Source organism: Ruegeria sp. ABF4_144 (genome assembly GCF_056160045.1).
Genome location: NZ_JBSWWK010000001.1, coordinates 1,370,580 through 1,427,161, shown reverse-complemented (window position 1 = coordinate 1,427,161; position 56,582 = coordinate 1,370,580). Strand labels below are relative to the sequence as shown.

At 58.1% G+C, this 56,582-nt stretch carries 53 protein-coding genes and 2 tRNA genes (1 of these 55 only partly in view); 26 read left to right on the top strand and 29 right to left on the bottom strand.

Features of this window, described 5'->3' with window-relative positions:
• Positions 1–222 precede the first annotated feature (222 nt).
• Complete coding sequence (gene mepK / locus ACXAGD_RS07320) at positions 223–792, top strand: peptidoglycan L,D-endopeptidase MepK (RefSeq protein ID WP_475209319.1); 570 nt, start codon at positions 223–225, stop codon at positions 790–792.
• 144 nt (positions 793–936) lie between these two features.
• Here mepK and ACXAGD_RS07315 read toward each other — a convergent pair.
• The 10 genes from ACXAGD_RS07315 to iscR all read right to left on the bottom strand — a co-directional run bounded on the left by ACXAGD_RS07315 (position 937) and on the right by iscR (position 8,748).
• Positions 937–1,013 (bottom strand) — tRNA-Arg (locus tag ACXAGD_RS07315).
• Positions 1,014–1,079: 66 nt separating this feature from the next.
• Positions 1,080–2,300, bottom strand: a complete 1,221-nt coding sequence (locus tag ACXAGD_RS07310) for a cysteine desulfurase (protein ID WP_475209318.1) — start codon at positions 2,298–2,300, stop codon at positions 1,080–1,082.
• Between the two features lie 13 nt (positions 2,301–2,313).
• A complete protein-coding gene (locus ACXAGD_RS07305) occupies positions 2,314–2,880 on the bottom strand; it encodes a YIP1 family protein (protein ID WP_475209317.1) in 567 nt (188 codons plus the stop codon).
• Entirely contained in the window at positions 2,877–3,362 is a 486-nt protein-coding gene (locus ACXAGD_RS07300) for a YIP1 family protein (RefSeq protein ID WP_475209316.1), read from the bottom strand. Before ACXAGD_RS07300 ends, ACXAGD_RS07305 begins: the two co-directional genes overlap by 4 nt.
• Positions 3,362–4,642: a Fe-S cluster assembly protein SufD gene (gene sufD / locus ACXAGD_RS07295; RefSeq protein ID WP_475209315.1), complete on the bottom strand. Its 1,281-nt coding sequence runs from the start codon at positions 4,640–4,642 to the stop codon at positions 3,362–3,364. Before sufD ends, ACXAGD_RS07300 begins: the two co-directional genes overlap by 1 nt.
• Positions 4,642–5,397 carry a Fe-S cluster assembly ATPase SufC gene (sufC, locus tag ACXAGD_RS07290; RefSeq protein WP_475209314.1) on the bottom strand — a complete coding sequence of 252 codons (756 nt, stop codon included), beginning with the start codon at positions 5,395–5,397 and terminating at the stop codon, positions 4,642–4,644. Before sufC ends, sufD begins: the two co-directional genes overlap by 1 nt.
• 49 nt (positions 5,398–5,446) lie before the next feature.
• Positions 5,447–5,650: a hypothetical protein gene (locus ACXAGD_RS07285; RefSeq protein ID WP_475209313.1), complete on the bottom strand. Its 204-nt coding sequence runs from the start codon at positions 5,648–5,650 to the stop codon at positions 5,447–5,449.
• Entirely contained in the window at positions 5,650–7,170 is a 1,521-nt protein-coding gene (gene sufB, locus ACXAGD_RS07280; protein ID WP_475209312.1) for a Fe-S cluster assembly protein SufB, read from the bottom strand. Before sufB ends, ACXAGD_RS07285 begins: the two co-directional genes overlap by 1 nt.
• An 18-nt stretch (positions 7,171–7,188) precedes the next feature.
• Complete coding sequence (locus tag ACXAGD_RS07275; protein ID WP_475209311.1) at positions 7,189–8,232, bottom strand: cysteine desulfurase family protein; 1,044 nt, start codon at positions 8,230–8,232, stop codon at positions 7,189–7,191.
• 57 nt (positions 8,233–8,289) lie between these two features.
• Complete coding sequence (gene iscR, locus ACXAGD_RS07270) at positions 8,290–8,748, bottom strand: Fe-S cluster assembly transcriptional regulator IscR (protein WP_475209310.1); 459 nt, start codon at positions 8,746–8,748, stop codon at positions 8,290–8,292.
• A 177-nt stretch (positions 8,749–8,925) separates the two neighbouring features.
• Between iscR and ACXAGD_RS07265 the strand changes: the two genes are divergently transcribed.
• From ACXAGD_RS07265 to ACXAGD_RS07240, 6 genes are all read left to right on the top strand, one after another.
• On the top strand, positions 8,926–9,579 hold the full coding sequence (locus ACXAGD_RS07265) for an alpha/beta hydrolase (RefSeq protein ID WP_475209309.1): 654 nt from the start codon (positions 8,926–8,928) through the stop codon (positions 9,577–9,579).
• Positions 9,579–9,824: a hypothetical protein gene (locus ACXAGD_RS07260; protein WP_475209308.1), complete on the top strand. Its 246-nt coding sequence runs from the start codon at positions 9,579–9,581 to the stop codon at positions 9,822–9,824. Before ACXAGD_RS07265 ends, ACXAGD_RS07260 begins: the two co-directional genes overlap by 1 nt.
• Entirely contained in the window at positions 9,821–10,978 is a 1,158-nt protein-coding gene (locus tag ACXAGD_RS07255; protein ID WP_475209307.1) for an HD domain-containing protein, read from the top strand. The genes ACXAGD_RS07260 and ACXAGD_RS07255 overlap by 4 nt, the downstream gene beginning before the upstream one ends.
• 392 nt (positions 10,979–11,370) lie before the next feature.
• Positions 11,371–11,706, top strand: coding sequence for an SMR family transporter (locus ACXAGD_RS07250; protein ID WP_475209306.1), 336 nt, complete (start codon positions 11,371–11,373; stop codon positions 11,704–11,706).
• Positions 11,707–11,782: 76 nt separating this feature from the next.
• Positions 11,783–13,600: a translational GTPase TypA gene (typA, locus tag ACXAGD_RS07245; protein WP_475209305.1), complete on the top strand. Its 1,818-nt coding sequence runs from the start codon at positions 11,783–11,785 to the stop codon at positions 13,598–13,600.
• Between the two features lie 459 nt (positions 13,601–14,059).
• Positions 14,060–14,968: a hypothetical protein gene (locus tag ACXAGD_RS07240; protein ID WP_475209304.1), complete on the top strand. Its 909-nt coding sequence runs from the start codon at positions 14,060–14,062 to the stop codon at positions 14,966–14,968.
• A gap of 126 nt (positions 14,969–15,094) precedes the next feature.
• Here ACXAGD_RS07240 and ACXAGD_RS07235 read toward each other — a convergent pair whose 3' ends face one another.
• The 4 genes from ACXAGD_RS07235 to recA all read right to left on the bottom strand — a co-directional run bounded on the left by ACXAGD_RS07235 (position 15,095) and on the right by recA (position 20,238).
• Positions 15,095–15,718, bottom strand: coding sequence for a transglutaminase-like cysteine peptidase (locus ACXAGD_RS07235; protein ID WP_475209303.1), 624 nt, complete (start codon positions 15,716–15,718; stop codon positions 15,095–15,097).
• A gap of 356 nt (positions 15,719–16,074) precedes the next feature.
• On the bottom strand, positions 16,075–16,362 hold the full coding sequence (locus ACXAGD_RS07230) for a DUF1330 domain-containing protein (RefSeq protein WP_475209302.1): 288 nt from the start codon (positions 16,360–16,362) through the stop codon (positions 16,075–16,077).
• Position 16,363: 1 nt separating this feature from the next.
• A complete protein-coding gene (gene alaS / locus ACXAGD_RS07225) occupies positions 16,364–19,033 on the bottom strand; it encodes an alanine--tRNA ligase (RefSeq protein WP_475209301.1) in 2,670 nt (889 codons plus the stop codon).
• 137 nt (positions 19,034–19,170) lie between these two features.
• Positions 19,171–20,238 carry a recombinase RecA gene (gene recA, locus ACXAGD_RS07220; RefSeq protein ID WP_170324960.1) on the bottom strand — a complete coding sequence of 356 codons (1,068 nt, stop codon included), beginning with the start codon at positions 20,236–20,238 and terminating at the stop codon, positions 19,171–19,173.
• Between the two features lie 192 nt (positions 20,239–20,430).
• Here recA and ACXAGD_RS07215 point away from each other — a divergent pair, with 192 nt between their 5' ends.
• The gene (locus ACXAGD_RS07215; RefSeq protein ID WP_475209300.1) at positions 20,431–21,024 is read left to right on the top strand and encodes a sulfotransferase family 2 domain-containing protein; all 594 of its coding nucleotides are present in this window, start codon (positions 20,431–20,433) and stop codon (positions 21,022–21,024) included.
• Here ACXAGD_RS07215 and ACXAGD_RS07210 read toward each other — a convergent pair.
• The 3 genes from ACXAGD_RS07210 to guaB all read right to left on the bottom strand — a co-directional run bounded on the left by ACXAGD_RS07210 (position 21,021) and on the right by guaB (position 26,117).
• A complete protein-coding gene (locus tag ACXAGD_RS07210) occupies positions 21,021–23,312 on the bottom strand; it encodes a hybrid sensor histidine kinase/response regulator (protein WP_475209298.1) in 2,292 nt (763 codons plus the stop codon). The two genes, ACXAGD_RS07215 and ACXAGD_RS07210, sit on opposite strands and share 4 nt — an antisense overlap.
• Before the next feature lie 105 nt (positions 23,313–23,417).
• Complete coding sequence (locus ACXAGD_RS07205) at positions 23,418–24,575, bottom strand: RsmB/NOP family class I SAM-dependent RNA methyltransferase (protein ID WP_475209297.1); 1,158 nt, start codon at positions 24,573–24,575, stop codon at positions 23,418–23,420.
• A gap of 93 nt (positions 24,576–24,668) precedes the next feature.
• The gene (gene guaB / locus ACXAGD_RS07200; protein ID WP_475209296.1) at positions 24,669–26,117 is read right to left on the bottom strand and encodes an IMP dehydrogenase; all 1,449 of its coding nucleotides are present in this window, start codon (positions 26,115–26,117) and stop codon (positions 24,669–24,671) included.
• A gap of 217 nt (positions 26,118–26,334) precedes the next feature.
• Between guaB and ACXAGD_RS07195 the strand changes: the two genes are divergently transcribed.
• Both ACXAGD_RS07195 and ACXAGD_RS07190 read left to right on the top strand, forming a co-directional pair.
• On the top strand, positions 26,335–28,377 hold the full coding sequence (locus ACXAGD_RS07195; RefSeq protein ID WP_475209295.1) for an ASKHA domain-containing protein: 2,043 nt from the start codon (positions 26,335–26,337) through the stop codon (positions 28,375–28,377).
• 25 nt (positions 28,378–28,402) lie between these two features.
• Positions 28,403–29,257, top strand: coding sequence for a class I SAM-dependent methyltransferase (locus tag ACXAGD_RS07190; RefSeq protein WP_475209294.1), 855 nt, complete (start codon positions 28,403–28,405; stop codon positions 29,255–29,257).
• Between the two features lies 1 nt (position 29,258).
• On the opposite strand, the gene ACXAGD_RS07185 is transcribed toward ACXAGD_RS07190, so the two are convergent.
• The 5 genes from ACXAGD_RS07185 to ACXAGD_RS07165 form a co-directional block, all read right to left on the bottom strand.
• Positions 29,259–29,332 (bottom strand) — tRNA-Gly (locus tag ACXAGD_RS07185).
• Positions 29,333–29,396: 64 nt separating this feature from the next.
• Complete coding sequence (locus ACXAGD_RS07180) at positions 29,397–30,224, bottom strand: polyphosphate kinase 2 family protein (RefSeq protein WP_475209293.1); 828 nt, start codon at positions 30,222–30,224, stop codon at positions 29,397–29,399.
• 129 nt (positions 30,225–30,353) lie between these two features.
• Positions 30,354–31,415 (bottom strand): methyltetrahydrofolate cobalamin methyltransferase, encoded by a 1,062-nt coding sequence (locus ACXAGD_RS07175; protein WP_475209292.1) that lies wholly within the window; start codon positions 31,413–31,415, stop codon positions 30,354–30,356.
• 9 nt (positions 31,416–31,424) lie between these two features.
• Positions 31,425–32,351, bottom strand: coding sequence for a methylenetetrahydrofolate reductase (locus tag ACXAGD_RS07170; protein ID WP_170324989.1), 927 nt, complete (start codon positions 32,349–32,351; stop codon positions 31,425–31,427).
• A 26-nt stretch (positions 32,352–32,377) separates the two neighbouring features.
• Positions 32,378–32,674, bottom strand: coding sequence for a virulence factor (locus ACXAGD_RS07165; protein ID WP_170324990.1), 297 nt, complete (start codon positions 32,672–32,674; stop codon positions 32,378–32,380).
• 241 nt (positions 32,675–32,915) lie between these two features.
• Here ACXAGD_RS07165 and ACXAGD_RS07160 point away from each other — a divergent pair, with 241 nt between their 5' ends.
• Positions 32,916–34,028 (top strand): Ppx/GppA phosphatase family protein, encoded by a 1,113-nt coding sequence (locus tag ACXAGD_RS07160; protein WP_475209291.1) that lies wholly within the window; start codon positions 32,916–32,918, stop codon positions 34,026–34,028.
• Positions 34,028–34,744 (top strand): RlmE family RNA methyltransferase, encoded by a 717-nt coding sequence (locus ACXAGD_RS07155; RefSeq protein WP_475209290.1) that lies wholly within the window; start codon positions 34,028–34,030, stop codon positions 34,742–34,744. The genes ACXAGD_RS07160 and ACXAGD_RS07155 overlap by 1 nt, the downstream gene beginning before the upstream one ends.
• Before the next feature lies 1 nt (position 34,745).
• Here the strand turns inward: ACXAGD_RS07155 and ACXAGD_RS07150 are convergent, their stop codons facing one another.
• The 3 genes from ACXAGD_RS07150 to ACXAGD_RS07140 form a co-directional block, all read right to left on the bottom strand.
• Positions 34,746–34,934: a hypothetical protein gene (locus ACXAGD_RS07150; protein ID WP_475209289.1), complete on the bottom strand. Its 189-nt coding sequence runs from the start codon at positions 34,932–34,934 to the stop codon at positions 34,746–34,748.
• 96 nt (positions 34,935–35,030) lie between these two features.
• The gene (locus ACXAGD_RS07145; RefSeq protein WP_475209288.1) at positions 35,031–36,899 is read right to left on the bottom strand and encodes a multiheme c-type cytochrome; all 1,869 of its coding nucleotides are present in this window, start codon (positions 36,897–36,899) and stop codon (positions 35,031–35,033) included.
• Positions 36,900–36,925: 26 nt separating this feature from the next.
• Entirely contained in the window at positions 36,926–37,792 is an 867-nt protein-coding gene (locus ACXAGD_RS07140) for a YihY/virulence factor BrkB family protein (protein WP_475209287.1), read from the bottom strand.
• A gap of 150 nt (positions 37,793–37,942) precedes the next feature.
• Here ACXAGD_RS07140 and ACXAGD_RS07135 point away from each other — a divergent pair, with 150 nt between their 5' ends.
• The 8 genes from ACXAGD_RS07135 to ACXAGD_RS07100 all read left to right on the top strand — a co-directional run bounded on the left by ACXAGD_RS07135 (position 37,943) and on the right by ACXAGD_RS07100 (position 46,388).
• Complete coding sequence (locus ACXAGD_RS07135; protein ID WP_475209286.1) at positions 37,943–39,028, top strand: AI-2E family transporter; 1,086 nt, start codon at positions 37,943–37,945, stop codon at positions 39,026–39,028.
• A gap of 3 nt (positions 39,029–39,031) precedes the next feature.
• Positions 39,032–40,141, top strand: coding sequence for an acetoin utilization protein AcuC (locus ACXAGD_RS07130; protein ID WP_475209285.1), 1,110 nt, complete (start codon positions 39,032–39,034; stop codon positions 40,139–40,141).
• A 117-nt stretch (positions 40,142–40,258) separates the two neighbouring features.
• On the top strand, positions 40,259–41,236 hold the full coding sequence (locus tag ACXAGD_RS07125) for an AAA family ATPase (protein ID WP_475209284.1): 978 nt from the start codon (positions 40,259–40,261) through the stop codon (positions 41,234–41,236).
• A gap of 20 nt (positions 41,237–41,256) precedes the next feature.
• Entirely contained in the window at positions 41,257–42,204 is a 948-nt protein-coding gene (locus tag ACXAGD_RS07120; protein ID WP_475209283.1) for a DUF58 domain-containing protein, read from the top strand.
• Positions 42,201–42,674, top strand: coding sequence for a DUF4381 domain-containing protein (locus ACXAGD_RS07115; protein ID WP_475209282.1), 474 nt, complete (start codon positions 42,201–42,203; stop codon positions 42,672–42,674). Before ACXAGD_RS07120 ends, ACXAGD_RS07115 begins: the two co-directional genes overlap by 4 nt.
• Positions 42,674–43,657, top strand: coding sequence for a vWA domain-containing protein (locus tag ACXAGD_RS07110; protein ID WP_475209281.1), 984 nt, complete (start codon positions 42,674–42,676; stop codon positions 43,655–43,657). Before ACXAGD_RS07115 ends, ACXAGD_RS07110 begins: the two co-directional genes overlap by 1 nt.
• Positions 43,654–45,159 carry a VWA domain-containing protein gene (locus ACXAGD_RS07105; RefSeq protein WP_475209280.1) on the top strand — a complete coding sequence of 502 codons (1,506 nt, stop codon included), beginning with the start codon at positions 43,654–43,656 and terminating at the stop codon, positions 45,157–45,159. The genes ACXAGD_RS07110 and ACXAGD_RS07105 overlap by 4 nt, the downstream gene beginning before the upstream one ends.
• Positions 45,156–46,388, top strand: coding sequence for a hypothetical protein (locus ACXAGD_RS07100; protein WP_475209279.1), 1,233 nt, complete (start codon positions 45,156–45,158; stop codon positions 46,386–46,388). Before ACXAGD_RS07105 ends, ACXAGD_RS07100 begins: the two co-directional genes overlap by 4 nt.
• A 3-nt stretch (positions 46,389–46,391) precedes the next feature.
• On the opposite strand, the gene ACXAGD_RS07095 is transcribed toward ACXAGD_RS07100, so the two are convergent.
• A complete protein-coding gene (locus ACXAGD_RS07095) occupies positions 46,392–47,072 on the bottom strand; it encodes a Crp/Fnr family transcriptional regulator (RefSeq protein ID WP_475209278.1) in 681 nt (226 codons plus the stop codon).
• A 201-nt stretch (positions 47,073–47,273) separates the two neighbouring features.
• On the opposite strand from ACXAGD_RS07095, the gene ACXAGD_RS07090 reads away from it, so the two are divergent.
• From ACXAGD_RS07090 to cls, 3 genes are all read left to right on the top strand, one after another.
• Complete coding sequence (locus ACXAGD_RS07090; protein WP_475209277.1) at positions 47,274–48,884, top strand: arylsulfatase; 1,611 nt, start codon at positions 47,274–47,276, stop codon at positions 48,882–48,884.
• A 69-nt stretch (positions 48,885–48,953) separates the two neighbouring features.
• Entirely contained in the window at positions 48,954–49,928 is a 975-nt protein-coding gene (locus ACXAGD_RS07085) for an HAD family hydrolase (RefSeq protein ID WP_475209276.1), read from the top strand.
• 23 nt (positions 49,929–49,951) lie between these two features.
• Positions 49,952–51,364 (top strand): cardiolipin synthase, encoded by a 1,413-nt coding sequence (gene cls / locus ACXAGD_RS07080; protein ID WP_475209275.1) that lies wholly within the window; start codon positions 49,952–49,954, stop codon positions 51,362–51,364.
• Here the strand turns inward: cls and ACXAGD_RS07075 are convergent.
• Positions 51,361–51,795, bottom strand: coding sequence for an ion channel (locus ACXAGD_RS07075; protein ID WP_475209274.1), 435 nt, complete (start codon positions 51,793–51,795; stop codon positions 51,361–51,363). The genes cls and ACXAGD_RS07075 overlap by 4 nt on opposite strands.
• 158 nt (positions 51,796–51,953) lie before the next feature.
• On the opposite strand from ACXAGD_RS07075, the gene ACXAGD_RS07070 reads away from it, so the two are divergent.
• Genes ACXAGD_RS07070 through ACXAGD_RS07060 form a run of 3 tightly spaced genes read left to right on the top strand, consistent with a single transcriptional unit; the run spans position 51,954 to position 56,048 of the window.
• Positions 51,954–52,601 (top strand): ABC transporter ATP-binding protein, encoded by a 648-nt coding sequence (locus ACXAGD_RS07070; RefSeq protein ID WP_475209273.1) that lies wholly within the window; start codon positions 51,954–51,956, stop codon positions 52,599–52,601.
• On the top strand, positions 52,598–55,012 hold the full coding sequence (locus tag ACXAGD_RS07065; protein ID WP_475209272.1) for an FtsX-like permease family protein: 2,415 nt from the start codon (positions 52,598–52,600) through the stop codon (positions 55,010–55,012). Before ACXAGD_RS07070 ends, ACXAGD_RS07065 begins: the two co-directional genes overlap by 4 nt.
• Positions 55,002–56,048, top strand: a complete 1,047-nt coding sequence (locus ACXAGD_RS07060) for a lipocalin-like domain-containing protein (RefSeq protein WP_475209271.1) — start codon at positions 55,002–55,004, stop codon at positions 56,046–56,048. The genes ACXAGD_RS07065 and ACXAGD_RS07060 overlap by 11 nt, the downstream gene beginning before the upstream one ends.
• Here the strand turns inward: ACXAGD_RS07060 and ACXAGD_RS07055 are convergent.
• Together ACXAGD_RS07055 and ACXAGD_RS07050 are read right to left on the bottom strand one after the other, a co-directional pair.
• Positions 56,045–56,476: a universal stress protein gene (locus tag ACXAGD_RS07055; RefSeq protein WP_475209270.1), complete on the bottom strand. Its 432-nt coding sequence runs from the start codon at positions 56,474–56,476 to the stop codon at positions 56,045–56,047. The genes ACXAGD_RS07060 and ACXAGD_RS07055 overlap by 4 nt on opposite strands.
• A protein-coding gene (locus ACXAGD_RS07050; protein WP_475209269.1) for a TRAP transporter permease crosses the window boundary here: on the bottom strand, positions 56,473–56,582 show its 3' end. It continues 2,503 nt past the right edge of the window; 110 of the gene's 2,613 nt are visible here — the last part of the coding sequence; the start codon falls outside the window, past its right edge; it ends in the stop codon at positions 56,473–56,475. Before ACXAGD_RS07050 ends, ACXAGD_RS07055 begins: the two co-directional genes overlap by 4 nt.

The following is a 56,582-nucleotide window of genomic DNA, read 5'->3' as shown; positions in this document are numbered from 1 at the left end:
CATCGCCCAGCGGAAAGGCGCCGCCAAGTGTCTAAGGATTATACATAATCGCATCACCTGCGCAAAAAACTGCCGAAATTTCCCCCTTGAAAAGGTGATTTTGAAAGACTTCTTGGCTGATTTTCGCGACTGTGTCATAAATCCCGCATCTGGGATGGGAAAAAATTAAGAACGCGCGCGTAACATCGTGCGCAGGCAGGAACAGTACGGGACGAAACTAAAATGACGATGAGCAGTACATCGGGCTTGACCCGGCGTGCCCTTCTGGGCGCATTCGCGGCTACGGCAGTTGTGGCGGCACCGACTTATTCCAATGCGGCAGGGTTTCTTCGCGGAGGCGGCGACATACGTCGTATTCGTATGTATTCCGGTCGTACCGGCGAACGCATTGACATGATCTATTGGGTCGATGGCAAATACATCAAAGACGCCGTGAAAGAGGTCAACCATTTCATGCGCGATTGGCGGACCGATCAGGTCAAAGACATGGACCTGCGCACCATCGATATCATGGCGGCCTCTCACAATCTTCTGGACGTGAATGAACCTTATATGCTGCTTTCGGGCTATCGCTCGCCGCAGACCAACGCCATGCTGCGGTCGCGCTCTCGCCGCGTCGCCAAAAACTCGCTGCATATGAAGGGTCAGGCTGCTGACCTGCGCCTGTCGTCGCGTTCTGTCTCGCAGATGGCTAGGGCGGCCATGTCCTGCCGGGCTGGTGGCGTGGGCAAATACTCCCGCTCTAACTTCGTCCACATGGATTGCGGTGAAGTCCGCAGCTGGGGCGGCTAAACGCCCCGGACAGTTTCGAAACGACGAGCGCCCTTGGGCGCTCTTTGTTTTTGGAGGGCATGCATAAACAGCTCGGGGCTTCCGAAAAACCTTCCAAGCGGAATACAATAGGCACTTCCGACCGGATCTGATTGTGTAGTGAGGTGGCGCACCTGAGAGGATTCGAACCTCTGGCCTCTGCCTTCGGAGGGCAGCGCTCTATCCAGCTGAGCTACAGGTGCCTTGGCCGTTAGCTAACCTTGTTCCGATCCGGGTGCAACTGCAAATCTGCCCGGATCAGGCAGCTTTCACGCAAACAGATCATGCGCCAGTTCCAGCGCGTCGATCAGCGTGTCGACCTCTTCCGTGGTGTTATACAGACCAAAGCTTGCACGGCAGGTCGCAGTAACTCCAAGGTGATCCATCAATGGGCCAGCACAGTGATGGCCAGCCCGGACGGCAACGCCCTTCTTGTCAAGAATCGTCGATACGTCATGCGCATGCCCTGCCCCGTCCAGCGTAAAGCTGAAGATGGCGGCCTTGTCCGCACGGGTTCCCTGCACCTGTACCCAGTTCAGACCATTGAAGCGCTGCATCGCGTAGTCGCGAATCCCAGCTTCATGCGCTGCGATGTTCTCCATCCCCAGGTCCATCATGTAATCCAGCGCCACGCCCAGGCCGATAGTCTGAACGATACCGGGGGTTCCGGCCTCGAACTTCATCGGCGGGTCGTTGTAGATCACCTGATCCTTGCTGACCTCTTTGATCATGTCGCCGCCACCGATAAAGGGGCGCATCTCGGCCATGCGTTCCGATTTGATGTAGATCGCACCCGAGCCGGACGGGCCATACAGCTTGTGCCCCGTGATGGCATAGAAATCGCAGCCAATATCCTGAACGTTGACCGGCATGTGAACGGCACCTTGGCTGCCATCGACCAGTACGGGAACACCCTTGGCGTGGGCGCCTTGCGTGATGGCTTTGACATCAACTACGGTTCCCAGAACATTCGAGCACTGAGTTACGGCGACCAACTTGGTCTTAGGGCCAATCGCGTCGATCACGGCCTGCGGGTCCAGCCCGCCCTCGGCATCCACATCGACCCATTTCAGGACCACACCCTGACGTTCGCGCAGGAAGTGCCAAGGTACGATGTTGGCGTGATGCTCCATTACGCTTAGGACAATCTCATCCCCCGCCTGCAGCCGCGGCATCGCCCAGCCATAGGCGACCAGATTGATCCCTTCGGTCGTGCCCGAATTCAGGACAATCTCATCCTCATCCGCAGTGCCCAGAAAGCGGGCAATGGTGCCTCGGACGGATTCGTATTTTTCGGTCGCCAGGTTCGACAGGAAATGCAGGCCTCTATGGACGTTCGAGTATTCCTCGGCATAGGCCCGCGTTACTGCGTCGATCACAACCTGAGGCTTTTGCGCCGAGGCCCCATTGTCCAGATAGGTCAGCGGCTTGCCATTCACCTCACGCGACAGGATCGGAAAGTCTGCGCGGATTTTTTCAACGTCATACATGGTCTTCTTATCCCTATACCGGGCCGCTGGGTGTTAACGCGAGGACAAATGGCACCGCCACAAGGGCAGACAGTAAAATGACCCCAAAGGATTTCCAGAGCGACCCGAACTTATGCGCTTCATTCAGGAAATTGAGCGTGACGTAAAGGCTCAACACCGCCGTTGCGAGGGTTATCACGACGATCATCAACGGCATTACCAGTAACGAGACCAGCGACAACACCAATCCGGCGATCTGCAGGTATTGCAACCAGACCGTCAGAAGGAAAACGTCATCAAAAGACCCTACCCCACCCAGCAATCGACCAAACATCAAAAACGCCAATATACTCAGCATTATGGCCCCGGCTGAACGGGCAAGGATCAGTAGCACAGGCTCGGTCGCCGGAACGGGCTGATCGGGTGGGACCGGCAACAGTTGCGCCATCCCCACCTGAAGCAGACAGCTCAGCACCACGGCCAGCGAGAACCCCAGCCACAAAACCTCGCGCCCGGGGCGCAGGGCCAACAACAGTCGTGCGGTCTGGGCAGGGTTGGCCACCGTCAAGACCGCAAGGTTGGTAAGAGACGTCGCGCTCATTCCGGCTGCCTTTGTGCTTGTCTGAGACCGGCGAGCCAGAACCAAACAAAAACTCCCAGCCAGATCAGTCCAACCAAGGTCAATGCAGGGCCGGGTCCGATGAACCCGGCGACCAGGCCGTTCAACAGAACCAAAGGTGTTGATGACAGCAATGCCCAGAACAACGCAAGCCGAGCGCCATATGCTGTGCCTTTACCTCCGACCAAACGGGCGGCGCCGTAAGACACAAACGCCAGCGCGTAAAAGCACAAGGGCAGGATGATGACGGTGCCCAGCAAGGCCCCGCCCATAAGCATGTTCAACTCCAGCCCTTCCAGATGTGCGCGCCGGGCAAGACTGGGGAGTTGCGCGATAAAGGCCACCACGCAGAACCCCATGACAAAGATCAGTGCTCTGTCTTCCCGTTCGCCCAAATCCAGAAGCCGGCGCATCACGCGCCCCGGCCCCCGGTAAGTGGCCACGATATCCGATGTGACAGGCATCAGCTGCGCCGCGCCAACCAGCCTTCCAGACGGGTCACGATCGCATCGGCCAGTTCGCTGTCTTCGATCTCGTCCACAGCCTCGGCCAAAAAGGCCAGCGTCAGCATGTTGGTGGCATCCTTGACCGGAACCCCGCGCGAGCGCAGGTAGAACAGGGCCGTCTCGTCAATCGCGCCTGAGGTCGACCCGTGCGAGCACGCAACGTCATCGGCGTAGATCTCAAGCTCAGGCTTGGCGAGGAACTGGCTGTCGTCATCCAGTAGCAGCGACTGGCTGATCTGATAACCGTCAGTTTTCTGCGCGCCTTCCTTCACAAGGATCTTGCCCTGAAATACACCGGTTGCACCGTTGCGCAGAACTTTCTTGAACACCTGACGGCTTTCGCAATTCACCGCGTCATGCGTGATGAAGACGGTATCGTCATGGTGAAAATCACCGTCGCCGACACAGGCACCCGCCACATGGGCCACCGCGTCGTCACCGGTCAGTTCGACGACCTGCTCGTTGCGGGTCAGAACGCCATTTGCGGTCAGGGTGAACGACTTATAGGTCGATTCCTGGCCCAGACGAGTAAACATATGGGTCATCGCCCGACGCTCGTGATCGCGACCCTGTGCGCGCACGTGATGCAGCGTGCCGTTGTCGGCGATGTCGATCTCCATACACTTGTTGAACCGCGACGCCGCTGGCCCGTTTTCCAGGATCGTCACCTCAGCCCCGCTTTCGACACGGACAATGTGATGCAGCATGGCATCCGAGGTTTCGGACGCGTGGCGATAAATCAGGCTGATCGGTTTGGACGGCTTGCCAGTGACGTGAATAGCAACCCCATCTTCCGCAAAGGCCGTGTTAAGCGCGGCCAGAGGTCGTTGCACCGGAGACTGCCCACGCGCCTCAAGAACGCCGTACAATTCCTTGGCCCAGTGGATATCCTTGCAGCAGATATCCTCGATCCGTTCAATGTTGACGCCTTCCAGCTCCAGATCATCGGATTCTTCGGCGCTGAACACGCCGTCGATGAAGACGATTTTCAACCGGTCGATCTCACCGAACAATATCGCCTCATCCGAGTGAAACAGCGCAGCATGTGGTGCTTCGGGTGAAATTAAAGTGTCGGGGCGCGTGTATTTCCAATACTCGTCGCGCCGTCCGGGCAGACCCATCTCCAATACACGCGCCAGTGCATCTTCACGCGCGGCACGCGTGCAGCCAGGCTCGGGCATGGTCAGAGAAGCCAACCGTGCCTCGGTTGCGGTTTGTTTTGCTTGCGGCAAAGCCATCAGTTCACCTCAGCCAGAATGTCGGTGTAACCGTTATGTTCAACTTCAAGCGCCAGCTCGGGGCCGCCAGATTTCACGATACGACCGTTCGCCATGATGTGTACGACGTCAGGTTTAATGTGATCCAGCAGGCGCTGATAGTGGGTGATGACCAGAAAGCCCCGGCCTTCGTCACGCAGCGCGTTGACGCCTTCGGACACCAGCTTCATCGCATCCACATCAAGGCCCGAGTCGGTCTCGTCGAGAATGCACATCTTCGGCTCAAGCATGGCCATCTGCAGGATTTCGTTACGCTTTTTCTCACCGCCCGAGAAACCAACATTCACCGGACGCTTAAGCATGTCCGCGTCGATTTTCAGCGACTTGGCTTTTTCGCGTACCAGTTTCAGAAATTCGGCAGCCGACAGTTCCTCTTCGCCGCGCGCCTTGCGCTGCGCATTCACGGCGGTTCGTAGGAAGGTCATGTTGCCCACGCCGGGAATTTCGACCGGGTATTGGAACGCCAGAAAGACACCAGCTGCGGCACGCTCTTCCGGCTCCATCTCCAACAGGTCTTCGCCATCCAGAGTGGCCGATCCTTCGGTGACCTCATAGCCATCCCGGCCCGACAGCACATAGCTGAGCGTCGATTTGCCCGAGCCGTTCGGCCCCATGATTGCGTGCACCTTGCCGGCTTCGACCGTCAGGTCCACACCTTTCAGGATCTGCTTGTCTTCTTCTTCAAGTTGCACGTGCAGGTTCTTGATTTCCAGCATGTTTTGTCCTTTTGCGTATCGCAAGGGGCACCCGGGCCCCGATAAATTCCTAGCCCAGCACTTTGCGGATCAGACGCGCAGCAACCCAGCCAAGGATTGCCCCGATGCCAACCGCCCAGACCGGGTTGATGAAAGCCATGTAGAAGATGTTGACGTAAGCCATGCCAAGCAGGCCGCCCAAAACCGGCAGTGCGTATCCCAGCCAGGTCAGCACATCATCCTTGTGGATGCGATTCCGGGGTGTCTTTGCCATCAACCGACAGAGCCTTCCAGTGAGATTGCCACCAGTTGCTGCGCTTCCATGGCGAACTCCATCGGCAGCGCCTGTAGAACGTCCTTGCAGAACCCGTTTACGACCAGCGCCACGGCCTCTTCTTCGTCCATGCCGCGCTGACGGCAGTAGAACAGTTGATCGTCATCCACCTTGGACGTCGTCGCCTCGTGTTCCACACGTGAGGAGTTGTTCTTAACTTCGATATACGGAACCGTGTGCGCCCCGCATTTGTCGCCGATCAGCAAGCTGTCGCACTGTGTGTAGTTACGGCTGTCCTTGGCCTTCGGGTGCATCGAGACCAGACCACGATAGGTGTTCTGCGCCTTACCCGCACTAATGCCCTTGGACACGATGCGCGACTTGGTGTTCTTGCCCAAATGAACCATCTTGGTGCCGGTGTCGGCCTGCTGATAGTTGTTGGCAATCGCGATCGAGTAGAATTCACCTTGGCTTTCCTCGCCGCGCAAGATGCAGGACGGGTATTTCCAGGTCACGGCCGAGCCGGTTTCCACCTGCGTCCACATCACTTTAGAACGGTCGCCCCGGCAATCGGCGCGCTTGGTCACGAAGTTGTAGATGCCGCCCTTGCCGTTTTCATCCCCGGGGAACCAGTTCTGAACGGTCGAGTATTTCACCTCGGCGTCTTCCTCGACGATGATCTCGACCACAGCCGCGTGCAACTGCGCCGTGTCACGCTGAGGCGCAGTGCAGCCTTCCAGATAGGATACATAGGAACCTTTGTCGGCGATGATCAGGGTACGCTCGAACTGGCCGGTGTTTTCCGCGTTGATGCGGAAATAGGTGCTCAGTTCCATCGGGCAGCGCACACCCGGCGGGATATAAACGAAGGAGCCATCCGAGAACACGGCCGAGTTCAGTGTGGCGTAGAAATTGTCTGACACCGGAACCACGGTGCCTAGGTATTTCTTGACCAGTTCGGGATGCTCTTTGATCGCCTCAGAGATTGAGCAGAAAATCACACCGGCCTTGGCCAGCTCATCCTTAAAGGTCGTACCGACTGACACAGAGTCAAAAACCGCGTCTACAGCGACCTTGCGGCCTTCGGCGGGCATATCTTCGGCCCCTTCCACGCCTGCCAAAATCATCTGTTCTTTCAGCGGGATACCCAGCTTTTCGTAAGTGGCCAGCAGCTTGGGGTCGACCTCATCCAACGACTTCGGCTTTTCCTCCATCGATTTCGGACGGGCGTAGTAATACTGGTCCTGAAAGTCGATCGGCGGGTAGTGCACCATCGCCCATGTCGGCTCTTCCATCTTGGTCCAGCGTTCAAAGGCCGACAGACGCCATTCGGTCATCCACTCGGGCTCTTCGTTTTTCTCAGAGATCAGGCGGACGATATCCGGGTTCACGCCCTTGGGCGCATATTCCATCTCGATATCGGTATCCCAGCCGTATTTATAGGTGCCAACTTCACGCACCGCATCCACGGTTTCCTGATCGACACCTTCTTTTACCTGGGTCTGGTCCAAAGCGGCCATTTCCTTCACTCCGTCAGATCACGCGGCGCGCGCGCGATGCTTTTTCTCTTTTTCAAGCCACGCTTCGGCGAAACGCAGCACATCTTCTTCGGTCGTTGACGGCCCCAGCGACACGCGTATCGCGCTGGCGGCCGTGACCTCGTCATATCCCATTGCCGTAAGAACCGCGCTGGCACGGACCTTGCCGCTAGAACAGGCCGAGCCCGCGCTGACCGCAAACCCCGCCAAGTCCATCTGCATCACCTGTGTTTCGCCCTTCCATCCCGGGGTCGCAAAACACAATGTATTGGGCAGGCGATCCTGATCTTTCCCGACAAAAATAGTAGCTTTAGAGCTAGCCTCAAGGGCCTTTTCTAGAATATTTCTAAATTCTCTAACTTGCTCCCAAACACCATTGGCCAAGTCGCGTGCCGCCGCCTCAGCTGCGGCCCCGAACCCTGCGATTCCAATGACATTTTCAGTACCAGAACGGCGGCCCATTTCCTGGCCTCCGCCCTTGATCTGGGCGGGCAAGTCCGTGCCGCGTTTCATCACGACAGCCCCGATGCCTTTTGGACCACCCAGTTTATGGGCTGAGATCAGCGCCATCTGGGTATCCAGCCAGTTGAAGGCGACTGGCAGTTTTCCAAGCGCTTGCGTTGCATCGGTGACTGCCAAACCCTTGGGGAGTTTCTGAACAATCCCGGTTTCAGAATTGGCCAGCTGCAGGGTTGTAAATTCGGGCTCAGACACCTGAACCCAACCGGTCTTCGCAACAGGCAAATCCTCGGAAATCCAAGCCCTTACAGCATCATGCTCAATCGCCGAGCCATGCAGCTTCCGGCCACCCAGCGCCAGCGCTGCGCCTTCGGTAGATCCAGAAGTGAAAACGATATCCGACCCGTCGGCCCCAAACGCGGATGCGATTTGCGCCCGCGCGCGTTCAATCACCGCTTTGGCCGCACGGCCCTCGGCATGAACCGAGGACGGGTTACCACACAGATCCATCGCGGCAATCATCGCCTCTCGCGCCTCGGGGCGCAAAGGCGTTGTTGCGTTGTGGTCCAGGTAAACACGACTCATGGATTCACCTTTTCCCAAACGCGAAGTCGCTGTTTGCCGGATTGATGCTGCATCACTTCACTCATCCACAACGGCAAACAGGCTGGGCACTGCGGGACATGGGGCCAGATCATTTTTGATCACATCCGACAACCGCGTTTGATGCAGGAAAACATAGACATGTGCGCTGAGGCCTTCCCACAGACGGTTGGTCAGCGATTGCGCCCGGCTGCCCGAGGACGCACCAGACGCGCCTGCGCCTTTTTGCAGCGCATCAACGGTTTCATCTACGGCAGCTAAAACCTCGACCACACGAATTTCCGATGCGGGGCGTGCCAAACGATAACCGCCACCCGGTCCGCGGACCGACGACACAAGATCAGCACGGCGCAGTTTGACGAAAAGCTGCTCCAGATACGGCAACGAAATATCCTGCCGCTCCGCGATCTCCCCTAACGTGACAAGGCTACCTTCTGGCTGAGTAGCAATATCAGCCAGCGCAACCATTGCGTAACGACCCTTGGTCGAAAGCTTCATTGTCTACTCCTTCAGGCTAGTTCCGCGCGAAAACATTGACGCCGCCGCTGCCAGTGCGTATCTCCGACAGGCAGCAACTTGCGCAAAGCAACACAATTAGAACCGTTCTAAGGTGCCTGACGATAACCGTCAAGTATATCCCGGCGCCAAGAAGAAAAAGACAGGACCAAAGCACACATGCCCGAGGTGATTTTTCCCGGACCCGAAGGCCGCCTGGAAGGCCGTTACCACCCGCAAAAGGAAAAAGACGCACCGATCGCCATCGTGTTGCACCCGCACCCTCAGTTTGGCGGGACCATGAACAACAAGGTCGTCTACAACCTGCATTACGCGTTTTACAACATGGGTTTCACCGTGTTGCGCTTCAACTTTCGCGGCGTGGGCCGCAGCCAGGGCGAATACGACCAAGGCATTGGCGAGCTGAGCGATGCAGCCTCGGCGCTGGATTACCTGCAGTCGATGAACAACAACTCGAAACATTGCTGGGTCGCGGGTTTCTCGTTCGGCGCGTGGATCGGGATGCAACTGCTGATGCGCCGCCCTGAGATCACCGGCTTTATCAGCGTGTCGCCGCCAGCCAACATGTATGACTTTTCGTTCTTGGCACCCTGCCCGTCCTCCGGCCTAATCATCAATGGCTCGGCCGACCGCGTGGCACCTCCGGCGGACACCACATCGTTGGTGAACAAGCTGCACGAGCAAAAAGGCATCACCATCACCCATAACGAGGTGGAAGGCGCCGATCACTTCTTCCAGGATCGCCACATGGACACGCTGATCACCGATGTCAGCGACTATGTAAAGCGTCGCCTGACCGAGAATACGCGCTGATGTCTGACACCGTCACCACCCTCGCCGCCAAACTGGCCGAGGACACGATGAAAGTGATGGACGAAACCGGGGACGACCGCTTTTTTGTCGAAGTGGGCGATCTGTTGGGAGCGTCCTCTCAGACCCTGGAAGAAGCGTTCCTGACCGAGGTTCGCGTCCGGTTGGCCGAACGCAAGGCCCGTCAATTCGTGATCAAGAAACTGACGGATCACCGTTCCAAGACAAAAGCGATCGAAAAGCAATGACTGAAAGACTGTCCGCGCAGATTGAATTCCTGAAACGCGCGGACAGCCTGAAATCGGTTGATCGCGCCAATTTTCTTCTGGATCAGTCCCGCCCGGAAAACGCAGCCGAGCATAGCTGGCAACTGGCGTTGTGGGCGCTGGTGATGCAGCCTTTGGCCGGTGCAGATGTCAGCATCGACCGGGTGATCCGGATGCTGTTGCTGCATGACCTGGTTGAGATCATCGTCGGTGACCACCCAATCCACCTGCAAACCGACTGGCAGGCCGTTGAGAGGCTTGAAAACATCGCTGCGGCCGAACTGTTTGGTCTGTTGCCCGCCGATCAAGCTGCGGACTGCCTTGCCTTGTGGCAGGAGTTTGAAGCAGACCAGAGCCCGGACGCGAAATTCGCCAAATATTTGGATCGGTGCCAGCCGATGTTCCAGGTTCTGTGCGCACCCGATCCGATGCCCGAACATCGGGCAATTGTGCAGGACAATCTGAACGGTGGGCGAGCCGCTTATCTGAAGACAGAATTTCCCGAGGCCCACTCCGCTGCCCAAACTCTGATGGATGGCCAGCAGCCCACCGAAACCTCATTCTCAACCCGCCTCGCCTTTCTGGCCGAAACCGATCAGTTGAAGACGGTCTACCGCGCCTCGCGCTTGCTGAGTGGTGAGCGGCGCGAAAACTCTGCCGAACACTCGTGGCACATCATGCTGTACGCGTGGATTCTGGCGGAACACGCGGCCCCCGGCGTGTCGATCGACCGTGCGCTGAAAATGCTGCTGCTGCATGATATCGTCGAAATCGACGCCGGAGATCACCCGATCCACGGTCAGGTTGACCACGCCGCGCAAGAGGCCGAGGAACACGCCGCTGCAGAACGTCTGTTCGGGTTGCTGCCTGATGATCAAAAAACGGCCTTTATGTCCCTGTGGTCCGAGTTCGAAGCGGCGGAGAGCCCGGATGCCCGCTTTGCCAAAGCCATAGATCGCTTTCAAACCCCTGTCGGCAATCTTGTTACAGGCGGCGGATCATGGGTGGATTACAACGTCACCTACGCCCAGATCGAACAGCGGGTCGGTACCCCGATACTGGCCGGCGCTCCGGGTCTTTGGGCATGGCTTCAGCCGCAGCTAGTCAGTTTTTTTACGGCCGCAGCCCATTCGTAAGACAAAGAAAAAGAGGCCCAAAGGCCTCTTCCCCCCTCGTGTTTCAGCAGACGCTCAAACCTGATCACTCTCTAACCGTTCAACAAACTTGGCCGCATTTTTGTCGACGGACCCCCCGTCAGCAAGCCACCCAAGCGCCACAATCAACGCTGAAACGAAGACGATATACTTCGCAAATTTCGTCATTAAAAAACTCACACAACAAAAAACCATTAAAAACAACGGCTTTTTATCACTGGATATCCCAAAAATACAGTCAGGTTATCCTGACCTTACGACAAGCCAACAGGGTTGACGTAACGTCTTCAGATGGGCAGTGCTTCTGAGATTTCTCTTGCCCGTCCGGCCAGTTTCGTGCTCAACCACGCAAAACTTCTGTCGAGATTTCCAACGTGCCCCATGCTTATCTGATCCTGTTTCTGGCGGTCATCGCCGAAACCATTGGTACGACGGCCCTGCAGGCCAGCCAGCAATTCAGCCGCCTCTGGCCGTCCGTTCTGGTCGTGGTCAGCTATGGCATTGCCTTCTACCTGCTAGGCCTGACGTTGAAATTCATGCCGGTGGGCATCGTTTACGCGATCTGGTCCGGCCTTGGCATCGTATTCATAGCGATCATCGGCTTTATCGTTTTTGGACAGAGACTGGACTGGCCTGCGGTCCTGGGACTGACGATGATTCTGGCCGGAATTCTAGTCATTCACTTGTTTTCCAAGACCGCTGGCCACTGATCACCGGTTAGGGCTGGCCTATTTGGTCAATCCGCGCTATGCGCGCGGCAACTTCCCGTTCAAAGGCTGACCTCTCATGGACCTGCGCAATATCGCAATCATCGCTCACGTTGACCACGGCAAGACGACCCTGGTGGATGAGCTGCTCAAACAATCCGGCGCGTTCCGGGAAAATCAAGCCGTCGCCGAACGCGCGATGGATAGCAACGATCTTGAGCGCGAGCGCGGGATCACCATCCTTGCCAAGGCCACATCGGTCGAGTGGAAAGGTACCCGCATCAACATCGTCGACACCCCCGGTCACGCCGATTTCGGTGGTGAGGTAGAGCGTATCCTGAGCATGGTTGATGGTGTCGTCCTGCTGGTTGATGCCGCCGAAGGCCCGATGCCTCAGACCAAGTTCGTAACATCCAAAGCATTGGCACTGGGCTTGCGCCCCATCGTGGTTCTGAACAAGGTCGACAAGCCCGACGCCGAGCCCGACCGCGCGCTGGACGAATGCTTCGATCTGTTCGCCAACCTTGGCGCTGACGATGACCAACTGGATTTCCCGGCCATGTACGCCTCGGGCCGTTCGGGCTGGGCAGATATGGAACTGGACGGCCCCCGCAAGGACCTGACCGCCCTGTTCGACTTGGTCGTCGATCACGTCCCTGCCCCGAAACAGGCCGATAAGAAAGACGAGCCTTTCCGCATGCTGGCCACCACGCTGGGCAGCGATCCGTTCATCGGCCGCATTCTGACCGGCCGCGTTGAAAGCGGAACGCTGAAAGCCGGTGACAGCCTCAAAGCGCTATCGCGAGACGGCACGCTAATCGAGAACTTCCGTGCATCGAAAATCCTGGCCTTCCGCGGCCTGGCGCAACAGCCCATTGACGTGGCCGAAGCCGGTGACATCGTCACCATCGCAGGTATGAGCAAAGCCACCGTGGCCGACTCGCTGGTTTCGCCGCAGGTTGAAGAGGCCCTGCCCGCTCAGCCCATCGATCCGCCGACCATCACCGTAACCTTCGGCATCAACGATTCGCCTCTGGCAGGTCGTGACGGCAAGAAGGTTCAGTCGCGCGTGATCCGCGACCGCCTGATGAAAGAGGCGGAATCGAACGTCGCCATCCGCATCTCGGACACCCCCGGTGGCGAGGCCTTTGAGGTTGCCGGTCGCGGCGAATTGCAGATGGGCGTTCTGATCGAGAACATGCGCCGCGAAGGGTTCGAACTCAGCATCTCGCGCCCGCAGGTTCTGTTCCGTGACGAGGACGGCCAGCGCATGGAGCCGATCGAAGAAGTTACCATCGACGTGGATGACGAATTCTCGGGCGCAGTGATCGAAAAGATCACAGGCGCGCGGAAAGGCGAACTGGCCGAGATGCGCCCCGCCGGCGCTGGCAAGACCCGCATCATCGCGCATGTGCCCTCTCGCGGTCTGATTGGTTACCACGGCGAATTCCTGACTGACACCCGAGGCACTGGCGTGTTGAACCGCGTGTTCCACGGATGGGCAGCCCACAAGGGACCGATCCCGGGCCGTCGTGCTGGCGTTCTGATCTCGATGGAGAATGGTCAGGCCGTGGCCTATGCATTGTGGAACCTGGAAGAGCGTGGCCGCATGTTCGTTGCCCCCCAAACCGATGTCTATCAGGGCATGGTGATCGGAGAGCACTCGCGCGACAACGATCTGGAAGTGAACCCGCTCAAGGGCAAAAAGCTGACCAACGTGCGCGCCAGCGGTTCTGACGACGCGGTCCGTCTGACGCCACATGTTCAATTTTCGCTAGAGGAAGCCATCGCATACATCGACGACGACGAGCTGGTCGAAGTAACTCCGAACGCCGTGCGTCTGCGTAAACGCTTCCTCGATCCGCACGAACGCAAGCGCATGGCCAAATCTGCCTAAGGTTGACAGTGTTATCGTTCACAATTGTGAAACAATACTTCAATAGTGGCACATTTGCATCCGTATCTGGCCTCTAATACACCAACAAGCTCGCCAATTTGGCGGGCTTACTTTTTGTTTTTTGGTTAATTTCAACCTGCGGTTGCTGTTCGTGATTTCACTCTTCTCATGCTCCTCTTGAAATTGTGTCCAAAAACGGATGTAATCAAGGAATAAGTGTGGCACGATAGTATTACATAATTCATGTGTCTCCGCAGATAGTGCGGCAAAGTGTGTAACGAGTTTTGAAGGAGTGGCGCCATGCGCGTGAAGTCTCGACTATTGTCTATTGTATTTGTTTCAGCGACATTCCCACTGATCACGGCCAGTGCGGCACTAGCAGAAAGATGTAACATCAAAACGGCTCGACAGTCTGTGTCGACCGAAACTTTGTGCGCGTGTACGGTCGTTGATACCCGTATGCTGCGCTACATTCAGCGGCGCGCCGATTTCGAGGAAATCCTGGCCCAAACACTGGAAAGCTGCCCGGCGTTTGCAGCGGTTCTGACCGACCTTCCAACAGCCACTGCGGCCGCGAATGCGCGCGATGGTGAGACTGGCAACTCTGGCTTTTCTGGAACCAACGGCAGCAATGGAAGCAACGGCGGCAGTGGCACGAACGCCAGCCCAACCTCTACAAGCAGCGACGGCGGCGACAACGGCAATGACGGTGGCGACGACGGTAACAATGGCGGCGACGACGGCGGCGACGACAGCAACGATGGCGGCGACAACGGTGGCGGCGACGGTAACGGCGGCGGCGGCAGCAATGGCAGCGGCAACAATGGCAACGGTAACGGCGGCAACAACGGCGGCGGTAGCAGCGACGGTAACGGAAACGGCGGCAATAACGGTGGCGGCGGTAACTCCGGCAACGGGAACGGCGGCAACAACGGTGGCGGCGGCAATTCCGGCAACGGGAACGGCGGCAACAACGGTGGCGGCGGCAACTCCGGCAACGGAAACGGCGGCAACAACGGTGGCGGCGGTAACGACGGCAACGGCAACGGCGGCAACAACGGAGACGGTGGAAACTCCGGCAACGGTAACGGCGGCAACAACGGCAGCGGCGGTAATTCCGGCAACGGGAACGGCGGCAATAATGGCGGCAGCGGCAACACCGGCGACGGCAATGGCGGCAACAACGGCAGCGGAACCGGTGGAAATTCCGGCGGCGCTGGTAGTGGTGGCGGTGGAACGGACGGCGGTAACGGCGGCGGTGCCGGAGCTGGCGGTGGAGCTGGTGGTGGTAGTGCAGGTGGCGCCGGAGCGGGCGGCGGAGCTGGCGGCGGTAACGCCGGTGGTGCCGGAGCTGGCGGCGTATTCTAAGTAAATGACTGCGGGATTGTGCCACAAATCCTTGTGGCGCAGCCGAGCTCAATCAACAAAGCCATGAATAAAAAAGGGCGACCCTTGCGTCGCCCTTTCAAACAACTCAACAAACCGAAGGATCGATCAGCTCTGGCTGTAAACCCCGACCCAACCACTGGGTTTCCGCGGGTTCTGCATCCGCAGGAACAAATATTGCGTGGCCGACCATGGTTTAATCTGATTGGTCAGGTTGTCCAAAACCAGATCACCAGCGGCCGAACGATACACGAGCACCGCATGTGAATTGCGCTGCGCATCCAAAACCGTTGCGATCAGCAGTTTGCTTGGATCGACCCCAGCGCGGATCAGGTCTCGTTTCTTCAACAGGGCAAAATCTTCACAATCCCCACCCCGAGACGTGGGCAAAGCCCATCTTTCAGCGGTCCGGTATTGCGACAGATCCGTTACCGAGCGCGTAGTTGCATTAACCTGGCGATTGACCCGCTGGATTATTTGCATTTCCTGACGGCTCGACATCGACACAGAGGCCTTGCCCGAGCAGGCCCAGTTGTACTGGCGGCACAACTGGCGCGCGCCAGTAGGCGGCGGCGATGCAGCAACGATCTTTAGGAAACTGCCTTCGCTTGCATCCGCAGCGGACCCCGCACCCAAAGCGCTAAAAGCCAACGCGGCAACTACGACCAGTCGACCTATAGTTGAGGTCGACCGCGCAAAAACGGCTCTGAACTCAGTTCTCAAAGGTTTCATGCCTGTTCCTCGATCCACATTTATTCACATCATTGCGAAAAAACGGGACCGTAGATTGTTTTGCTAACTATCAGTGGACGGTGCCGTTTGCGCAATCTGCAGCGAGGTTGCAAGGAAAAAGAGGCGGAAATTCGTTCCGCATTTTGACCATTTCAGGCAAGAAATGAGAGAAGTTGGCCACAATCTAAGGGTGACCCAACGTAAATTACTCACCCGGCATCCGCGATAAGCGTTTGAAAAACTTACCCACAGTCCGGAAAAAAACAGTTAAGGCGACCCATTAGGCCGCCTTTTTTATACATTGGCTGGAATCCGCTCAATCAGCCGGAATCTGGCATAACTTTGCCAGATCGATTTTAGTCCGTGATCTCGACAACGACCAATTCACGCTCGCTGGCACCGCGGGCGTGGTCCAACGCAGCCTGATATTCGGGGGATTCGTAGCACTCCACCGCAGCCTCAACCGAGGGGAAACGGGCCACTACGTTACGGGGCCGCTCTTTCCCTTCAAGTTGCACATAGCGGGCTGCGCGGGCGATGAACTCGCCCCCGTGTTTGGCAATGGCCGGGCCCGCCAACTCGGCATATTTTCCATAGGCCTCAGTGTCGGTCACAGTGACATGGGCAATCCAGAGTGCAGGCATGTTATCCTCCCAAAACTTGCTCGGCGGCTTTGATCGCCGCGTCAGAATTCGAGGCGTCTCGGCCACCGCCCTGCGCCATGTCGGGGCGTCCTCCGCCACCTTTGCCGCCCAGTTCGACCACTGCTGCCCGTACCAGATCAACGGCCGAGACCTTATCAGTCAGGTCTGACGTCACACCTGCTGCAACCGCTGCCTTGCCACCCGCATCTGCGATCAGCAGAACGGCACCCGAGCCCATCCGGCTTTTGTGTTCGTCTATCAACGCGGGCAGGTCCTTGCCTGAAACACCGCTCAGTGCCTGTGCAAGGAAGGGTACTCCATTCACATCGCGGGCCTCGGAACCGCCCTGCCCCGATCCACCTGCCATCGCCAGATCGCGACGCAGCTGGGCGACCTCGTTTTGCAAGGCCTTGCGTTCATCAAGCAAAGATTTGACGCGGCCGACAACGTCGTCAGGTTGCGCCTTCAACTCCGATGCAATTTGACCAAGACGTTGATCTTGCTCAGAAAGATGGCGGAATGCCTCATCGCCTGTCAACGCTTCGATCCGGCGCACACCAGCGCTGCTGGCGCTGTCACCCAGCACGACAAAAGTGCCGATATCCCCGGTCTGGCGCACATGTGTACCGCCGCAAAGTTCGATCGACCATGTTTCGCCGTCATGGCCTTTGCCCGTTGGGGCTTTGCCCATCGAGACGACGCGAACCTCGTCACCATATTTCTCACCGAACAGCGCCTGAGCGCCCAGTTCTCGTGCATCGTCCGGCGTCATGATACGGGTTTCAACGGCCGAGTTCTGGCGGATGAAGTCGTTCACTTCGCGTTCGACTTTCCGGATTTCTTCCGGGCTCAGCGCTTTGGAGTGGCTGAAGTCGAACCGCAGCCGGTCCGACGCGTTCAGCGATCCGCGCTGCGCAACATGATCACCAAGGGTTTCACGCAGCGCCTCGTGCAGCAGGTGCGTGGCCGAGTGGTTGGCACGGATCGCGGTGCGGCGCGCATGATCGACCGCAAGCTCAACCGAGTCGCCCTTAGACAAGGTACCCTGGCTGACCGTAACACGGTGCGCATACACCTTACCTTCGGCAAATTTGCGCGTGTCTTCGACTTTGGCCACATCTTGCAGGTTCTCAAGGCGTCGAATTTCGCCAGTATCACCAACCTGACCACCAGCTTCTCCGTAGAAAGGCGTCTGATTCACGACGACCCACCCGGTGCCGCCCTGTTCGATCTTGTCGACCAGAGCACCATCAACGACCAGCGCGGCCACTTGGCCTTCCGCTTTCTCGGTATCGTAGCCAAGGAAATCCGTGGCCCCGGCACTGTCCAGAACATCGAACCAAACGGCCTGATCCGCCGCTTCGCCCGACCCGGCCCAGGCAGCACGTGCCTTAGCCTTCTGTTCCGCCATGGCAGCATCGAAGCCGTCGGTATCCACGGCCCGGCCCTTTTCGCGCAGCGCATCCTGAGTCAGATCAAGCGGGAACCCATAGGTGTCATACAGTTTGAACGCAGCATCACCGGGCAGCGCCGCCCCGTCCGGCAATCCGGCGACTTCATCGTCCAAAAGCTTAAGGCCGCGGTCCAGCGTTTGCTTGAAGCGGGTTTCTTCCAACAGAAGGGTTTCTTCGATCAGCGCCTGCGCCTGACCCAATTCCGAATACTGCGCGCCCATCAGTTGGACCAAAGACGGCACCAAACGGTGCATGACCGGGTCTTTTGCCCCAAGAAGATGCGCGTGGCGCATCGCGCGACGCATGATCCGACGTAGAACATATCCGCGCCCGTCATTGCTGGGCATCACGCCATCCGCAATCAGGAACGAAGTCGAACGCAGATGGTCCGCGATAACCCGGTGATGCACGTTCTGATCGCCATAAGGATCGACACCGGTCGCGTCCGCCGATGCCTCGATCAGTATCTTGAACAGATCCGTGTCATAGTTGTCATGGCTGCCCTGCAGCAGGGCACCAATCCGCTCCAGCCCCATGCCGGTGTCGATCGACTGCATGTCGAGTTCGACCATCGAACCGTCCTCGAACTGCTCGTTCTGCATGAAAACGATGTTCCAGATCTCGATAAACCGGTCGCCATCTTCCTCGGCCGAACCCGGAGGGCCGCCCCAGATGTGATCGCCATGATCATAAAAAATCTCGGTGCATGGGCCGCAGGGGCCAGTCGGGCCCATCTGCCAGAAATTGTCATTGGTTGCGATGCGGATGATCCGGTCTTCGGGCACGCCGACCTTTTTCCAAATCTCGAACGCCTCGTCATCAGTGTGGTACACTGTGGTCAGCAAGCGGTTCTTGTCGATGCCGAATTCCTTGGTGATCAGTTCCCACGCAAACGGGATAGCTTCGGGCTTGAAGTAGTCGCCGAACGAGAAATTCCCCAACATCTCAAAGAACGTATGGTGCCGCGCGGTGTAGCCCACATTGTCCAGATCGTTGTGTTTACCTCCGGCGCGGACACATTTCTGCGCTGTTGTTGCACGTTGATAATCACGGGTTTCCACCCCGGTAAAGAGGTTCTTGAACTGCACCATGCCCGAGTTCACGAACATCAGCGTCGGGTCATTGCGCGGGACCAGAGGGCTGGACGCCACCACCTCATGCCCCTGTTTGGCAAAGTAGTTCAGAAAGGTCGATCGGATGTCGTTCAGCGTGGGCATAAGCTTCTCTCAGCGCGCAATCATATTGTGTTGAAACGGGTTTATCCCCGTCCCTACGGATAGTCCACAGCATTGAGGACGCTGAACGAAGCAAGGCGGCCCAGTGGACCGCCTTGCACTCAAATTTTCCGAAGACTTTACGCTTCGAGTATATCGTCGTCCTCGGCGGCGCCGGGAGGCATGTCGAACTCCAACCCATGGGCCGCGCGAATTTTGTCTTCGATTTCCAGCGCGGCGCGGCTGTTGTCGCGCAGGTATTGTTTGGCGTTCTCGCGCCCCTGCCCAATCCGCTCGTCGCCATAGCTGAACCACGAGCCCGACTTCTCGACCACACCGGCCTTGACGCCCAGATCCAGCAATTCACCCATTTTGCTGATGCCTTCACCATACATGATGTCGAATTCCACCTGCTTAAATGGCGGCGCCACCTTGTTCTTGACGACCTTGACGCGGGTCTGGTTGCCAACCACTTCATCGCGGTCCTTGATCGCGCCGATCCGACGGATGTCAAGCCGGACCGAGCTGTAGAATTTCAACGCGTTACCACCAGTCGTGGTTTCTGGGCTGCCGAACATCACGCCGATCTTCATCCGAATCTGGTTGATGAAGATCACCATGCAGTTCGAACGGCTGATCGAGCCGGTCAGTTTACGCATCGCCTGGCTCATCAGGCGGGCTTGCACACCAACGTTGCTGTCACCCATGTCGCCTTCCAACTCGGATTTCGGCGTCAGCGCCGCCACCGAGTCGACTACGACCATGTTCACCGCACCCGAGCGCACCAGCGTGTCGGTGATCTCAAGCGCTTGCTCGCCAGTGTCAGGCTGCGAGATAAGCAGTTCATCCAGATCGACACCCAGCTTGCGGGCATATTGCGGGTCCAGAGCGTGTTCCGCGTCCACGAAGGCACAGACACCACCGCGCTTCTGTTGCTCTGCAATACAGTGCAGTGTCAGCGTCGTCTTACCCGAGCTTTCAGGCCCGTAAATCTCAACAATCCGGCCCATCGGCAGACCGCCGATCCCCAGCGCGATATCCAGACCCAGAGAGCCGGTCGAGCTTGCATCGATGTCCTGCTTGGCGTCCTCGCCCAGCTTCATGATCGAGCCTTTGCCGAACTGCCGTTCAATCTGCGCCAACGCGCTGTCGAGCGCCTTTTGCTTGTCTGCGTTTTTCTTGTCGCTCATCGTCAGAAGATCCGCCATTGTCCTGTCGCCTTCCCTTTTGTCACACCCTTGAACGGGCGGCAATCGCTGCTTTGTTCGCCTCTTGTTCCTTATGGGACCAAAGAGAGAACATTTCAACTAAAACTTACAAGACTTACTGTTCAGCAATTGTGTTAAAGAGTCGTTTACGCCAATCTGCGACGGTAACAAAGATTGGCAAAGGGCGATTAAATGCTTGTTTTTTATAAGGAACGCCTTGCGTTTCTGGCCGTTCCCAAAACAGGCAGCACGGCATATCACACAGCCCTGCGGGACCGCGCCGACTTTGTGGTGACCGGCCCACCCGATCTGAAACACGCTCCCGTGCGGCGCTATGACCGATTTTTTCAGAACATTTTTCGGAAAATGTACGACACCGAGATGGAAATCATGGCGGTCGTGCGCGAGCCCATTGATTGGCTGGGCAGTTGGTACAAGTTCCGCAGCCGGGATGACCGGATCGGGCATCCACACTCGACTCGCGACCTGAGCTTTGACGACTTTGTTCAAGCCTACATGCAAAGCCCCCGCTCCGAATTTGCCGATGTCGGCAGCCAGAGCCAGTTCTTCCGCACGCGCAGCACTGGCTTCGGCGCAAGCCACGTCTTTAAGTATGAAAATCAGGACAAGATTCTGGAGTTCCTGCAAGACCGGTTAAACATGCAGATCGAGCTGAAGCGGGAAAACGTCTCACCCCAGCGGGAACTGCTTCTTTCACCTGAGACGGAACGCAAATTCCGCAAGCGGCACGCGGCCGAGTTCGCTTGTCACGACGCGGCGCTTTAGTTGATCTGCTGAAACACTGCCTCGGTCAGTTGGTTCAACGAGAACGGCTTGGGCAGGAAAGTTGAATTGTCGATCTCTGGGCCAGAGTCACCAAAGGCACCCTCGGTGTAACCGGACATAAAGATCACCCTTGTATCCGGACGGGTCTCCATCGCCTTGCGCACCCAGGTCGGCCCGTCCATGCCGGGCATAACCACATCGGTCACAAAGACGTCGACATTCAGCGCGCCGTCCTCAAGCAAACGCAAGGCCTCTTCCGCCGACTCGGCCTCGAGCACAGTATAGCCCTTCAAGCGCAGCGCACGTGTTGCAAAGGCGCGTACTGGAGCCTCGTCTTCGACTAGTAGAACAACGCCTTCGCCTTGACGGGCAATTTGCGTGTCGGCGGCGGGTATCGCGTCGGTTAGCGCTTCTGGAGAGGCGACAGACACCGGCAGATAGACGATGAATTCCGTCCCGTGCCCCTGAAGACTGTCGACAAAAATAAAGCCGCCGGTCTGTTTCACGATCCCATAAACCGTCGATAACCCAAGCCCAGTGCCCTCTCCTGTCCGTTTGGTGGTGTAAAAAGGTTCGAATACTTTCTGCAGCTTGTCCGCAGGGATTCCGACGCCGCTATCGATCACCTTGACGGTGACATATTCACCGGGCTGAACCGTGGCCCGATCCCGCGTGAAGGGTTCGTTCAGCACCACAACCTCTGTCTCGATCCGCACCTCCCCGCCATCCGGCATGGCATCGCGGGCGTTCACGACCAGGTTCATCAACACCTGCTCCAATTGCCGTTTATCGGCCCGAACGGGTTTCAGAACCGGATCGTGACTGAGAACCAGGCGAACTTTTTCACCCACCAACCGGTTCAGCAAATGGATAAGATCCGAGATCGTATCCCGCAGATCCAGCACCTCGGGCTGCAGAGTCTGCTTCCTCGAGAACGCCAACAGCTGACTAACCAGAGCAGCTGCCCTGTTGGCATTCTGGTTAATCTGCACGAGATCTCCATAGTTCGGATCATTCTGGTCATGTCGCAGCAGCAACAGATCGCAATGCCCAGATATAGCCGTCAACAAGTTGTTGAAATCATGGGCAACGCCGCCAGCCAGTTGCCCGACCGCCTGCATCTTTTGTCCCTGTACGAATTGCGCCTCAAGCGTCTTCAGCTCGGTGGCATCGTTCACCACGGCAATCAATTGCACCTGCCCGTCATTCACAACACGATTTAGCGTAATTTGAACAAACACTTCTTTGTCCTGCCGGGACAGACGTAGGAATTCGGATCGCGTCGTCGGTTCCTGAGCCGCTACGCGCGCCAGCCAGTCCAAAATCGGATAGCCAAGCCCGTGCATGATCTGATCGGCGTTGGTTTTTCCGGGCTTGATCTCCCCGATCAGTTTCACGGCCAGTCGGTTGGCCTCGAGAATCCTGCCGTCAGGCGCAAGACGCACTATAGGAACTGGCAGATCGGCAAAAGATGCGCCGCTACTGATATTCGCTGTGGCCTCTGTCGGCAAAACGAGCAAATCTCGCACAATGCCGGATCGACTTAGCTCGCACACGGTGGCAGAGACGCTTCCGTTCGCCGTGTGTACCTGCACGATGTCACCCTTTGCGCCCGGGTCTGAAGACAGAACCTGCCGCAACGTATTCGGCCTGTGCCCCAGCAAGTGTGCTGCCGCGACATTGATGCGCAACAGTGTGCCGTTGCGGCCGACGGTCAAAACCGGAACCGACACCTCGTCCCAATAACCCGGGGCATCCAGATGAAAGCGCCAGCAAAACCGGCCGTCGCCGACATCAAATACCGAAACCGGGACGGTCGATCCGACGGTCACGATATCTTCGCGCGCTCTGCCGTAAATTTCAGCCTTCGACTGAAGGCGCAACAGAATAGCTGCTGGGTTTGCAAACTTGGATCTCAAGCATTGCTCCAACCGTTCGCCTGGAAAAGCCCGAAACCGGTTTAGCGCCTCTGGGTTGGCGGCCAGAATGTCACCCTGAGCATTCGCGATCATACAGGGGAACAGATCCTGGTCCGCAAAGACTGCCATGGTCTTTACCGATTGCTGAGCTAGATGGTCCACGGTTTTGCCCCGCAGCACCACCAAAAGACTTGCCGCCAACAGCGAAACGCCCGCCACGACAAAACCGGTGTGCCACAACTGGGGCACAAGCCCTACTAACGGTGATAGGCTAAGCAGCGCGCCAACTACGACCAAAGGGACAAGTCGCAAACCGGACGGGGCGTTTTGAAGGGACGGATCGGAGAAAGCTTCCGTGGTATCAGTCATATACAACTCAAATCAGTGGGCCTTCATGCAGTCAGCCCAAGTAAGGTTAATACCCGCTTAAAAGATAATCGGGCACTCTCCTTTAGGTTGCTATGATCTGATGCGCTATCGCGTCAAGTGTGACGTGAAGAAACCGTCCGTGCCGTGGGAGACAAGCCACGTTTTCCGAAATTCCTCGGACCAATCCGGGTGTGAACGCAGGAAGCCGTCGACCACGCCCCCGTTTTCGTCGTCCAGCATTGAACAGGTCGCATAGGCGAGCACACCACCGGGCGCGATCATCGGCGCCAGCTGCTCCAGAATGGAGGATTGGATACCGGTCAGCTCCTCAAGACGACTTTCGGTCAGCGCCCATTTTCCCGCGGGGGCACGCCGCCAAGAACCGCTGCCGGAACACGGCGCGTCCGCAAGAATGACATCGAAGGGGGCGTGATACGCAAGGTCCTCGGTTGTCAATATCTCGACCCGCGCACCAGCCCGTTCTGCGCGCGCAGGAAGGTCTCGCATCCGGCCAGCGTTCACATCATGGGCAAAAACCGAAACCCCTTTTTGCACGGCCAGCGCCAGAGACTTACCACCTCCGCCTGCGCAATAGTCCAGCACGCGCATCCCCGGGCGCAGGTTCAAAGCCGCAACAACCGACTGACTGGCCGCGTCCTGAAGCTCGACCAACCCATCCGCATAAGCCTGGCTTTGCGCAATCTTGCGCGCGCCTTCGGTGACTTCCAATGCCGTGTCGCAGGCCGGATGCGCCGCGGCGATGATCCCATCGGCGGCCATCGCAGCGATTGCTTCGGGCACGTCCGCCTTGATAAGGTTGACCCGAAGATGGACAGGTGCCCGGCTTTGCAGGGCTTGCGCAACCGGAACCGCCTGGTCCCCCAACGAGGATTCGAACCGAGGCCAGAGCCAATCGGGAATGTCACATTGCTCAGCTTCGGAAACAAAATCGCGACCAACCTCTTTGCCGGTCAACACCTCTGGCGCGTGGCGAACACCAGAAAATACATCTTCCAATGGCGCCCCAGACGCACGCACAGCACCGATCATCAATCCACGCCCGGTTTCAGCCCCGCCTAACGCCGCATAGGATCGCTTGCAGCGCAACGCAGTGAACACGTGATCCCGAACAGCAGCGCGATCCTTGGACCCGGCAAACCGGCTGCGTCGCGCCCAATTGGTCAGGGATTTCTCGACAGGAGTACCAGAGAGAATCTCATCTAGGATTTCTATCGAAGCCTGAATGCGCGCGGCCGGTGTCATACTGTCTTCCGATGCTGGTGATGTGACGATTGCCAACGCCACAAATGCAAAACGGCGCCCTGTTGCGGGCGCCGTGAACCTTGAAATCCGGGGTTACATCACCCGGTAGTTCGGGCTTTCGCGTGTGATTTGAACATCATGCACGTGGCTTTCTTTCAGACCCGCGCCGGTGATTTTGACGAAGTTGCAGTTTTTGCGCATGTCTTCAACCGTTGCGCAACCGGTGTAGCCCATCGCGGCGCGCAGGCCGCCGACCAGTTGATGCACCACGGCGCTGGCTGAGCCTTTGTAAGGCACCTGACCCTCGATCCCTTCGGGCACCAGCTTGTCGTTCGCTGCGTCCTTCTGGAAATAGCGATCTGCCGAGCCGCGCGCCATTGCGCCGAGGCTGCCCATGCCGCGATAGGACTTGAAGGAACGACCTTGATACAGGATCACCTCACCCGGGCTCTCATCAGTACCTGCGATCATCGAACCAACCATCGCGCAGGACGCGCCCGCCGCAATCGCCTTGGCGAAATCGCCCGAGAATTTGATGCCACCGTCTGCGATCACAGGCACATCCCCGGCTGCCGAGGCGCAATCCATGATCGCGGTCAGCTGAGGTACGCCGACCCCTGCAACCATACGCGTGGTACAGATCGAGCCCGGCCCGATACCTACTTTGATGGCATCAGCACCGGCATCGATCAGCGCCTTGGTGGCATCGCCTGTTGCAACGTTACCCGCGATGATTTGTACTTCATTCGACAGTGTTTTAACCCGCTTCACTGCGTCCAGAACGCCCTGAGAGTGACCGTGCGCGGTATCAACGACAATGATATCGGCTCCGGAATCCACCAACTGTTCCGAACGCTCAAACCCGGCATCCCCAACCGAGGTTGCCGCAGCCACCCGCAGACGACCCAGCGGGTCCTTACAGGCGGTCGGGTTCAAAACGGCCTGTTCTGTGTCTTTTAGCGTCAACAGACCGGTCAGCTTGCCTGCGCCATCTACCACCAGAAGCTTTTCGATCCGGCGCGCCTTCATAAGGCTCTTAGCCTCTTCCAGATCGGCAGGTTCCTGCAACATGGCCAGATTGTCAGTGGTCATCATCGCCCGGATCGGTTGATCGTCCGAGGTAGCAAAGCGCATGTCCCGGTTGGTGACGATGCCGACCACGCGGCCCTCTTCGTCGACCACGGGGAAACCCGTGAAGTTATAGCGTTCGACCAAAGCCTTGGCGTCCGCCAGCGTCTGATCCGCCCGCAGCGTGACCGGGTTGTAGACGATGCCCGATTCGAACCGTTTCACCCGGCGAACTTCGCGTGACTGCTCTTCGACAGTCAGGTTCTTGTGGATGACGCCGATGCCACCGGCCTGAGCCATTGCAATGGCCATGCGCGCCTCGGTCACCGTATCCATGGCTGAGCTCAGCAGTGGAATGTTCATGGTGATCGCCCGCGTCACGCGCGTGCTTGTATCCGCCGTCGCCGGCAGCACCGACGAGGACGCCGGAACCAAGAGAACATCGTCAAAGGTAAGTGCCTCACGAATCTGCATCTGCTAACCCCATGCAAAAGCCCGTTTGGCGGTGACCCTATTACATGGATTTAGGCGAAGGAAAAGCCCCAGAGCTCAACTAGTTTTGGTCTGCGGACCGATCTCAAGAGAAAAAACGACGCAAGCCGTACAAAACGTGCCGCTGAATGCCCTTTCCCTTTCCGCTTAAACTCATATCTTGCCCGGCATACGCGCGAATACAAAAGGCAGGCCAGACATGACCACCGAACCCCTTGTTGTCTTTACTCCCTCGGGCAAACGCGGGCATTTCCCCGTTGGCACCCCAGTTCTGACTGCTGCCCGGCAACTGGGTGTCGATCTGGATTCGGTTTGCGGCGGGCGCGGTATTTGCTCGAAATGCCAGATCACGCCCAGCTTTGGCGAGTTTCCCAAGCACGGCGTAACAGTGTCCGAGGATGCACTTAGCGAATGGAACGCGGTCGAGCAGCGTTACGACGACAAGCGTGGGTTGAAACCGGGCCGCCGCCTGGGGTGTCAGGCCACCGTTCAGGGCGACATCGTGATCGACGTACCGCCAGAAAGCCAGGTGCACCGACAGGTCGTCCGCAAGGCCGCAGCTGCGCGCGCCATCACCATGGACCCGGCGACGCGCCTGTATTTCGTTGTGGTGGAAGAGCCCGACATGCACTCGCCCACTGGCGATCTGGAGCGTCTGGAACGCGCTCTGCGCGCCCAGTGGGAGATTGAGGCCGTCACAGCCGACCTGTCGTTGATGGCAAAGCTGCAGCCCGTTCTGCGCAAGGGCAAGTGGGAGGTCACCGTGGCCGTGCACAAGGGTCACAAAGACACCGTTGGTCGCATCGTGGAAATCTGGCCCGGTCTGCATGAACGTGGTCTGTATGGTCTGGCCATCGACCTCGGCTCGACCACCGTCGCGGCGCACCTAACGGATCTGGAAACAGGTGAGGTCAAGGCGTCCTCGGGCCTGATGAACCCGCAAATCCGCTTTGGCGAAGACCTGATGAGCCGGGTCTCTTACGCGATGATGAACCCCGGCGGCGATCAAGAGATGACCAAGGCCGTGCGCGAAGCGATCAATGATCTGACCGTTTCCATCGCCGAAGAAGCCGGCATTGATCCTGAACTGATCGTCGAGACAGTGTTCGTCTGCAACCCGGTCATGCACCACCTGTTGCTGGGCCTGGACCCGGTCGAGCTGGGCCAGGCGCCGTTTGCGCTGGCGACATCGGAAAGCGTGTCGCTGCCCGCGCGTGAGATGGACCTGACCAAGATGAACCCGCGCGCGCAGATCTATATCCTGCCGTGCATCGCGGGCCACGTGGGGGCGGACTGTGCCGCCGTTGCACTGTCGGAAGAACCCGGCAAATCCGAGGACCTCGTCCTGATCGTGGACGTAGGCACCAATGCAGAAATCCTACTGGGTAACACTACCCGCGTTCTGGCATGTTCTTCGCCGACAGGCCCGGCCTTCGAGGGTGCTCAGATCAGTTCCGGCCAGCGCGCCGCGCCCGGAGCGATTGAACGGATCGAGATTGATCCCGCAACCAAAGAACCCCGTTTCCGCGTGATCGGATCCGAGAAATGGTCCGACGAAGAAGGGTTCGATCAGGATATCGCCACCACCGGCATAACCGGCATCTGCGGCTCAGGCATCATTGAGGCCGTGGCTGAAATGCGCATCGCTGGCCTGCTGGACGAAAGCGGCCTTATCGGCTCGGCCGCGCAAACAGGTACAGAGCGTTGCGTACCCGAGGGCCGCACCCATGCCTATCTGATCCACGATGCCAGCGCCGAAGGTGGCCCGCGCATCACAGTAACCCAAGGCGACATCCGCGCCATCCAGCTGGCCAAATCCGCGCTTTACGCTGGGGCGCGTCTGCTGATGGACGTGATGGAGGTCGACAAGGTCGATCGTGTGGTTCTGGCCGGGGCGTTTGGCGCCCATATCTCGACCAAACACGCGATGGTGCTGGGCATGATTCCGGACGCGCCTTTGGATAAGGTCTCAAGCGCGGGCAACGCCGCAGGTACCGGCGCGCGGATCGCGCTGTGCAACATCGGCGCCCGGACCGAGATCGAACGCGTCGTGCGCGAGATCACCAAGGTCGAAACCGCCATCGAGCCTAAATTCCAAGACCATTTTGTCGCCGCCAACGCGATCCCGCACAAAACCGATCCGTTCCCGGAACTGGCGCAGGTGGTCACCCTGCCCGCGCCGTCGTTCAACACAGGTGGAGATGAGGAAAAGTCTGGCCGCCGTCGCCGCAGGAGGTCATAGTCGCCCCGACAACGGAGGCACTATGATGTCAGCAAACGAAGAACAGGCAGAGTACTGGGGCCAGTCTGAGAACGGCACCAAATGGTTGACTTATGAAGACCAGCTGGACCATGCCCTCGCCCCTGTTCTAAATCTTGTTCTCAGTCGGGCTGGCCTGTCTGAGGGAATGAAAGTTCTGGATATCGGTTGCGGCACGGGTGTCAGCACCCTTGCCGCGGCTCGGAGTGTTGGGCCGGACGGACAAGTTCTGGCTGCAGATATCTCACAACCCTTTCTGGATCGCGCGGCTTCACGCGCTGCGGAGAACGGGTTGAAAAACATTCAGTTCCAATACGCTGACGTGCAGACCTTTGCCTTTGAGCCCAGCCTTATGGATGTGGCGATCTCGCGGTTCGGGGTCATGTTCTTCAGCGATTCCGTTGCCGCTTTTGCCAATATTGCCAAGGCGTTAAAGCCTGGCGCTCAGATGACTTTTGCAGCATGGGGACCTCTGGACGTGAACCCATGGTTCCGCATTCCCCACGTTGCCGCCGTCAAACGCTTGGGACAGCCTCCTCGCGTCGACCGCTACGCACCCGGCCCCCTCGCGTTCCACGATATTGACCATGTCAGAGGAATGATGGCTCAGGCTGGATTGTCCGATGTGAAGGCCGAGGCAGTCTCTATGAACCTACAAGGCGTCAACGGTGTTGAGGGCACAGCAAAGCTGTGTATGCGTGTCGGACCTGCTGCCCGTGTTATCGCGCATTTCGAAGGAGATGAGCAGGACGTGCAGGCCATTCAGAAAAACGTGACCGACGAGTTCCAACTGCTGCAAACCGATGAGGCCCCCCACATCCCTGCAGTCATCAACCTGTTTCAGGCCCGACGAGCTGCGTGATTGGAGCGGGTAGCGGGAATCGAACCCGCGCGTTCAGCTTGGGAAGCTGACAGGCTACCATTACATCATACCCGCCGCGTGGGGTTGGATAACACCGCCAGCCGAGCAACTTCAAGCGCGTTTCGGTGGCGTAGAGATATTACTCAGTCCGGGCGCGCAGGCTGTCGATCAGAGACTGGTCCACATCCAGCGCTTCGCAAGCTGCATCCAGGGTTCGCCGGTCCAGATGTTGCGGGCTGAGATCGATATCTTTCGAAAACGCATCAACAATCGCGCGCATCGCACTGATTCTGGCGTATTTCTTGTTGTTCGCCGGAATAACGTGCCAAGGCGCAATTTCGGTTGAGGTCCTGGCAAGCATTTCGTCAACGGCCACTTCTGCCTCTTCCCACCTCTCACGGTTACGGAAGTCCTCATAGGTCAGTTTCCACCGTTTCATCGGGTTCCGCAGGCGTTCCGTGAACCGCTCCATCTGTTCTTGTGGCGAGATATGGAAAAACAACTTCACGATCCGGGTGCCGTCGTCGACCAGCATCCGCTCAAAATCATTGATTTCGCGATACGCGGCTCGCCAACGCTTTTCGGGCGTGAACTTTTCCAGACGCTCGACCATAACGCGGCCGTACCAACTGCGGTCAAAGGCCGAGATTGCGCCTTCGGGGGGCAATCTTTCCCAGAACCGCAGCAGATAGTGGCGGTTCAGGTAGTAATTGCGCGGCGCGCCAATTGGCCAAACCTTGAAACTGCGCGGGTCCAGCGCCTGGCTGATCCGGCGGATCGTGCCGCCCTTACCTGCCGCGTCCCAGCCCTCAAATACGAGTACGCCTTTAACGCCGTGAAACAGAAATGCCTGCTGGATCAGCGCCAGTTGCGCCTGAAGATCGACAAGTTTTTCAAAGTAATCATGCTTGCTCAGGCGCTTAGTCAGGTCTGCATCGGCCAGTTTTGGTGGGTAATGTCTACTCATGAAAATACCTGATTTATTGCTGCGGGGGTCGTGCCATTGTCGCAAGCCCGAGGATACCCGGCATTGATCAGGGTCAAAACGAAAAAGGCCGGGCAGTTGGCCCGGCCTTTGATCATACTGTTGCGAAAATCAAGCGCGGCGACGACGGCCACCGCCGCGACGACCGCCTGCAGCGCCGGCTGCACCGGCCTCTTCAGGCGATTTGTTGAACTTGATCCACTCACCGCCATGCGGGTCGTTATTGGTCAGCAGGTTGGCGGCGCGGATGGCCTCCATTTCCTTACCGGCACGCGGCTTGGTCGATCCAAGACCGAACATCTGAACGAATGCTTCGTCGTCCATGCCCTCGGGCAGGATGATGCCAGTTGCGGCAACGGCCTCTTTCTTTTCGGCGATCTTCTTCTGCGTCACCGGCAGAGCCACCGGGTTCATGATCGCCGAAGTCATACCAGCGCCCATTGCCATCGGCAGGAAGGCGTTGTTGATGCCGTGACGGTTCGGCAGGCCGAACGAGATGTTGGACGCGCCACAAGTGGTGTTCACGCCCAGCTCTTCGCGCAGACGACGGACCAGTGCAAACACCTGCTGGCCAGCAGTTGCCATCGCGCCGATCGGCATCACCAGCGGGTCAACAACGATGTCATGCGCAGGGATGCCAAAGTCGGCTGCGCGCTCAACGATCTTCTTGGCCACGTCGAAACGGACATCGGGGTCTTCCGAAATGCCGGTGTCGTCGTTCGAGATCGCAACAACAGGAACGTTGTACTTCTTGACCAGCGGCAGAACCATCTCCAGACGCTCTTCTTCGCCGGTAACCGAGTTCAGCAGCGGACGGCCTTCAGCTGCCGCCAGACCGGCTTCCAGAGCACCCGGAACCGACGAGTCGATGCACAGCGGCACGTCGACCAGACCCTGCACCAGCTCGACGATCTTGGTCATCAGCGGCGGCTCGGTCTCGTTCGGGTTGGGGTTCGAGTTGTAGACAACGCCCGCGTTGATATCCAGAACGGTCGCGCCTGCAGCAACCTGTGCGATGGCGTCTTTCTCGACGGTCGAGAAATCGCCTGCTTCCAGTTCAGCGGCCAGTTTCTTGCGGCCGGTCGGGTTGATCCTCTCACCGATCACGCAGAACGGTTCGTCGAAGCCCAGAACGGCGGTTTTTGTTTTTGATTCTACGACTGTACGGGTCATGTCCGTTCCTTAGGAGTTTACTGGCTTTGCCGAAGCGCCGCCGTTTTCGATTGCCCAGTTGGCGTTGGTCTTGATGCCACCAAGCGGGAAGAAATGCACGTTGGTGATGTTGAAGTCCGGGTTGGCCGCCTTGTGGTTGGCCAGTTCGGTCAGAACATCGGTCGGCTCATAAGGCAGCAGCAGCTTGGACACGTCCATGGCGCGCTTCTGCAGAACCTTCAGCGACGGGCCAACGCCACAGGCGATGGCGAATTTGATCAGGGTCTGCAGCTTGGCCGGACCCGCGATGCCGATGTGGATCGGCAGATCGACGCCCGCTTCTTTCAGGCTGTCCGCCCATGCGATGATCGGCTTGGCGTCAAACGCGAACTGGGTCGCCAGCGCCATTTCCGCATCGGTGGTTTCCGAGAATTTCTGCTTCCAGCGCAGCGCGTCGTCAACATTTTTGGTCGAACCGTCGGGGTCGATGTCCTTGTTACCCTCGGGGTGGCCGGCAACGTGCAGACGCTTGAAGCCCGCCTTGTCGAACAGACCGGTTTCCAGCAGCTGCATCGAGCTGTCGAAATCACCGTGCGGCTTGGCAACGCCACCAGCCAGCAGCAGCGCCTGGTCTACACCTGCTTCGCCCTGATACATGGAGATCCAGTTCTCCAGGGTGGCAGCATCCTTGATGATCCGCGCCGGGAAGTGCGGCATGACCGGGTACCCTTCGGCCGCGATCCGCTTGGCGGTCTTGACCATGTCCTCGATCGGGGTGCCCTCGATATGGGCGATGTAGACGCGGGTGCCTTCGGGCAGCAGCGCACGGAAGTCTTCGACTTTCTCGGCGGTGCGGGGCATTACCTCGATCGAATAGCCCTGCAAGAAGGCTTCGACGGTCGGGTTTACCGGGGCCTTTTCGGCCGCATCACGTTTCTTGAAGTTCAGCAAAGCCATAGTGGCCTCCCATATAGATCTGGGGCTCATGCCCAACCGTCATTAGCGATCAGCGCCTTGATGCGATCCTGATCGTATTCAGTTTCCAGACGCACAGCTTCGGCCTCGGCAATCTCGGACGGGTCGCCCTCAACCGCGAAAGGCTCTGCCTTGCGCCATTCAGCCAGGTAGGCATCGCTGTCCTTGGCGTTCACCTTCATAGCAGCACGGTCGATGGCTTGTTCAAACCGCTCCTCCAACTGCCGCTTTGCGCCACGACGGCCTTTGCCGACGATAACTTGGGCGGGAATGTCGCGCCAATATACGATGGTGACGTCAGGCATAGCCTTTGATTCCTCCTAACCAGATGGGCAGTTTCTAAACTTCTATGCGAGCTCAGGTCGGTCGAATTTCGACACACGGCGTATTTCAAGCGACCTTTTTGCCTACAACGGGATACAGGGCTTGTACTGAATTCTAACGCAAACGCGCACATCAAAATACTCATCACTTTAATGAGCGTCTTGCACGAAACAATTGCCCGACCTATGGTCAGGGTAACTCGAAAATCGGAGGGCGTTTAAGATGGCGCCCAAGCGTCCCAAAGGTGCGGGCGCGTTCCCGAAGGCGGTCGAAAGCCCCGCGCCGGCAAGACCCGATCCAGATGCGTTGTATGCGGCGCTGGATCTGGGGACTAATAGCTGCCGCATGTTGATAGCCCAGCCCAAGGGTAGCGGGTTCCATGTGGTGGATAGCTTCTCCAAATCCGTGCAGTTGGGCGCGGGTCTGGAACGGACCGGACGGCTGTCTCGGTCATCAATGGCGCGTACCATTCAGGCGCTGCGGATCTGTCAGCAAAAGTTGAAACGCAACAAAGTCAAACGGATGCGGTTGGTCGCAACCGAAGCTTGCCGACGCGCGAAGAACTCGCGCGACTTTATCCGACAGGTCAAACGCGAGACCGGACTGACGCTTGAGATCATCCAACCCGAGGAAGAGGCGCGCCTGGCCGTCATCTCTTGCGCACCGCTGGTTTCGACCAAGACCGAGCAGTTGCTGGTGGTTGATATTGGTGGCGGATCGACCGAATTAGTCTGGATCGACATTTCCTCTGTGCCGCGCCGTGACCGCCCTGCTGCGATCATGCGTCTGCACAACGGGTTCCATACGGCCGACAGTCCCTTTCCAGCAGCAAAGGTGGTAGACTGGATCAGTGTACCGCTGGGTGTCGCGACGCTGCGCGACCAATTCCACGATGTTGAAGATGACTCTGCGCGATTTGCACTGATGAGCTGGTTTTTCGAAGAAAATCTCGCCGACTTCGCCCCCTACAAAGATGAACAGGCGCGCGAAGGGTTTCAGATCGTTGGTACCAGCGGCACCGTAACAACGGTGGCCGCGTCACATCTGGGTTTGAAACGGTATGACCGCACCAAAGTGGACGGTCTGCGCATGACCAGCGATCAGATTGACAAAGTCATACGAGGATACTTAGAACTCGGCCCACTGGGGCGGCGGCGCGATCCGCGGATCGGCGATGACCGGCAGGCCCTGATTATGTCCGGCTCAGCCATTTTGCAGGCATTGCTCCGCTGCTGGCCCACCGACCGCCTTTCTGTGGCGGACCGGGGGCTGCGCGAAGGTCTGCTTTATGCACAGATGAGCGCGGACGGGGTATTGGAAGACGGACCGTTCTGATGGCGAAGACACCGAGTGGAAAAAACACCTCTGGTCGCGGGCAACGCGACCTGAAGGTCAAGGTAAAAACAGCACGCGGGCGCAAGCTTAGCTCGACCCGCTGGCTTGAGCGGCAGTTGAACGACCCGTACGTAAAACGTGCGCAGGCCGAGGGCTATCGTGGGCGCGCGGCCTTTAAGATCCTAGAGTTGGACGACAAGTTCCGGTTCCTCGTCCCCGGCGCCCGTGTGGTTGATCTCGGTTGTGCGCCAGGCGGCTGGCTGCAGGTCGCCGTCAAACGCGTAAATGCGCTGGGCGAGCGATCAGGCAAACGGATCGGCACAGTTCTAGGTGTCGACCTACAAGAGATTGAACCTGTCGCTGGTGCGGACGCCCATATTCTGGACTTCATGGAGGACGATGCCGACCAAAAGGTCAAAGACTGGCTGGGCGGTAAAGCTGATGTGGTCATGTCGGACATGGCCGCAGCCTCATCCGGGCACAAGCAGACAGATCACCTTCGGATCATGGCGCTGTGCGAAACGGCAGCGTATTTCGCTTTTGACGTGCTGGAAGAAGGCGGCACCTTTGTCGCCAAGGTTCTGGCCGGAGGCGCCGAGGGTGATCTGCAAAAACTGCTGAAGCAGAAGTTCGACAAAGTGGCGAATGTCAAACCGCCCGCGTCCCGCTCAGACAGTTCTGAGAAATTCGTGGTCGCCACCGGGTTCCGCGGCTGACTTAATCTTCTAGCCAGCTCCGGTCCCCTGCCAGGAACTGCTCGCGCAGGGATGCGGTGGCTGTTTGTTGCAGCAACAACGCCTCGCCGTGGTTGATGTATTCTGGCTTTTTTGCCTGCAGATCAGCGACCCGCTGACCAACGGACAAAGGGTTCTGTAACTGCGATGTGTGGATCGTTTTCTGTGACATGGGCAACCATTTAAGCCAAACGAGAGATACTGACGCCCATGGTTAATGCCCAATTTTGCCGGTATCGTGACCCAAACGGGGCCAAGCGGTGCAGTTTTATGGATTCAACTGCGCCTTGAGCTGTAGCAACCCCGGATCGTTTGGAAGAACCTTCAAACCTTCCGTCAACACCCCTCGGGCGGCATCAATGCCGCGGTTGATTTGAGAAAGCTGCACCAGCATCGGCCACGCCTCGGCACGTTGCGGGTCCAAGGTGATGACCTCTCGAAAGGCGCGTTCGGCGGCAGGAGCATTTCTGAAGGTCAACGCCATTCCGCCCAGAACAAGGTGGGTTTCGGGGAAATCCAGACGGTTTGCAATCGTGCTCTGCCATTCCCCCATACCCCTTGCGACCTCCGCTTGTTGTTCTGCGGTCAGGGCTTGAACGGGGATGTTCAGAAACTCTTTTGCGGCTGAGATCCGGACATTGCGCACCGGGTCGGACAGCAGAGGCTCAAGCCGCTGGATCTGATCTGGCAGTGCGGCCTGACGCTGCAGCGCCACGGCATTCGCGCGCACCAACGGGTCCACGTCAGTCAATAGTGACGCCGTTTCGTCGGCCACATCTGCCGAGCCGAAAGGTTGCAGCAGATAGGCTGCCGTGGCGCGCACGATACCCGGCTGCAAAGGTTCAGTCGCAATTTCCAGCAAGGCATCCGAGCCGTCAACGCTACCGTCTATAGCGGCCTGAAAAGCCGTCCCGTAATGCGGTACACGGTGGGGTGAAACCGGGAACCACTCCTCGATCCGTTGCGCTGCCCAATCCTGGCCCTCATTTTGGTGGCAATCGGTGCAGGCATCTTCACCCAAGCTCAGATCGGGGCGTGGGACGCGAAAGCTGTGATCGCGCCGACCGTCGACACCCATATAGACGCGCTCGATCATGTGGCAGGATTTGCATTGCGCACCTGCGCTGTCTTCGGGGTGATGGTGATGCGCCGGCGTGTCGTATTCTTTGGCGGTCAGGGTCGGGAAATCAGGGTTGCCAGCCGGTGAGTGACATTGCGTGCAGACGCCGTTTCCATCAGCCTTCAACTCGGCACTATGCGGGTCATGACAGTTCATGCACCCAACGCCCTGCGCATACATTTTGGACTGCAGGAACGAGCCGTAGACGTAGACCTCGTCCATAATCTGACCATCTGGGTGATAAAGGCCCGGGCGCAGCACCGCCAAATTATAGGCATCATGGTAAGGCGTTCCCGGTATCGGATTGCCGTCGCCATGCGCCTCGCGCCGGGAATGGCATCCGGCGCATTGTTGGATTTCGGCCTCGGTCTGCCCCCTGCCCCAGCTCATTGTGAAGCCGAATTCGCTCAGATCGGCGGCAAGTGTCCTACCCTGAGTCCAGTCGATATGAGCTGATCCGGGGCCATGGCAGGCCTCACACCCGACCCCGATTTCGGATTGCGTCGAAGCATAGCTGCGGGTTTGCACGTCGTAGTTCTTTTCGAACCCCGTAGCGTGGCATTCAGCACAGCGAGCGTTCCAGTTCTTGTATGGGCCGGTCCAGTGCAACCCGTCATCCGGGGGCAGGTCCTGATCGGGGTAAAGGTGGAACCACTGCTGGTTCTCGGTATCCCAGACGACATCGAAACTCTGTAACCGGCCGGGTTCGGTTTCGAACAGGTATTGCTGCAAGGGCTCGATGCCAACAACCGAATGCACGCCGTATTCCGTTGCAACCCCATCCTTTTCGATCACGTTAGCCCGTAAGCCATCGCTCGTCACGCTGAACTCGACCGACATGCCGTCGTGATCAAACCGGGTTCCGTCGAAATCCGCCGTCGCATGCCCGGCCTCGACCTCGGTCCAGGCCAGCGCGTGGTGGGATGCCGCCCAAGCTTCGGCTTCGGCAGTGTGGCATTCGACGCATTGATCCGAGCCGACATAGTCGGGCGTTTGGGCAAATGCGACGCTTGGCAAAAACAAACAAAAGAGAAGCGCGGCTCTCACGTTTCGAACCCGTCGGCATCGTTCTGCAGGTCCATCAGCGCACCGTTGTATTCGGCCCCAAGGATCAGGATCGCAGCGCAGAGATATAGAAAGATCAAGGCCGCCATCGCCCCGGCCAAACCGGCATAGGTAGCGCTGTACGAGGCAAACTGCGCGATATAAACCGAAAAACCCCATCCTCCGGCCGCCCACAAGGCCAGCGTCAGCACCACGCCCGGCAGGATCTGGCGCAGCTTGTGGCGCCCGGTTGGCAGGATCAGATGGGCCAGCACCACTACACCAACGGGAACACCCACCGTGAAAGTCCAGCGCAAACGATCGACCGACAGCCATTCGGACACGTTTACATCCGTCTTTTCCGAAACCAGCTGCGTGTAGACCGGCAAGATGACCTCAACCGCGGCAATGATCATAATGGTGATACCGCCTACGACCACCAGTCCCAGACAGAGCAGCCGGGTTTTCCAGAAGGGCCAGCTGTCATAATCGTGATAGGCTTGGTTCATCGCTTTGCGCACCGCCAACACCCCGTTCGATGCAAAGAACACCGCCAACAAGCCACCCAGCGTGATTACACCGGTGCCGGACTCGGCCAGAACCGAGCGCAGTTCAGCCACGATCGGTCCGGCCACATCCCCTGGCCATGCACCGAAAATCAAGTCAATCAATTCGTTGGTGACATAGTCCTGAGACAGCGACCCCGCCAGCGCCACGGTAAACAGGGCAAAGGGAAATAGCGCCAGCATCAGTGACATGGCGACATGGCTGCTCATGACAAATCCGTTCTTGGCGTCAAAACGGGTGACGGCCACCCAAAGGGCCTGAACGGGTCGACCAAAGAAGGGAATCACGCGGGTATTCATCCCCAAAGCCTAACCCGCCTACCGCGACCACTGAACCAACAATTCCATCCACTGCGCAAATATTCTCTGACAAACATTTGGGCGCATTGCATAATCCGGCCTTGCTGTGCAGGATCGACCACAAGCGCAATTCTCGGGATGAGCCACCGCATGAAACCGGACAAAGACGATACCGCGACGACGACAAAGCTTAAGCTGTCCGTTGTTCGGGATGTGTCGATTGTGACGACACTTGTGGTTTTGGGACTTTACGCGGGTTCCGCGTTTCTGATCCCGCTGACAATGGCTCTGCTGATCAACGTCCTGATCATCGCACTCAGCGACCGGATTATCGCCCTGACCCGAATGCCGGTCTGGCTGGCTAATGTTGCGGGTGTCACGGTCGTTTTGGCTGGCTTGTTCGTGATCATGTATATTCTAGGCAGTCAGGCGACCCAGTTTGCACGCACTATCGGCACGTATGAAAACCAGTTCGACGACGCGGTCAATCGCGTCACAGGTTTGATGGGCAACGACGTGACCAAGTTCATTCGGGACAACCTGATCAATATCGACATGTCCTATATTGCGCGTGTTCTGCTGGGCAGTGCGACATCTCTGCTGAACCAGTTCTTTCTGATTAGCCTCTATGTCGCCTTCCTAATGGCCGAGCGGCTGGCCTTCCGCAAAAAGATCCAGCTGGCTGCGGGTGACCCGAAAACGGGTATCGAGTTTGCCTCGATCCTTGATGCCATCACGTTCAGCCTGCAACGATATGTCGGGGTGAAAACCATGATTAGCCTGATCACGGCCGGCATCAGCTATTCGGTGTTCAAGCTGCTGGGACTGGAATTTGCCGAGACCTGGGCCGTGCTGACTTTCGCGCTGAACTTCATCCCCTCTATCGGATCGATCATCGCAGTGATCTTTCCGTCAATGATTGCACTGGTTCAGTTCGAAAGTATCGGCCCGTTCCTGATTATCGTGCTGGGCTGTGGCACCATCCAATTCCTGATCGGCAATTTCCTCGACCCCGCACTGCTGGGCCGGTCACTGAACATGTCGACCTTTCTTGTCATTCTCGCACTGATGTTCTGGACCACAATCTGGGGCCTGATTGGCGCCTTCCTGAGTGTCCCCCTGACCGTCTGTATCCTGATCGTCTTCAGCCATATTCCGGCCTTGCGCCCGGTAGCGATCCTGATGTCGCTTGATGGCAGGCTGGGCGAGGAAAACACACCGCGCACCACCAGCTAAATGATGCAACGCCCGCTTTTTATCGGATCGGAAATCTATCGCGGCTCAACCTATGGCTCGAAGCATCCTTTGGCCATTCCGCGTGTCTCAACGGTCATTGACCTATGTCGCGCGCAAGGATGGCTGTCGTCATCGAACTACCGCGTCAGCCCCTGTGCAAAGCCTTCAGCCCTTACGGCATTTCACACGCCGGACTATATCGCCGCTCTACAACAGGCCGAGAAGGATCAGCTTGTTTCCGATGACGTGCGGGAAAAATACGCGCTTGGTACCTTGTCGAACCCTGTGTTCCCCGAAATGTACCGCCGTCCTGCCACCGCCGCCGGTGGCTCAATGCTGGGGGCCGAACTGATCCGGGAAGGCGGCATCGTTTTTAGCCCCGCAGGCGGCACACATCACGGTCTGGCAAACAGGGCGAATGGGTTTTGCTACTTGAACGATCCCGTGTTGGCTATCCTGACCCTGCTGAATGCCGGGCTCGACCGCATCGTCTATGTCGATATCGACGCACATCACTGTGACGGCGTCGAAGCGGCCTTTCGTGACTCAACGAAGGTGCGGATGATCTCGGTTCACGAGGGCGCACGCTGGCCTTTCAGCGGTACTTTGGACGATGATGCCGGCGGTTCGGCTTTCAACCTACCGGTTGCGCGCAACCTCAATGATAATGAGTTCTTTGCCATCCTTGACCAATTGATCCTGCCCGCAACGGCCTCCTTTGAACCGCAGGCGATTGTGTTGCAATGCGGCGCGGATGCCGTGGCCGAGGACCCTTTGTCGCGATTGGCCCTGTCCAACAACGCCCATTGGCGCGCGGTCTCCAGTCTGCGCGACATGGCCCCACGTATGTTGGTTCTCGGCGGCGGAGGCTACAATCCGTGGTCAGTGGCCCGGCTTTGGACCGGAGTATGGGCGACCCTGAACGACATCGCCATTCCCGACCACCTGAACGATGCCGCGCAATCTGTACTTGGAAATCTGACATGGAACAGAGCCGCCGGAAAGCAACCACCGCGTCACTGGATCGAAACACTGCGCGATGCGCCGAACCAGGGTGAAATTCGCCCGCAGCTGCGTGCCGATCTGCAACACATCGCGGAACGGATTTCATAGTGGATCGCGTGCATCAAGCCTGCTAACGTCCGATCATTACTACACATTCCAGCTCAACTCGCCTCGGCGTGCTCAGCCATGTCTTTCCCGACGTCCGGCCACGATTGGACCAAATTAATGAATGCACTTAATCAGATACATGATCTTAAGGCCCGCATGGGGCAGGCGATTATCGGTCAGACCGAGGTGGTCGACCGGTTGCTCATCGGCCTGCTGGCAAACGGTAACCTGCTGATCGAGGGCCTGCCCGGTCTGGCAAAAACCCGTGCCGTTAAAGCTATGGCGCGCAATCTGGACGCCAGTTTCAGCCGGATACAGTTTACGCCCGATCTGCTGCCCTCGGATGTCACCGGAACTGAAGTGTTTCAGCAAACCGGGGATGGCGGCACCTTCCGGTTCGACCCCGGCCCGATTTTTGCCAACCTCGTTCTGGCGGATGAGATCAACCGAGCGCCGGCCAAGGTGCAGGCCGCCTTGTTGGAGGCGATGGAGGAACGACAGGTCACCGTATCGGGCACTACGCACAAAATGGAGCCGCTGTTCATCGTGATGGCGACCCAAAACCCGATCGAGCAGGAAGGCACCTACCCCTTGCCCGAAGCACAGATGGACAGGTTTCTGATGCATGTGCAGATCACCTATCCTCCGGTCGAGGACGAAGTTGAAGTAATCCGCCTAGTGCGCGGTGAAGAAATCGCCGCCGGGTCAGGTTCGACGGGCGGGATGCCAACGCCTATCCCGCAAGACGCCGTATTTCAGGCGCGATCGGAGATCGGGAAGATCCACGTGTCTGACGCCATGGATCGCTATATGGCCGACCTTGTGCAAGCGACCAGAACGCCCGAGAAATACAGCGATGAGCTTGCAAGTTGGATCGAAATCGGGGCCAGCCCGCGTGCATCGCTGGCGTTGGATAAATGTGGGCGCGCGCACGCCTGGTTGAACGAACGCGATTACGTTGATCCGGCTGATGTACGTGCCATCGCCCATGATGTCTTTCGCCACCGCATCACGCTGAGCTTTGAGGCGCAGGGCAGCGCCAAATCGGCGGATGATGTGATCGCGGAAATCCTGCGTCTCGTCGCGCTGCCCTAACGGATCGGAAAGAGAGAACCGTGGCCCAGACCGCCACATATCCCGAAGACCTGCGCATTCATGTAGATGCGAACCACCTGCTGCGGCTAGGCTCCCAGTCGCGCGCTATCAGCCTGCTGCCGCGGCAACCGGCGCGCTCGATCCTCAATGGTCGGCACGCATCGCGCCTGCGTGGGCGTGGTTTGAACTTTGAAGAGTTGCGCACATATCTGCCCGGCGATGACATCCGGACGATTGACTGGAAAGTGACCGCACGGACGGGAAAACCTCATGTTAGGGTCTATACCGAGGAACGAGATCGCCCTGCCCTCTTGCTGGTTGATCAACGCGTTTCGATGTTTTTCGGCACCGAAGTTTATATGAAATCGGTTGTCGCCGCCGAAGCCGCAGCAATCGCGGCTCATCGTGTTCTGGGCCAAGGCGACCGCGTTGGCGGGATCGTCTTTGGCGACACCGATCTTGCCGAACATCACCCCAAATGCCGACCTGCCGCGTTAAAGCGGTTCCTGTCCTCGGTCGCCGCGCTGAATTGCAGCCTCAACGCGTCGCTGCATCCCACGCCCACCGTTTCGCTGAACGACGTCCTGAATCATGCGGCGCGGATTGCACATACCAACGCGCTGATTTGCGTGTTTTCGGACTTTGACGGACTGAATGAAGCCACGGAAAGCCTGCTGAGGCGGCTCGCGCAGTCGAACGATCTGATTTTGTTCAACATTTCTGACCCCAGCTCACGCGAACTAATCCCGGGTCTGCGCATGACTGTCTCGGATGGTGACGCGCAAATCGAGCTCGACAGCTCGGACCCGGATTTGTCGAAACGCATCCGCGCGGAACTTGAAAACAGGTTGGCGCAGCTTCAACACTGGTCGCGCCGTTATGGCTTTCCGATTGCCCCTCTGACCACTGCGGAACCAACCCTTGATCAATTGCTTCGACTGTTTGGTCATCGCGGAGGGCGACGATGAGCGTCGATACCGAAGGCAAATCTCTTGTTGAGTTGCTGGACATGCTGGAACCAGCGCCAGCACCCGCACCGATATCGATGGCCCCGCAAACATGGGGTTGGGCAGTATTGGCTTTACTTCTGGTATCAGCGGTAGTTTTCGGACTTTACAGATACCGGAGGCACCGCAAATCCAATGCCTATCGCCGTTTCGCACTCGCCGATCTGCAGGCCGCTGACAATGATGTCGCCAAGATCGCGGAAATCCTGCGGCGTACCGCACTTGCTGCTTATCCACGCGATGAGGTGGCCGGGATTAACGGTGCTGATTGGATTACTTTTCTCAATCAATCCTCTGATAAGACGTCTATTTCGTCATCCGAAGCGCAAGATCTTCTTCTGGCGCCCTACCAGCCTGGTCCCAGCAATCCAAACATCGCCAAATTCGCGCGGGACTGGATCAGAACCCACAAAGCCAAGAGGAGGCAGTGATGATCTCCTTTGCCGCACCCTGGGCGTTTATTCTTCTACCATTACCTTTGCTGGTCTATCGGTTCGCTCCACCGCATCGAGAGAAATCCAGCTCAATCCGTATCCCCTTCTTCCGACATATCGCTAAAGCGGCAGGTATTGAGCCCAAGTCCGGATCGGTTATCGCGCACAGACCGGTGCTGCAAACAGTCGTGGTCAGTCTCATCTGGCTTATGCTGATCTCAGCCTTGGCCCATCCGGAAAAACTGGCAGACCCGATCGTGATCGAAAAGTCCGCCCGAGACGTTGTGCTCGCGCTCGATATTTCTGGGTCGATGGATCAACGCGATTTTCAATCCACCGACGGTACGACCAAACAACGACTGGCGGCGGTCAAGGACGTTATGCGCAAGTTCATTGCAGATCGTCAGGGCGACCGTATGGCGTTGATCATCTTTGGCACACGGGCTTTTGTTCAGGCGCCATTTACAGAAGATCTGAATAGTTTGAATGGGTTCCTGGATCAAACTCAAGTAGGAATGGCAGGACCAAACACCGCCTTGGGCGATGCGATTGGCCTTGGCATCCGTACGTTTGAGACCAGCGAGGTGGATCAGCGTCTGATGATCGTTCTCAGCGACGGCGCCGATACATCCAGCCGCATGACCCCAACCAACGCCGCCGCCATTGCTTCGGACAAGGGCGTCGTCATCTACACGATCGGCGTCGGCGATCCAAATGCCTCCGGCGAGGATCGCGTGGATCTGGACGCCCTGAAAGCCATCGCTGACCGTACCGAAGGCCAGTATTTTTTTGCGAATGACGAGGCCGCGCTTGCCGCAACCTATCAACAAATCGATGAGCAAAACCCCAGAATTGTTGAAACGCAAAGCTACCGACCGAGGGAGAGCCTGACCCATTATCCATTGTTGGCCGCTTTGTTGCTCATGCTTGGCAGTTCCGCGGGCCTGCATTTTGCACAGCGTCGAAGGAGGCCCTCATGATCGACGCTTTGACGGAATTTCATTTTGTCCGGGGGGTTTACCTGCTTTTCCTAATACCAATTGCGGGTCTGTGGTGGGTAGCTCGTTCCAAGCGTTCGAGGCAATCTGATCTACCGCCCGGTGTGGCTCCGCACCTTGCTGCAGCCCTGCGGCTGGGGGCTGAGGGAACAGGGCGCATCCATCCCATTGATGTAGCCATGTTCGCTACCGCCTTGGTCGCCATTGCCGCAGCGGGGCCAACATGGTCACGGGCCCAGAACCCGCTTGTGGCCGATACAGCCCCTTTGGTGATTGCTCTGAAAGTCACCGAGAGCATGGAGAACCCCGACCTACCCCCGTCCCGGCTGGAGCGCGCAAAGTTCAAGATCACGGATATTATCAACGCCCGCGCCGGCGCGCGAACGGCGCTGATCGCCTATGCCGGTACGTCGCACCGTGTGGCACCCCTGACCGAAGACGCAAACATCCTGCGCCCGCTGCTTGAGGGGCTGACCCCGGCCGTGATGCCCAAGCCGGGGGACGCCGCGGGCGGCGCACTGACGCTGGCGCAAAGCATACTGGACGAAAGCGAAACACCGGGGGCTGTCCTGTTTGTTCTGGATGATCTCGACCCATCTCAGCTTGCAGGCTTTGAAAGTACGACAACGCGGGTTTTCTTTCTGACCATGCTGCCTGACGGAGGTGAAATTGTTCAACTGAACAATCTGAAAAACGCCGTCGTGGTTCCGTTTACAAACGATGACAGGGATATCACGCGGCTACAGCGGCAAATTCAAACCGCCTATGTGGACGCGCTGGATGACGATGATCGTCTGGATTGGCAGGATCGAGGTTGGCTACTGGCGTGGCCAGCAGCGTTGTTGTCGTTGCTTTGGTTTCGGCGCGGCTGGGTGATCCGTTGGGCCTTTGTGGCGTTGTTTCTGACGCAGCCTGAGGGACCCGCACATGCAGAAGGTTGGCGGGATTGGTTCCTGACGCCGGATCAGCAAGGCCAGATCGCAATGAACCATAAACGCTATGCGGACGCCGCCGAGTTGTTTGAGGACCCCTATCATGAAGGCTACGCCCGGCTGAAAGCAGGCCAGTATCCGGAAGCCGCAGAAATTTTCGCCGAACTGAACACGCCTGAAGCCGCGTTTGCCGAAGGGATGGCGCGTATTCGTAACCGGGAATACCGGCCCGCGATTTCCGCCTTTGAAACGGCATTGGAACGCCGTCCGGACTGGCCGGAAGCGCAACATAACCTCGATGTCGCCACCGCCATACTCGACTATGTCGAAACAACTCGCGAGCAATCCGACACTGGTGAAGAAGCCGGGATCGGTGCGGATGACACCGTGTTCGACAACGACTCCGGTCGTGGAGAAAACACGACCATTCAGGCGCAAACAGAAGATACCAAAGCCCTGTCGGCAGACCAGTGGATCAGCGCGATTGACACGGACATGCAGGATTTCCTACGCAATCGGTTCCTGCTGGACAATCAGGAGCAGGAACAATGAGATACATCCTGCTTCTCATGTATCTTTTGCTTCCCGGTTTGTTGTTCGCGCAAAGTTCGACCGCGCCTCAACCACAAATTTCGGTCGATGCTCCAACTGAGGATGTGATTATCGGGCAGCCGGCCATTCTTCGCATCAAGGTTCTGGTGCCGACCTTTATGCCGTCGCCCCCGGTTTTTCCTTCGCTGGAACAGGAAAACCTGCTGGTCCGCCTTCCCGAGCGTGCCTCGGGACCTGTCAGCGAGGCTGTGAGTGGAGAGACATGGTCCGGTGTCCAGAGGAGCTATCGCATCTATCCTCTGGTGCCGGGACAGATAGAATTCGGTGCACAAGACATGGCCGTTACGTTCGCGGATCCGGAAACCAACAATCCGACGCAGGTTTCCGTTCCGCTTCCACCAATCAAGATCAACGCTGTGGTTCCCGAGGGCGCGCGTGATCTGAATCCGCTGATCATCGCAACGGGTTTCGAACTGGAGCAGGCCATCGAAGGTCCCACCGAACTGCAAGCCGGTGATGCTGTCACCCGACGGCTGACGGCGCGTATTTCCGGCACGAGCCCAATACTGATCCCGCAATTAATTACGGAAATTCATGACCCTCTGCTGCGTTCCTACCCCAAAGAGCCGCGTTTCACCGAGACCGAAGATCGCGGCATCCTATCGGGCCAACGTGTGGATGAAGCTGTCTATCTGGCACAGGAAGGTGGAGAAACTCAACTCCCGCCGGTTTCCCTGCAGTGGTTCAACCTGACAACCAACACCGTTGAAACGGCGGACATCGACGCGGTGAACCTCAAGCTCGCTGCACCCAAATCCGGGCCTCCGTCCGCGGAAACACTGATCCGATATCTCGTTTGGTTCGCCACCGCCGCAGTGGTCGTTTGGGCTTTACTCCGATGGTCGATGCCCCGGTATCGAAACTGGAAGGAGACGCGCGAACAGGCCTACCGCGCGTCGCCTGAGTATTCCCTCGCGCAACTACGTCGCGCGTTACGTGATCAAGACCTTTCTGCCGCATATACAGCGCTTGAAGACTGGAAGCAGCGCTGCGAGAACCCGCAAGGCTATAGCGGGCTGGAAACCTGTTTGGCTCAGATTGGCTCCGTGAGATACGCTGCTGATAACGCATCACAAAAACCTAAGTGGCCTGACACTATCTCGGCTCTGAATGCCCTGGAGGACGCGCCTGACAAGCGCGCGCGGACGCTTCCACCGCTGAACCCCTGATCCTCAGGTCTGACAATTAGCGATCAATGCCTGCCGGTCCTTCAAACGCACACGCCCATAGCCAAGCTCAATCAGATCAAGGTCCGCCAAACGGTGCAGGTTGCGGTGTAATGTGGGCTGCGAAACGGCGACCATCTCGGCCAACTCATCTTGAGACACCACGATCCAACCATCAGACTTCGACGCGCCTTCATCCAAATGCAGCAGCCGCAGGACCAGCCGTTTCTCACTGCCGGTTACAGCCAGATTGGCCATAATTCGCAGCGCCGTCTGCATGTTCTCTTGCGTCAGCGCGTAAAAGTCTCGGACATAGCTCGGGTTGGCCTGAACCAGCTTAGCGACACGAGAATGTGGAAAGAACAAGGCTTGCGTCTCTTGCGTGGTGATAACGCTGATCAGCCGTGGCGTATCGGCGAAAAGAGCCAGATCCCCGATCCAGAAACCGGCACCTTCGCGGTGTATCACGAATTCCTGCCCATCATCCGCTGGCGCGGTGATTTGAATACCCCCGCTGAGGACGGCGAATATTCCGTTTGCCGGATCTCCGTGGTGGTAAAGTGCTTCCCACGGATCAAAAATCTTTGCGGCCGCGCAATCCAGGAGATCGCGTTGAAACGCGTCCGAGCGTTTGCTGAACCACCCGGTCGTCTGCAAGATCTTAATATTATTCGTTTTGTCAAACATTAGAATTTTCCAATATCATCATATGATGAGTTTTCAATCCAACAAATCGCCTAACCTGACCGAGTTCGATTCCCGGAAGGGTGAAGCTTCGCCGTTCAGAATTCGACCATTTTTTACAATCCGTTTTGGCTGATTTCACCAGTCGTGAAAACACCGACACACCTCCGGGGCCTAAAGACCCTTACAGATCAGGAGCATACCATGTCACCACCCCGTTCAATTACAAACAGGTGGCGCACCGAGCTGCGTCGTATTGCTGTGGCGACCATCGCCGTTGCGTTGGCAATTCCCGCTTGGGCGCAGGATCAAAAGCCCAACATCCTGGTCATCTGGGGTGACGATATCGGGCAGTCCAACATCTCGGCCTATACGATGGGTTTGATGGGTTACCAGACTCCGAACATCGACCGCGTCGCCAAGGAAGGTATGATTTTCACCGACTATTATGGTGAGCAATCCTGTACCGCTGGTCGCTCGTCCTACATCATGGGGCAATCGGTGTTCCGGACCGGCCTGTCCAAAGTGGGTCTGCCTGGCGCAGATCTGGGCATGCAGGTCGAAGATCCGACCATCGCTGGCCTGCTGAAGGACCACGGTTATGTCACCGGTCAGTTTGGCAAGAACCACCTGGGCGACAAAGATGAACACCTTCCTACAAACCACGGTTTTGATGAGTTTTTCGGAAATCTCTACCACCTGAATGCCGAGGAAGAACCGGAAAACGAAGACTATCCCGGTGATGCGGTTCTGGCCGATGGGCGCACCTTCCGCGAGGCTTATGGCCCGCGTGGTGTCATCAAGTCCAAGGCTGACGGCACCATCGAAGACACCGGCCCCCTGACCCGCAAGCGCATGGAAACGGTGGACGAAGAGACCGTCGCCGCAGCAATCGACTTTATCAAGCGTGCCCATGAACAAGGTCAGCCCTTCTATGTCTGGTGGAACGGGACCCGGATGCACTTCCGTACTCACGTCAAGGATGAGATGCGGGCGCAAGCGAACGATATCGTTGGTGGCGTAGCCGACGAGTACACCGCGGGCATGATCGAGCATGACATGCACGTAGGCCAGTTGCTGGACCTGCTGGATGAGCTGGGCATCGCCGACAACACGATCGTCCATTACTCCACAGACAACGGACCGCATATGAACACATGGCCGGACGCTGCCATGACACCGTTCTGGGGTGAGAAGAACACCAACTGGGAAGGCGGATGGCGGGTTCCGTCGATGGTACGCTGGCCCGGCCAGATCGAAGCCGGATCGGTCAGCAACGAGATCGTGCACCATATGGATTGGCTGCCGACTTACCTTGCCGTCGCGGGTGACCCGGAAATCAAGGAAAAGCTGAAGTCCGGTTACAGCTCGTCGGGTATGGGTCGCGACTATAAGGTTCATCTGGACGGTTACAACATCCTGCCTCTGTTGACTGGTGAGACCACCGAAAGCCCCCGTCGCGAGATTTTCTATTTCTCGGATGATGGTGACCTGACCGCGCTGCGCTTTGACGACTGGAAGCTGATCTTCCTCGAGCAGAAGGCATGGGCCACCCTGCGGGCATGGATCGAACCCTGGACAGAACTGCGCATTCCGCTGATCGTGAACCTGCGTCGCGATCCGTATGAGCGTGCCTACCGGACATCCAACACCTATTACGACTGGCTGCTGGATCGGGCCTATTTCCTGGTGCCTGCCCAGCAATATGTCGGCACGTTCCTGGAAACATTCCAGGAATTCCCGCCGCGCCAAAAGGCTGCCAGCTTCAACCTGGATCAGGTGATGGAGAAACTGACCACACCGACCAACAACTAACCCCCTCACAAAACGAAGGGTCGCTGGTTAAACGGCGGCCCTTTACTCATTGAAGTAAGGAAATTTCTCATGAGGATTGCAGTTCTCTCAGCCGCTTTGGTCATGGCTCCGTTGGCCGGGTTCGCCGACCCTCTGCCCAGTTGGGGCGCGTCTGAATCCAGGGACAGGATCATCGAGTTTGTCGAGGCTGTCACTGACCCGACCGGTACCGACTATGTCACTCCGGCAGCGCGGGTAGCGGTGTTCGACAATGATGGCACCCTATGGGCTGAACAGCCCGTCTATTTTCAACTGACTTTCGCAATGGATCGGCTCGCCGAAATTGCCGAAGCAGACCCGTCGATCCTGACCACCCCAACGCTGGAAGCCGCGGCAAAAGGTGATCTGCAGGCCGTTGCCGAGGGTGGTCACGACGCATTGATTGAGGTTCTGAACGCCTCACACTCTGGGCTGAGTGTCGATGACTTCCAGGCCTCCGTTGCCGAGTGGCTGGACACGGCGCGCCACCCGGATACCGGATTGCCATACGACCAGATGACATATCAGCCGATGGTGGAACTGCTGCGCTATCTACGGGATGAAGGGTTCCGCACCTACATCGTCTCGGGCGGCGGTCTGCATTTCATGCGCGTATTCGCCGAGGACGCCTATGGCATCCCACCCGAACAGGTGCTGGGCACTTACACCGCCACAACCTATGAAACCGGCGATGGGGCACCCGCGATCACCAAGGCCCCTGGCATTGCCTTTGTCGATGACAAAGAGGGTAAGCCAATCAACATCGAACGCACGATTGGCAGGCGCCCCATTTTGGCGGGCGGCAACTCTGACGGCGATTTCGCGATGTTGGAATGGACCACTGCAGGCGATGGTCCGCGTCTGGGTGTTCTGATCCACCACACCGATGCCGAGCGTGAATGGGCTTATGACCGCGAAAGCCCGATTGGGAAGCTGGTCGATGGGTTGGACAAAGGCCCCGGTTTGGGATGGGTCATTGTTGATATGGCGAATGATTGGAATCGCATCTACACTGGGGGTGAATAAGGCACTCAGAGACCGATAACCCCATGTGGACACTTCTAGTTTCCGCGTTCGTCTTTTTTCTATACGTGACGGCCGCGGTGTTTTCGATACGGGCGGCCCAGACCGCCCGCACGCCACAAGGGGCCGTAGGATGGGTGGTCCTTTTGATCTCAGCCCCGTTTATCGGTGTGCCGCTGTATCTGTTTCTGGGGCATCACCGGTTCCGCGGTTATCGTATTGCTCGCAAGCACAGCGAGCGGGTAGTTGAAGGCATCAAGACCTTTGCGGATTTCTCGAAACCCGACCCGGACATGATGCCTATCAACCCCCGCCCGTTCGAAGCACTGGCCCATCTGCCAGTCTCGCGCGGGAACGGGGCGGAGTTGTTGATCGACGGACAGGCGACGTTCGACTCCATCTTCCAGGCTATCGATGCGGCGCAGAATTATGTCCTGATTCAATTCTACATCGTCCGGGATGATGCGCTTGGCAAACAGCTGAAGGAAAAGCTGATTGCCGCCACCAAACGCGGTGTGTCGGTACGCTTTATGACGGATGCCGTGGGCAGCTATGGCTTGCCGACGGCCTATCTGGACGAACTACGCGCCGCCGGGGTCGAGATCGCCAACCCGCGTGACCGTCGCGGACCGCAATACCGCTTTCAGCTGAATTACCGCAATCACCGCAAGACCGTGATCATCGATGGTGAGACGGGCTTTATCGGCGGCCACAACGTGGGTGTCGAGTATCTGGGGCAAGACAAGTACTTCGGCCATTGGCGGGATACCCACATCAAGATGAAGGGTCATGTCGTCCGGCAGTTGCAGTTGATTTTCACCGAAGACTGGCACTGGGCGCATGAGGAGGATCTGATTGAACAGCTGGACTGGGCTGGATCGGAGTCGGATCAGGACATGAATGCCCTGATCGTTGCAACGGGCCCCGGCGACGACACGGAAACCGGTGCGATGATGTTCTTTGCCGCTATTACCGAAGCGAAAGAACGACTTTGGATCGCCTCGCCTTACTTCGTGCCGGATATCGACATCATGACAGCCCTGCAACACGCCGCCCTGCGGGGTGTGGATGTGCGCATTCTGGTTCCGGACGTGATCGACCACCGCCTGCCCTGGCTGGCCGCATTCGCCTATTTTGACGAGGTCAGGGATTGCGGCGCGCGGGTGTTTCGCTACACAGACGGCTTCATGCACCAAAAAGCCTTTGTGATCGACGATACGCTGGCGGCTGTGGGCACCACCAATCTGGACAACAGATCGTTCCGCCTGAATTTCGAAGCGATGGCCCTGTTCTTTGATCCAAGAGCCGCGCAGGCGGTGGACAAAATGCTGCAGGCTGACTTTGAAAAAAGCTACGAATTGACGAAGAAACTGTCTGATCAGCCGGCCTATATCCGGTTCGGATCGCCTTTGGCGCGCCTGTTTGCACCGATCCTCTAGGACATCAGTTCCTCTTTGAAGACTTGCGTCATCAGCGCGACCATAAAGGCGGTGGACAACCCAAAGGCCAGCAAACCCGTTACCGAGGCAAACGCTCCGAATATCCGCAGCGGCTCGCCCAGAACGATGTCGCCGTAGCCCAGTGTCGTGAATGTCACCAGTGAGAAATACAGCGCCGAGTTCCAGTCAGGCAGCACGTCTCCCAAAACCCAGACAATCGCCCATAGCCAGACCTGAAACGTGTGGATGGCCACGATAAAGAAAAGTGCGATGCAGATTGGTGCCGCGATCGAAAAGAACCGTTTGCTGTTTTCCAACCTCAGGGACATGACCCGAACAACCTGCGTGCACCATGTCAGAAGGATGATCTCGATCAGAAAGCAGATGCCCAGATAGATACTGCCCCAAAGGATCTGCTGCGTTAACGTCATCAATTCACTTATCATGTTCCGGCCTGAAGAAGTCTCACCACAATGGCGACTTAACCAAAAAAGGACAAGGCTGCGACGAATGGAAACGAATGCCGCAGGGTGCTGGACTCTGCGTGGCGGTGACGCACATTGTTGCGGGCAAAGTCCGAGGTTTTTTCATGTTGCTGACAATCGACAGGGTTCAGAAATCCTATCCGGGTGGGCGCCCTGTTTTGCGGGACGTGTCGCTAACCCTCGATCAGGGACAGACGTTGGCTCTGACCGGAGAAAGCGGCAGCGGCAAGAGCACGCTGCTCAATCTGGCGGCGGCATTGGACAGTTTCGACGGCGGCGAGATCACATTGGACGGCACTGCCATGTCGCAATTGGATGACGCGGGCCGCGCCGCACTGCGCAGGCAGAGCGTTTCGCTGGTGTTTCAACAGTTCAATCTGATCCCCTCACTGACAGTCGACCAGAATCTGTCCTTCCACGCCAGGCTCGCTGGGCGCCAGGATGCCGATTGGACCGCGCAGTTGGCCGCGCGGCTGGGCCTGTCTGATTTGCTGACGCGCTATCCCGAGAACCTTTCCGGCGGGCAACAGCAGCGCGTCGCCATCGGGCGCGCCATGGCTGCACGGCCAAAATTGTTGCTGGCGGATGAACCTACTGGCAATTTGGATGAAACCGCCAGCGCCAATGTGCTGGACCTGATGCTGGCGCTGGTGGCCGATACCGGCGCTGCCCTTCTGCTGGTTACCCATTCACAGGAGATTGCCGGGCGATTGGACCGGCACGCGCATCTGGCCGGTGGTCACATCGCATGACCGGCGCGGTCATACAGGCCCTGCTGTCGCATTGGCGGCGACACAAGCTGCAACTGGTCACCTTGTTGATCGGAATTGCGTTGGCCACGGGTCTGTGGTCCGCCGTACAGGCGATCAACGCCGAAGCGCGCGCAAGCTATCAACGCGCTAGCGATCAGCTTGCGCTGGGTCTGCATGATGAATTGCGTGACCCCTCCGGACCTATCCCGATTGACCGTTATATCGCCCTGCGCCGCGCCGGGTGGCAGGTGGCGGCAATTCTCGAAGGGCCTATGCGCGTGAACGGGCGCACGGTGCAGGTGATGGGGGTCGATATGGTGGCCTACCCGGCCCTGCCCGCAGTGACGCAGATCGAACAGTCGGAAACGCCTCCCGATCCGGCCGATATGCTGACGGCACCCGGCCGCTTGCTGGCCTCCCCTGAACTGGCGGAAGTGTTGGAGGCGCAAGACAGCTTGCCCCCGATCCTGCAGTCAAACGCTGTTCCGCCTGACCTGATCCTCACCGATATCGGCGTGGCCGAGACCTTGCTCGAAAAACCCGGCCAGGTTTCCCGCCTGTTGGTGCTGCCCGATCAGCCACGCGGCATTCCCCAGCTGTCGGACATCGCGCCGGAACTGGAGCGCATTGAAGCCTCGTCCCGGCTGGATGCAGCGCAGTTGACGGACAGTTTCCACCTGAACCTGACGGCCTTTGGCCTGCTGTCCTTTGCGGTCGGGCTGTTCATCGTGCACGGCACAGTCGGGCTGGCCTTTGCGCAACGGCGGGCAATGATCCGAACCTTGCGGGCGCTGGGCGTATCGATGCGGCGACTGGTCTGGATGATTATGGCGGAATTGACCCTGCTGGCCCTGATCGGCGGCCTACTGGGGCTGATCCTTGGCTTCTTTCTGGCCGGAGCGTTGCTGCCCGACGTCGCTGCCACCCTACGCGGACTTTACGGCGCGCCGATCGACGAGCAGATGACTCTGCAGCCGCAATGGGTTCTGGCCGGTCTGGCGATGGCCTTGGCGGGGACGTTGCTGGCCAGCGGTCAGGCCCTGTTTCGCCTTTCCCGCATGCCTTTGCTGACTGGAGCTGGCCTGCAATCCTGGCGAGGCGCGAAAACCGCGCACCGCACCAGCGGGCTGATCGGGTTGACCCTGATCGCTGGCGGTTTTGCCGTCGGATACGCGTTCGATGGGCTGATTGCAGGGTTTGTCATGGTCGGCGGCATCCTGACGGGGGCCGCTCTGATCCTGCCCTATCTGTTGTCGCTTGCTTTGTCGGTTTTCCAGCGCAGCGCAACCGGGCCAGTCGCGCAATGGGTCTGGGCCGACATGCAAGCGCAGCTGCCCGGCCTCTCGCTGGCTTTGATGGCGCTGCTGCTGGCCCTCGCGGCGAATATCGGTGTCGGGACCATGGTATCCAGCTTTAGACTGACGTTCACCGGCTGGCTTGACCAACGCCTGACCTCCGAACTTTACGTGACCGCCACAGACAACCACCAAGGACAGCAGATCGCGCTTTGGCTGGACCCACAGGTGGACGCAGTGCTGCCGATCCGTAGCGTTGAAATGGCACATGAAGCGGGACCGCTGTTTTTGTACGGGATTGTCGACCACGATACCTATCGCGACCACTGGCCGATCATCGCGTCCTCGGATCGTGTGTGGGATAGGCTTCATGCAGGTGAGGCCGTGCTGATCAACGAACAGCTCGCCCGTCGTGCGAACCTGTGGCCCGGGGACCCGCTGACCCTCAGAGAGGGTCATACTTTGACCATTGCAGGCGTCTATTCGGACTACGGAAACCCGACCGGACAGGCCATCGTGTCGATGCCGCGATTGGACCAGATCGCGCCTTGGGCCGGCAATCGCCGATTTGGTATCCGTATAGAACCTGAGCGCGCCACCGAGATGGCGCAAACCTTGCGCGATAAATTTGACTTGCCCCGTCAGGCCGTCGTGCAGCAGGCAGCGATGAAAGCTCAATCTCTGGCGATCTTTGAAAAGACCTTTGTCGTAACGTCGGCGCTGAACATACTGACACTGGGTGTCGCCGGGTTTGCTATCCTGACCAGCCTGTTGACGTTGTGGACCCAGCGTCTGCCGCAGATTGCACCTGTATGGGCGCTGGGGCTGACACGGGCGCAACTGGCGCAGCTTGAATTGCTACGCAGTGTGCTGCTGGCGGCGCTAACGGCGGTGTTGGCGCTGCCGTTGGGTTTGGTTCTGGCATGGGCCTTGCTGGCGGTAATCAATGTGCAGGCCTTTGGTTGGCGGTTGCCGATGTATCTGTTTCCGCTGGACTGGGCCTATCTGTTTGCTCTGACCCTGTTGGCCGCCTTTGTCGCCGCTGCCCTGCCCGCGCTGCGTTTGCTGCGCCTGCCGCCTGCCGATTTGCTGAGGGTGTTTGCCAATGAACGTTAAATTCTGGCTGTGTATTCTGTTTTTGCTGCTTCCCTCTGCCCTGCGTGCACAGGGTTACGCCGGGCTAGGCGGCTCGGCCGAAGGGTTCGACATCCCGCAACCCGGCTATCAGTTCGAGTTCCCTCGCGATCACGGCCCGCATCCCGGCTTTCGCATCGAATGGTGGTACCTGACAGCAAACCTGACCGGTGAGGACGGGCGCGACTATGGCATTCAATGGACCCTTTTCCGTTCTGCCTTGAAACCGTTTGAGTCCGAAGGCTGGCAAAGCCCGCAGCTGTGGATGGGTCATGCTGCCGTCACAACACCAGAAACGCACTATTTCGCCGAACGCCTGTCGCGCGGCGGGATCGGTCAGGCCGGGGTGACTGCCGCACCCTTCGAGGCCTGGATCGACGAGTGGCACATGCGCGGCCCCGACCCCAGCGCGGTCACCCTCTCGGCCAGTGGTGCCGAGTTTGGCTATGACCTGAATCTGAACGCCCAAGGCCCGTTGGTGTTTCATGGTGAAGACGGGTACTCGGTCAAATCCGCTGACGGACAGGCCAGTTACTACTATTCTCAACCCTTCTATACGGTCGAAGGCGTGCTGCACCTGCCCGAGGGCGACGTTGCGGTCACTGGCAACGGTTGGTTGGACCGCGAGTGGTCCTCGCAACCGCTGGCGTCAGACCAAAGCGGCTGGGACTGGTTCTCACTCAGCTTCGACGACGGAGACAAGCTGATGGCCTTCCGTCTGCGCGGCGGGCGCGGAGATTTCACGGCTGCCACTTGGATCGCTTCTGATGGCACAACCACGCCCGTACCGGACGGGTCCGTATCCTTCACATCGCTGGATACCGCACGCGTTGCAGACCGAGACGTGCCCGTCCAATGGCGCGTCACCCTACCGAGCCGTGATTTGGATGTCGAGGTATTGGCCATCACTCCTAGCGCGTGGATGGGCACAAGTTTCGAGTACTGGGAGGGGCCCGTCACGGTATCCGGCACCCACAAAGGGCGCGGATACCTTGAGATGACGGGCTACTGGCCCTAACGCACAACGTAAACCGACACATTCGAGTGCCGCACAACGCGCGCAGCGTTAGGGCCCAGCAGGTAATCCTTGAGATCGGGCTTGTGCGCACCGATCACGATCAGATCACTGCCCGCGCTCTCGGCGGTTTTCAGGATCTCCTGATACGCCGTTCCGGTGGCGACCACATGGCGGATTTTGGTATTCCGCTCGTCCCCAAGGGCTGAGATGCACAGTTCCGACAGTTTGGCCTGCGCCTCTTCCAAGGCCTTTTCGTGAAAGTCGGCCTGAAAAAAGCCCGACACCCAGCTTTCGCCAAAATCGGGCAGAACGGTCACCACATCCAGTTGTGCATTGTCCTGATCGGCCAAAGCTGCTGCTGTTTTCAGAACATTCACATCAAGATCGCCATTACTGATATCGACGGCGCAGAGAACAGAGTTTGTCATGCGGTCACCTCTTCTTGTCTGGAAGCACGGCCACGTTGCAGGAAGGCAATCAGACCCAGCAGGATCAGCGCGGGGATATACATCAGTTGCTTCGGAGGCTGGCTGG

What these genes read in the sequence shown, in the direction of transcription:
- ACXAGD_RS07150 (WP_475209289.1), bottom strand. Translation starts at nt 34,934, where the DNA reads ATGTCACAGAAAACGATCCACACATCGCAGTTACAGAACCCTTTGTCC.
- ACXAGD_RS07110 (WP_475209281.1), top strand. Translation starts at nt 42,674, where the DNA reads ATGATCTCCTTTGCCGCACCCTGGGCGTTTATTCTTCTACCATTACCT.
- ACXAGD_RS07205 (WP_475209297.1), bottom strand. Translation starts at nt 24,575, where the DNA reads ATGACACCGGCCGCGCGCATTCAGGCTTCGATAGAAATCCTAGATGAG.
- ACXAGD_RS07300 (WP_475209316.1), bottom strand. Translation starts at nt 3,362, where the DNA reads ATGCCTGTCACATCGGATATCGTGGCCACTTACCGGGGGCCGGGGCGC.
- ACXAGD_RS07265 (WP_475209309.1), top strand. Translation starts at nt 8,926, where the DNA reads ATGCCCGAGGTGATTTTTCCCGGACCCGAAGGCCGCCTGGAAGGCCGT.
- ACXAGD_RS07075 (WP_475209274.1), bottom strand. Translation starts at nt 51,795, where the DNA reads ATGACGTTAACGCAGCAGATCCTTTGGGGCAGTATCTATCTGGGCATC.
- ACXAGD_RS07055 (WP_475209270.1), bottom strand. Translation starts at nt 56,476, where the DNA reads ATGACAAACTCTGTTCTCTGCGCCGTCGATATCAGTAATGGCGATCTT.
- ACXAGD_RS07190 (WP_475209294.1), top strand. Translation starts at nt 28,403, where the DNA reads ATGTCAGCAAACGAAGAACAGGCAGAGTACTGGGGCCAGTCTGAGAAC.
- ACXAGD_RS07255 (WP_475209307.1), top strand. Translation starts at nt 9,821, where the DNA reads ATGACTGAAAGACTGTCCGCGCAGATTGAATTCCTGAAACGCGCGGAC.
- guaB (WP_475209296.1), bottom strand. Translation starts at nt 26,117, where the DNA reads ATGCAGATTCGTGAGGCACTTACCTTTGACGATGTTCTCTTGGTTCCG.
- mepK (WP_475209319.1), top strand. Translation starts at nt 223, where the DNA reads ATGACGATGAGCAGTACATCGGGCTTGACCCGGCGTGCCCTTCTGGGC.
- ACXAGD_RS07305 (WP_475209317.1), bottom strand. Translation starts at nt 2,880, where the DNA reads ATGAGCGCGACGTCTCTTACCAACCTTGCGGTCTTGACGGTGGCCAAC.
- ACXAGD_RS07155 (WP_475209290.1), top strand. Translation starts at nt 34,028, where the DNA reads ATGGCGAAGACACCGAGTGGAAAAAACACCTCTGGTCGCGGGCAACGC.
- ACXAGD_RS07235 (WP_475209303.1), bottom strand. Translation starts at nt 15,718, where the DNA reads ATGAAACCTTTGAGAACTGAGTTCAGAGCCGTTTTTGCGCGGTCGACC.
- ACXAGD_RS07230 (WP_475209302.1), bottom strand. Translation starts at nt 16,362, where the DNA reads ATGCCTGCACTCTGGATTGCCCATGTCACTGTGACCGACACTGAGGCC.
- ACXAGD_RS07240 (WP_475209304.1), top strand. Translation starts at nt 14,060, where the DNA reads ATGCTGCGCTACATTCAGCGGCGCGCCGATTTCGAGGAAATCCTGGCC.
- ACXAGD_RS07310 (WP_475209318.1), bottom strand. Translation starts at nt 2,300, where the DNA reads ATGTATGACGTTGAAAAAATCCGCGCAGACTTTCCGATCCTGTCGCGT.
- ACXAGD_RS07215 (WP_475209300.1), top strand. Translation starts at nt 20,431, where the DNA reads ATGCTTGTTTTTTATAAGGAACGCCTTGCGTTTCTGGCCGTTCCCAAA.
- ACXAGD_RS07060 (WP_475209271.1), top strand. Translation starts at nt 55,002, where the DNA reads ATGAACGTTAAATTCTGGCTGTGTATTCTGTTTTTGCTGCTTCCCTCT.
- ACXAGD_RS07100 (WP_475209279.1), top strand. Translation starts at nt 45,156, where the DNA reads ATGAGATACATCCTGCTTCTCATGTATCTTTTGCTTCCCGGTTTGTTG.
- ACXAGD_RS07125 (WP_475209284.1), top strand. Translation starts at nt 40,259, where the DNA reads ATGAATGCACTTAATCAGATACATGATCTTAAGGCCCGCATGGGGCAG.
- ACXAGD_RS07140 (WP_475209287.1), bottom strand. Translation starts at nt 37,792, where the DNA reads ATGAATACCCGCGTGATTCCCTTCTTTGGTCGACCCGTTCAGGCCCTT.
- ACXAGD_RS07180 (WP_475209293.1), bottom strand. Translation starts at nt 30,224, where the DNA reads ATGAGTAGACATTACCCACCAAAACTGGCCGATGCAGACCTGACTAAG.
- ACXAGD_RS07070 (WP_475209273.1), top strand. Translation starts at nt 51,954, where the DNA reads ATGTTGCTGACAATCGACAGGGTTCAGAAATCCTATCCGGGTGGGCGC.
- iscR (WP_475209310.1), bottom strand. Translation starts at nt 8,748, where the DNA reads ATGAAGCTTTCGACCAAGGGTCGTTACGCAATGGTTGCGCTGGCTGAT.
- sufC (WP_475209314.1), bottom strand. Translation starts at nt 5,397, where the DNA reads ATGCTGGAAATCAAGAACCTGCACGTGCAACTTGAAGAAGAAGACAAG.
- ACXAGD_RS07095 (WP_475209278.1), bottom strand. Translation starts at nt 47,072, where the DNA reads ATGTTTGACAAAACGAATAATATTAAGATCTTGCAGACGACCGGGTGG.
- ACXAGD_RS07165 (WP_170324990.1), bottom strand. Translation starts at nt 32,674, where the DNA reads ATGCCTGACGTCACCATCGTATATTGGCGCGACATTCCCGCCCAAGTT.
- ACXAGD_RS07260 (WP_475209308.1), top strand. Translation starts at nt 9,579, where the DNA reads ATGTCTGACACCGTCACCACCCTCGCCGCCAAACTGGCCGAGGACACG.
- sufD (WP_475209315.1), bottom strand. Translation starts at nt 4,642, where the DNA reads ATGGCTTTGCCGCAAGCAAAACAAACCGCAACCGAGGCACGGTTGGCT.
- ACXAGD_RS07175 (WP_475209292.1), bottom strand. Translation starts at nt 31,415, where the DNA reads ATGACCCGTACAGTCGTAGAATCAAAAACAAAAACCGCCGTTCTGGGC.
- alaS (WP_475209301.1), bottom strand. Translation starts at nt 19,033, where the DNA reads ATGCCCACGCTGAACGACATCCGATCGACCTTTCTGAACTACTTTGCC.
- recA (WP_170324960.1), bottom strand. Translation starts at nt 20,238, where the DNA reads ATGGCGGATCTTCTGACGATGAGCGACAAGAAAAACGCAGACAAGCAA.
- cls (WP_475209275.1), top strand. Translation starts at nt 49,952, where the DNA reads ATGTGGACACTTCTAGTTTCCGCGTTCGTCTTTTTTCTATACGTGACG.
- ACXAGD_RS07135 (WP_475209286.1), top strand. Translation starts at nt 37,943, where the DNA reads ATGAAACCGGACAAAGACGATACCGCGACGACGACAAAGCTTAAGCTG.
- typA (WP_475209305.1), top strand. Translation starts at nt 11,783, where the DNA reads ATGGACCTGCGCAATATCGCAATCATCGCTCACGTTGACCACGGCAAG.
- ACXAGD_RS07195 (WP_475209295.1), top strand. Translation starts at nt 26,335, where the DNA reads ATGACCACCGAACCCCTTGTTGTCTTTACTCCCTCGGGCAAACGCGGG.
- ACXAGD_RS07160 (WP_475209291.1), top strand. Translation starts at nt 32,916, where the DNA reads ATGGCGCCCAAGCGTCCCAAAGGTGCGGGCGCGTTCCCGAAGGCGGTC.
- ACXAGD_RS07065 (WP_475209272.1), top strand. Translation starts at nt 52,598, where the DNA reads ATGACCGGCGCGGTCATACAGGCCCTGCTGTCGCATTGGCGGCGACAC.
- sufB (WP_475209312.1), bottom strand. Translation starts at nt 7,170, where the DNA reads ATGGCCGCTTTGGACCAGACCCAGGTAAAAGAAGGTGTCGATCAGGAA.
- ACXAGD_RS07130 (WP_475209285.1), top strand. Translation starts at nt 39,032, where the DNA reads ATGCAACGCCCGCTTTTTATCGGATCGGAAATCTATCGCGGCTCAACC.
- ACXAGD_RS07275 (WP_475209311.1), bottom strand. Translation starts at nt 8,232, where the DNA reads ATGAGTCGTGTTTACCTGGACCACAACGCAACAACGCCTTTGCGCCCC.
- ACXAGD_RS07115 (WP_475209282.1), top strand. Translation starts at nt 42,201, where the DNA reads ATGAGCGTCGATACCGAAGGCAAATCTCTTGTTGAGTTGCTGGACATG.
- ACXAGD_RS07085 (WP_475209276.1), top strand. Translation starts at nt 48,954, where the DNA reads ATGAGGATTGCAGTTCTCTCAGCCGCTTTGGTCATGGCTCCGTTGGCC.
- ACXAGD_RS07090 (WP_475209277.1), top strand. Translation starts at nt 47,274, where the DNA reads ATGTCACCACCCCGTTCAATTACAAACAGGTGGCGCACCGAGCTGCGT.
- ACXAGD_RS07210 (WP_475209298.1), bottom strand. Translation starts at nt 23,312, where the DNA reads ATGACTGATACCACGGAAGCTTTCTCCGATCCGTCCCTTCAAAACGCC.
- ACXAGD_RS07285 (WP_475209313.1), bottom strand. Translation starts at nt 5,650, where the DNA reads ATGGCAAAGACACCCCGGAATCGCATCCACAAGGATGATGTGCTGACC.
- ACXAGD_RS07105 (WP_475209280.1), top strand. Translation starts at nt 43,654, where the DNA reads ATGATCGACGCTTTGACGGAATTTCATTTTGTCCGGGGGGTTTACCTG.
- ACXAGD_RS07170 (WP_170324989.1), bottom strand. Translation starts at nt 32,351, where the DNA reads ATGGCTTTGCTGAACTTCAAGAAACGTGATGCGGCCGAAAAGGCCCCG.